The sequence below is a fragment of the Burkholderia sp. WSM2232 genome (assembly GCF_000472545.1).
In the GTDB taxonomy this organism is placed as follows: domain Bacteria; phylum Pseudomonadota; class Gammaproteobacteria; order Burkholderiales; family Burkholderiaceae; genus Paraburkholderia.
On sequence record NZ_AWZV01000024.1, the window covers coordinates 1 to 57,359 of the forward strand.

Here is a 57,359-nt window from a genome sequence, read left to right on the forward strand (position 1 = left end):
CCCGTACCGTTGGTCGAGCCACCGGAAATGTTCACCGTGCCGTTGTCGGTCACGTTCACGGTCCCGTCGATAACCGCGCCGTTGCCGTTCGTCGAGTTCCCCGAGATGTTGGCTGTGCCGTTGCCCGAAACATTGAGCGAGTTATTGCTTTCGGCAATGACGCCGTCGCCCGAGGAGGACGTGCCATTGATATTGATGCCTGCATTCCCGTCGATCGTGCCATTGGCGACATAGACACCAGTGCCATTGGCGGACTGGCCGGAAATGTTGACGGTCGAATCGCCCGTTGCACTAATCACGGTTGTGTTGGCATGGTCGACACCGGCGGCCTGTTGCGAGCTGCCGTTAATGTTCACCGTGCCGTTATCCGAGACATTCACGGACTGCATATAGACACCGGCAGCGGTATTACCGGTACCTGTGATATTCAGCGTGCCATTGCCGGACACATTGGCAGAGTTGTTATAAGAACCGCCAAAGTCTCTACCGGCGAAATATCCGGCGGTGCCCCCTTCACCAACGATGTTTACGGCACCCTCGTCCGTGATCTGATAGCTGCTGCGGTCGGCCACGCCAGTCGACGTGTTGGAGGTACCGTTCACGTTCATCACGGCATGACCGGACACATTCCAGGTCGACGCCACATACCCGCTGTCATATGTGGTGCGACCGTCTTGATCCAGGCTAACACTTAACAGCCCAAAGGAGACGCCGAACCCGGTATTCGAAGCCCCGGTAATGTTAAGCGTCGAATTGTCAATGCCGGTGTAGTTTGCTATGCCATAAACGCCCATCCCGCTCTGACTGTTCCCCAAAATATTCAGCGTGCCATTGCCAGACGTGTAAATATCTGCAAAATCGCGAGTGTTTGGCTGACCCAGTTGGACACCCACGCCGGCGGTCGAGCTACCCGAGATATTGAAGACAGCACTATCCTGAACATTGGTGCTGCCGCCATGGGCATAGGTACCCTGCCCGCTCATGAGCAGCGTGCCCGAACCGTTGGTGGACGTACCATTGAAATTCAGCTTTGCGCTGTCCTTGACGGTGATCGTCGAATTGTTCCAGCCAGTCTGAATACCTGGGCCATTGACGGACGTGCCCGTAACGTTGACTGTCGAGTTCTGGGAAACCGTGAAATTTCCATTATCGAACGTCACACCGCCGCCGTTTATGGCGGCACCGCTAATGGCAAGGGTGCCGTTGCCAGTCTCGGTGAAGTTGCCGCCGAAGTACACAGCAGTCGAAGCATTGGCTGCACCTGTGATAGCGCCGCCGCCGACGTTGAGCACATTGCCGCTCAGGCTGACGGCGGTGCCCGTGATGGCAGCGGTGTTACCGGAGATTGTCAGGTTGCCGCCATTCAGATCGATCGTCTTGCCACCGGATTGAGTCACCGAACCGTTGTTGGTGCCCATCGCTGCGGTCAAATTCAAATTAAGCTTGTTCGACGTCGACGTGATATTGCCGTTCAGCGTGATGCTCCCATTGGCCGCGAGCGTCAGATTCGCCGCACCACCCGCCGTCTTCGTAATATCCGCGCCCGCCTGCTGCACGATATTACCCGTCGCCGTGCCCGAGCTCGCCGTCGTGATCGTCACGTCCGTGCCCGCGTTCAGCGCGTTGCTGATCGTCGTGTTCTTCACCGTCGCGCTCGTGTTCGAGCCACCGCTGAAGCCGCCCGTCACGCTGCCGCTGTAGTTCGCGTCCGCGCCCGTGCTGATCGTCACGTCCGTCGGGTCGATCAGCCATTCACCGGCCTTGCCATTGGGTGCCGCTGCGCTCACCGTGCCCTGCACGTCGAGGCTATGACCCGACGTTTCGACAAATCCGCCATCGCCATGCGCCGAACCCGCGTTGATGCTCGCGCCCGCGTCCACCTGCGTGAAGTTCGCGAACGTCACGCCGTCCTGCAGCATGCCAGCCGCAGAGGTGCCGCTCAGCTTCTTCAGGCTGTCGCCGCCGATGATGACCTTGCCGCCCGCGGCATCACCGCTGGCATCGATCGTCGCGTTGCCGAACACGCCCACCCGGTCGCCCGACAGCACCACCGTGCCGCCCACGCCACCTGCTGCCGCGTTCGACACGTCGATCGTGCCCGTCACCGCCACGTCGCCCGTGTTGCCCGCATCGGCCACCACCGTGCCCGCACGCGTCACGCCCGAGAGGTTTACCACCGTGTTCAGCAGCGTATTGCTGCCGCGCGCCGTCAGCAGCACCGTGCCGTTCTGCGCGTTGATCGTGCCGCTGTTCTCCACCAGCGCATTGGCCGTCGCGTTCGTCAGCGTCAGCTGGATGCCCTGGCCGTTCGGCAGCGCAACCGTCGCGCTGTCGCCGGCGGCGAGCACCACCTGGCCGCCCGGCGCCGTCGTGATCGTGCCCGTGTTACGAGCCTGGTCGCCCATCAGCGTCACGAAACCCTGTGCCTGGATCGAGCCGTCGTTCACGACGCTCGCGTTCGTGCCGGTCGACTTCAGGTCAAGCGGGCCGCCCGCCATGAACTGGTTCGCGTCGATCGATTTCGTCGTCGCCAGCAGCGAACCGACGTTGACCACTGCGCCCTTGCTGAACAGCACGCCGTTCGCGTTCTGAATCAGCACCTGGCCGTTGGCCAGCAGCGAGCCCTGAATGTTCGACGGAATGCCGCCCGTCACGCGGTTCAGCGCCTGCGCCTGCGCGTTCGGCTGGTTGAACTGGACCGTATTGCCCGCGCCGACGTTGAACGAGTTCCAGTCAATCACGGTACGCTGCGTACCCTGATTGATGGTCATCGTGTTGGTGTTCTGCGAGATGCTCGCCTGACCAGCCATCACCTGGCCGTTCGTCGGCAGCGACTGCGCGCGGCTCACCGACGGATGGAATGCAACCAGCGCCAGTGCCACTGCGCTCATCGTGGAAACGACGCCGAGTTCGCGGCCCGACGTGCTTACTCCGGAACTCTCGCCGGCCTGTTTGCCCTGGCTCGTCACATTTTCTGCGACGGCGACCAGCATGCCGAGACGTTTGCTGAATACCCGGCGAAATCGATTCTTGTTCATGAAGACTCACAAATTTGTAGGAAACGCGACAACCGCTCACTGCGGCTCGACATTGAGCGAAGCGTGGCTACGGCCGTCGAGCTTTGCTAATGTTCGAAGTCAAGAATATGAGACGCGCCCCACAGACAGAATCAGACAAGGACTAAAAACGCGTCGCGAATGCGCTGGCGTTTAAGACAAATACGGGGAGGCGATGCGGAGTGCAGAGGGCCTGAAATAGAGCGCGCTGCAGAGAAACTGCATCTAAAAGATGGGAACTGCCGCGACGCGCCTGCGCGGGAGCGCGGGCGGTTTAAGAAGGGAAATGACTTTTCTGAAACTTCAGCGGCTAGAGTCGCTGTGCATCCGAAACATGCCGCGAAAAATCCGCGCAATGTTTCGGAAAGGTCTTAGGCTTGGCGACAGCGACGCAGCCATCGATCAGGAGTAGAAATCAGAACGGTTTGATCACGACGAGCGCAACCGCAGCCAGCATCCCAAGCACTGGCAGTTCGTTGAACATGCGATACCACTTATCCGAGCGACGGTTTTGCCCGCGTTCAAAAGTCCGCAGCAACACACCGCAGTAAGCGTGATAAATCACCAGCAACACGACCACGCCGACCTTCGCATGAATCCACCCCTGCCCTTGACCGATTCCTACAACAAGCCAAAGCCACAGGCCGCAAACGAGCGCGGGCACCGCAATAAACGACATGAAGCGAAACAGCTTGCGCGCCATGAGCAATAGACGCTTGACTGCGGCCGGCTCCGTTTCCATCGCCAGATTGACGAAGATGCGCGGCAAATAGAAGAGGCCCGCGAACCAGGAAGCGATCAGAACGATATGGAACGTCTTGATCCAGAGCATGGAGGTCCTTGTATGGTGCGTAAGTTATTGTGAAAAGCGCGGGCGATCATGCCGCGCCTGCCTTGCGACAGCAAGCGACCGAGGGTCGCGTCGAGGCAGACGTAGTGACCGGCAAGTGACACGCCGTCTGTGCGAGGCCGCATTGCACGGCCTCGCGTTGCACAACAATCCGCTTATTGGCGGCCTTCGCCATGCCCGAGCACGACATATTTCAGCGACGTCAGACCCTCCAGTCCCACCGGACCACGCGCATGAAGCTTGTCATTCGAGATGCCGATTTCCGCGCCAAGACCGAACTCGAACCCATCCGCGAAACGTGTCGACGCGTTCACCATCACGCTTGCCGAATCCACTTCGCGCAAGAAACGCATCGCGCGATCGTGGTCTTCGGTGACGATCGCGTCGGTATGTTGCGAGCTGTACGTGTTGATGTGTTCGATCGCTGCGTCCAGATCGTCGACCACCTTGATCGCGAGAACGGGCGCAAGGTATTCGGTGCGCCAGTCTTCTTCAGTTGCGTCGACGAGCGGAGCCACGCCCGCGTCCGCGAGTACCGCGCGCGCCGCCGCGTCAACCCGCAGTTCGACATCCTTCTCGCGATACAGCTTGCCGAGCGGCGGCAGTACCGCCGATGCAATGCCGCGCGCGACCAGCAGCGTTTCCATCGTATTGCAGGTGCCGTAGCGGTGCGTCTTGGCGTTATCGCACACCGTGAGCGCCTTGGCCAGATCGGCGCGGTCGTCCACGTAGACATGGCAGATGCCGTCGAGATGCTTGATCATCGGCACGCGCGCTTCGTTCATGAGCCGCTCGATCAGGCTCTTGCCGCCGCGCGGCACGATCACGTCGACATACTCCGTCATCGTGATCAGCTTGCCGACTGCGGCGCGGTCCGAAGTGGCGACCACCTGCACGGCATCCTGCGGCAGACCCGCCGCCTGAAGCCCCTCGCTGATCAGCTTCGCCAGCGCCGTATTGCATTCGAGCGCTTCCGAACCGCCGCGCAGAATCGTCGCGTTGCCCGACTTGAGGCAAAGCGCGGCGGCGTCGATCGTCACATTGGGACGCGATTCGTAGATGATGCCGATCACCCCGAGCGGCACCCGCATCTGTCCAACCTGAATCCCGCTGGGCCGGTATTTCAGATTGCTGATTTCGCCAATTGGGTCGGCCAGCGCCGCGACCTGGCGCAGACCTTCCACCATCGTCCTGAGCGCCTTGTCAGACAGGGTCAGCCGGTCGATGAACGCCGCGTCGTGGCCTTTGTCGCGAGCCCGCGCGAGGTCACGGGCGTTGGCTTCCTTGAGCAAGGCGGCGTCGCGCTCGATAGCTTGCGCAACCGCCGCCAGCGCAGCGTTTTTCGCGGCCGTCGACGCACGCGCCATAGCCCGCGATGCCTGGCGGGCGCGGCGACCGAGGTCGGTCATGTACTGGTCGATATCCATGGTGATTCTCGTGATGCCGCGCACGCCGATGCGCGGCGGGCAGGCTGTTAGCTGGTTAGCGGACGATTCATCGATTGTAAGTCGGGCCAGGCGCCTTTGCTGGCGCGGATGCGCTAGGCGGCCTGGCAGCACCCGATGCTGCGGTGCTGCGATGGTACGGTAGTGCGGCATTTGGAGGCCGCGTTGTGGTTTGCGAAGTATCGTTGCTTGCTGGACCTTGCTCGCTGTAGCCGCAACTCCGTCACATTCACGCGCGAGGCGCAGCCGCGAAACTCACACAGGCCTGCGCGCCGCGGCAGTGCTCGCGCTCCGAGGTCGCGGCGGCGGCACGGCAGATGTTTTCGGCGCAGCCACCGTCATTGCAAGCTCGAACAGGCCGTCCCACGGGTCAGGCGGCGGATCGTTGCGATGATTGCCTGGCGTCCCGCCCGACAAACCCTTCACCTGCCGATCCAGCCGCGCCGCCAGCGCCAGCGCTTTTTCCAGCGAGCCCTCGGTGACACGCGACAAAGCGGGGCCGATCAAGCGCTCGCGGGGACCCCATACGCGGTTTTCGCGCACGAGCATGGCAAGCGGCTTGCCGGCTGCGACGCCGCGCTTGATGCGCAACAGCGTACGCAATTCCTCGACGACGGCCCACAGCACCAGTACAGCCGCCTCGCCTTCGCCACGCAGCCCGTCGAGCATGCGCGACAGGCGGCCGACGTCGCCCGCAAGCATCGCCTCGTTGAGCTTGAACACGTCGTATCGGGCAACGTTCAGCACCGCGTCGTGAACCTGCTCGAAACTGAGCGAGCCCGCCGGGTACAGCAGCCCGAGCTTCTGAATTTCCTGATGAGCGGCGAGCAAATTGCCCTCTACACGCTCCGCAATGAACGCCAGTGCGCGCCGCCCTTCCTCGCCCGCGGCAACCCGTTGCCCCTGCGCTGCAAGCCGCTGGCCAACCCAGTTCGGCAATTGCGCACGTTCGACAGGATCGATTTTCAAGGCGACGCCCGCATCGGCGAGCGCCGTGAACCACGCGGATTTCTGCGTGGCCGCGTCAAGGCGCGGCAGCGTGATGATGGTCAGCACGTCGTCGTTCACGGAAGCCGCGAGCGACTTCAGCGCATCCGCGCCTTCCTTGCCGGGCTTGCCCGACGGGATGCGCAACTCGACCAGTTGGCGGTCGCCGAACAGCGACATCGACTGGCTCGCGCCCAGCAGCGAACTCCAGTCGAAGCTGCGCTCGACGGTGAACACCGAGCGATCCGTGAAGCCGGCCGCGCGCGCCGCCGCGCGAATCCGGTCGCACGCTTCCTGCGCGAGCAGGTGCTCGTCGCCGTACACGACGTACAGTCCGGCGAGTCCCTTGGCGAGATGCGCTTCGAGCGCGTCAAGTCGCAGTTGCATGGCTACGTGTATCCCCGGTCGGAGCGACGCGCGACGCTCACAGCGGCGGCGGCGGCAACGGCGCGCGCGGCGCCACCCCCGGCACCTGCTCGCCCGGCGCCGGATGCAGCGAACGCACGCTCGACAGCCGTCGCGTGAGCTGGTCGATCGCGTCGTTTTCCATGTCGGCGAACAGAATGTCCGACTCGGCGGCCTTCGCCTGCGAATACTGGTCGCTATAGGTCATCGCGCGGTTCAGTGCGATTACACTCGGGGGGATCAGTATGGTGCCGTCCTTGCCGACGAGCGTGTAGTTCATGTTCAGATTCAACTGATACTCGGCGACCACGCCCAGCGAATTCAGCGTCAGCGTGCTGGTGCCGCGCGCCTCGGTGATCTGCAAGGTGGCGTCGGCATTGGCCACCGACTTCACGACCACCGTGTCGCTGCCGCCTTCCACGATGCGCGCGAGCCGTGCGCTTGCCGCCGGCGAACCGCCCGCGATAAAGAGGCGCTTGAAGGCATAGTCCTGCTGGCCGCGCAGCTGGAAGCCGCAGGCGGACAACATCAATACGCTGCAAGCCAGCGTTACGAAAAGCGATCTGCGAGTCACATTGGCTCCTGGTTCGCAGTGGAATCCCGGCGCGCGGCAAGCGCCGCCGCGCGAAGCGGCGCCATGCCGGCCGGCAGATAGTGCTGTCTCGTCAAACGACCACGTTCACGAGGCGGCCCGGCACCACGACGATCTTTTTCGGCGCCTTGCCTTCGCTGAACTTCGCGACCATTTCATGCGCGGCTGCGAGCTGTTCGATGGACTCACGCGACGCGTCTTTGGCTACTGTCAGCGCGCCGCGCACCTTGCCGTTCACCTGCAGCACGAGTTCGATCTCCGATTGTTCCAGCGCTTTTTCGTCGACCTTCGGCCACGGCGCGTCGAGCAGCGAACCGAATTCGTCCGCATAACCGAGTTCCTGCCACAACTGGAACGTCAGGTGCGGCACCACCGGATACAACACGCGCAGCATTACGCCGTAGGTTTCGCGCAGCACCGCCGGCAGCGCGCCCTTCGCGCCGTCGAGCGCGTTGAGCATCTTCATGCCCGCCGACACCACCGTGTTGTACTGCAAGCGCTGGTAGTCGAAGTCCGCCTGCTTGAGCACGCTGTAGATTTCGCGGCGCAGCAGTTTGTCCGCGTCGCCAAGTTGCGCGGCGTCGAACTGGCCGCCCGCGCGCAACGCAGCTTCGTTTGCGTGGGCGAAGCTCCAGACGCGGCGCAGGAAGCGGCTCGCGCCTTCCACGCCCGAGCCCGACCATTCGAGCTGCTGCTCGGGCGGCGCGGCGAACATGACGAACAGACGCGCGGTATCCGCGCCGTGCTGATCGATCAGCGATTGCGGATCGACGCCGTTGTTCTTCGACTTCGACATTTTCTCGACGCCGCCCAGCACGACCGGCTGACCGTCCGCATTCAGCACAGCGCCGACCGGGCGGCCCTTGTCGTCGAACGACACCGTGACGTCCGCCGGGTTGTACCAGGTCTTCTTGCCCGTCGCGTCTTCGCGGTAATACGTTTCGTTGAGCACCATGCCCTGGGTGAGCAGGTTCTTGGCCGGCTCGCCGAATTTGACGAGGCCGAGGTCGCGCATCACCTTCGCCCAGAAGCGCGAATACAACAGGTGCAGGATGGCGTGTTCGATGCCGCCGATGTACTGGTCCATCGGCGCCCAGTAGTCGGTGCGCTCGTCGACCATGGTCTTCGCATCCGGCGACGCATAGCGATAGAAGTACCATGACGAATCCACGAAGGTGTCCATCGTGTCGGTTTCGCGTTTGGCCGCGCCGCCGCAGCTCGGGCAGGTGCAGTTCAGGAACGCTTCGGACTTCGCGAGCGGGTTGCCCGTGCCGTCCGGCACGAGGTCTTCGGGCAGCACGACCGGCAGGTCTTTTTCCGGCACCGGCACGTCGCCGCACTTCGGGCAGTGAATGATGGGAATCGGCGTGCCCCAGTAACGCTGGCGCGACACGCCCCAGTCACGCAGACGCCACGTGATCTGCTTGTCTCCGAGACCAAGCGCCTTCAGGTCGGCGGCAATCGCGTCCACGGCCTGTTCGTAGTTCAGGCCGTCGTACTTGCCGCTGTTGACCAGCGTGCCGGTTTTCTCGCCGTACCATTCCTGCCAGGCGTCGGTGGAAAACTCCTTGCCCTCGATCGCCACCACCTGCTTGACCGGCAGACCGTATTTCTTCACGAACGCAAAGTCGCGCTCGTCGTGAGCCGGCACGCCCATCACCGCGCCTTCGCCGTAGCTCATCAACACGTAGTTGCCGATCCACACCTCGACCTTTTCCTGCGTCAGCGGGTGCGTGACGAAAAAGCCGGTGGCCATGCCCTTCTTTTCCATCGTCGCGACATCGGCTTCGGCCACGCCGCCGCGCTTGCATTCGTCGATGAAAGCCTGCAATTCCGGCTTGTCTTTCGCAAGGCGCGTGGCAAGCGGATGCTCGGCGGCAACCGCGCAGAACGTCACGCCCATGATCGTGTCGGCACGCGTGGTGAACACGCGCAACAGCTTCTGCTCGCCGTCAATTTCATACGGGAAGCCGAAGTTCACGCCGAAGCTCTTGCCGATCCAGTTCTGCTGCATGATCTTGACGCGCTCGGGCCAGCCGAGGCCTTCCAGATCGCTCAGCAGTTCGTCCGCGTACTGCGTGATGCGCATGTAGTACATCGGGATTTCGCGCTTTTCGACGAGCGCGCCCGAACGCCAGCCGCGGCCTTCGATCACCTGCTCGTTGGCGAGCACGGTCTGGTCGACGGGGTCCCAGTTGACGGTGCCGGTTTTCTTGTACGCGATGCCCTTTTCCAGCATCTTCAGGAAGAGCCACTGGTTCCACTTGTAGTAGTCCGGGCTGCAGGTGGCGACTTCGCGCGACCAGTCGATCGCGAGCCCCATCGACTGCATCTGCTTCTTCATGTAAGCGATGTTGTCGTAGGTCCACTTGGCCGGCGGCACGTTGTTGGCCATCGCCGCGTTTTCCGCGGGCATGCCGAACGCGTCCCAACCCATCGGCATCAGCACGTTGTAGCCGTTCATCCGCAGATAGCGGTACATCACGTCGTTGATCGTGTAGTTGCGCACGTGCCCCATGTGCAGCTTGCCCGACGGGTACGGCAGCATCGAGACGCAATAGAACTTGGGCTTGTCGGTGGTTTCCGTCGTCTTGTATGCGTCGACGGCGCGCCATTGCCCTTGCGCGGCGGATTCGACGTCGGAGGGAACGTATTTTTCGTGCATGGTGTGATGGGATCGCTGGGTTCGGTGCTTCCGCACCGGCCGCTATGCTGCTTTGGTGCTTTTGCTGGATGAAATGGCGTCGTTTCCCCTTCTTTGGGGGAAAGGGCTGATTATACCGTTCGCGGGCGGCTGCGCCGCGCTCGGAACGCCGTGCGGCTACTGCTTGCCGGCCGGCGGCGGGTCCGTCACGAAGCCAATGCGCTCCAGACCCGCCTGCTGCGCAGCGCCCATCACTTGCGCGATCACCTCATAGCGCGTATTGCGCTCGGCGTGCAGGTGAATTTCCGGCTGCGTGGCCGCTTCGTCGGCCTGGCCGGCTTGCCTGGATTCGGCCTCTTTGCCCGCTTGCGCGAAACGCGCGCGCATCTGCTCGAGCGTAATGAGGCTGCCATTCCAGTAAAGCTTGCCCGCGGCATCGATTGAAAGCGAAATGGTTTGCGGCGTTTCGCGCGCCGGCGCCGCGGCGACCTTAGGCAGATCGAGCCGGATTGCATGCGTGAACAAGGGCGCCGTAATGATGAAGATCACCAGCAGCACCAGCATCACGTCGATCAACGGCGTCATGTTGATCTCCGCCATGGGCGCGGCCGTCTGCTTTTTGTCGAGTCCGCCGAATGCCATCTCGCCTCCTTCGTCGTCTGCCGGTTGACGCGCTGATTCCGCCTTGCCCTTCGCGCTCAGCGAGTCTGCTGGGCGGCGGCCTGCTGGCTGCGCAGCGGCGCTTGCGGCTGGCCCGCCGGGGCGCAGACGTACGCGTGCAGGTCGTGTGCGAAACCGTCGAGTTCCTCGGACAACTGCCGCACGAGGCGTCCGAGCACGTTATAGGCGAGCACGGCAGGAATCGCGACCACCAGACCAAAAGCGGTCATGATGAGCGCCTCGCCGACCGGACCGGCGACGCTTTCGATCTGCGCCTGACCACTCGCCGCAATGCTGCCGAGCGCGTGATAAATGCCCCACACGGTGCCGAGCAAGCCGACGAAAGGCGCCGTGCTTCCCACTGAAGCCAGCAGCACCTGACCGAATTCGAGCCGCCGCTGCGACGCATTGAGTGCCTGCCGCAACGCTCTGAGCACGCGCTCGTTGCGCTCCACGCGCGCGAGCAGCGCACCCGGAATATCCACCTCGGCGGCGTGAAGCGCGGCTTCGGCGAGCGGCGCGAAAACCCGCTCCCGGTCGGCGCGCTTCAGGCCGGCAACGCCTTCAGCAAGCGTGGGCGCCTGCCAGAAGCGGGCGACCGCGCGTGCGCCCTGGCGTTTCGCGCGCGCCAGCACCCAGCTCTTGACGATCAGAAAGCACCAGCTCGCAATCGACATCGCCAGCAGGACATAGGCGACGCCATGCGTGATCGCGTCGCTCGTTTGCAGGTAATGGATGATGCCGCTGCCGCCTGCCATCTGACCTCGCCTTGAGTAAGTGCCGTTTCAGCCTGCGTTTGTGCTGCGCTTGTGTTGCGTTTTGGCCTGTGCTCGTACTGCGTTTGGACGTGCAATTAACCGTGCGTTGGCGCGCGCCTAGCGCAGGCCAAGCACGTCCTGCATATCGAAGAAGCCCGTCTGGCGTCCTTCGAGGAAACGCACAGCACGCAGCGCGCCCTGCGCGTATGACAGACGGCTCGCCGATTTGTGCGTGATTTCGACGCGCTCGCCAATGCCTGCGAACAGCACCGTATGGTCGCCCACGATGTCGCCGCCGCGAATCGCCGAAAAACCGATGGTGGACGGATCGCGTTCGCCCGTCACGCCTTCGCGGCTGTAGACCGCGCAGTCGTCGAGGTTGCGGCCGAGCGCATTGGCGATCACCTCGCCCATGGTGAGCGCGGTGCCCGACGGCGCGTCGACCTTGTGACGGTGATGCGCCTCGATGATCTCAATGTCGTAGCCGGTCGCAAAATGCTTCGCTGCAAATTCGAGCAGCTTGAGCGTGACGTTCACGCCCACACTCATATTCGACGCGAACATGATCGCGATCTTGTCTGCCGCGGCGCGCAGTTGCGCTTTCTGCGCGTTGTCGAAACCGGTGGTGCCGATCACCATTTTCACGTTGTGGCGCTGCGCCGCTTCGAGATGCGCCATCGTGCCTTCGGGACGCGTGAAGTCGATCAGGTAGTCGGACTCGGCAAATACCCGTTCGATGTCGTCCGTCAGCACGACGCCCGTCTGTTTGCCGAGAAAAGCGCCGGCGTCCTGACCGAGTTGCGGCGAACCCGCACGATCCAGCGCGCCGGACAGCGTGGCGTCGGAATCGTTAAGAACGGTTTCGATGAGCATGCGGCCCATACGGCCCGATGCGCCAGCAATCGCAATTTTCATGGTTACGAGGGTTCGAAAGAACAGCCCGGCAAGCGCGGGCACAAGCGGCGGCGGGCAGCACACCCTCGCGCCGCGCATGACTGGACCAGCACAGAAGCGGACGGTGCCGCGCTCCGCAGAAGCCACGCCGCAGCGGGCGAATGCGCAGCCACCGTCATACAACAAGGACAGCCGGATTACTGGCTCGTTCCCGGCGTGGACGGCGCGGTGAGCGGCGCGTTATACGTCGGGCTGCTGCCGCTTTGCGACGAACCCGCCGGTCCCACCGGATTGTCTTGCGCCGACGGCGAGGGTGGCGGCGGCGGACGGTGGAACTGGAACTGCGGCTGGCCACCGGAGGTCGGGCCTTGCGGCGGCACGCCGCCGGCATTCGCGGTAGGTGCCGTGGAACGCACCGAAGACGGCGTATTGCGCGACGGCGTTTGCACGGCATTCGTCGCACGATTGGCGGCTTGCGCGGCTTCCGCATTCGGGTCGGTGGACGGCGCGGCGGCAGCGGCTGCCCCTTCCACGGACGGCGAACGCGCCGTGTCCACGGTAACCGGAGCCGCGGCGGCAGCGGCCGGCGCGCTCGCGCCCGCGGCGCTCGCCGCAACCGGCGCAGCCGATTTCTTGCCACGCTTGTCGCCGTCGATCTCGGCCAGCAGTTCCAGATTCGACGGCAGGTCTTCGCCGCCGCTCCAGCTCGCGACGCGGTCGCCAGCGAACAGCACGATGAAGTCGCGCTGCTGCACCACGTTGGTCGAGCCGCGCTTGAAATAGAACACGTAGTCCCAGCGGTCCGCGTGGAACATGTCGGCGAGAAGCGGCGTGCCGAGCAACTGACGCACCTGGGCGCGCGACATGCCGACCTGCATTTGCGAGGCCGCTTCTTTCGAAACGAAGTTGCCCTGCACGACGGTAATGCGGTACGGCGTGATGCTTTGAGCGATCCGCTGCGTGACGCTGTCGTAAGTGGAACACCCTGCAAGGATCGCGAGAGCCGCAACAGCGATCAAGGTACTCCGCATGCGGCTCCCCCGGTAGATCAGTTGAGATTTTGAAATCATTTCACTCACCGTGCGGGCCCGCTGACGAGCCGCGCGAGTTTCATTCCATCGAAGATGACCAGAACGGCAAAAACGCATTACTATGAGAGCCCAGCATTGTACTCTAGGGATCCCTTGTCATGACCAATCCAACCGATCTCAAGAATATCGGGCTCAAGGCGACCCTTCCGCGCCTCAAAATCCTTGAGATTTTTCAGCACAGCCCGGTCCGTCACCTGACGGCCGAAGACGTGTACCGCAACCTCCTGCACGAGGAGCTCGATATCGGTCTTGCTACCGTTTATCGCGTGCTGACGCAGTTCGAGCAGGCCGGCCTGCTGTCGCGCAGCAATTTCGAATCGGGCAAGGCGGTATTCGAACTGAACGAAGGGTCGCATCACGACCATCTGGTGTGTCTCGACTGCGGGCTCGTCGAAGAGTTCTTCGACTCCGAAATCGAGAGCCGTCAGCAGTCGATTGCGAAGGAACGCGGCTTCAAGCTGCAGGAGCACGCATTGGCGCTGTACGGCGCCTGCACCAAGGAAAACTGCCCGCATCGCAAGCATTGACGCGGTAGCGGCTGGACCGTGCCCGTTCGCGGTCCGCAGGTCGACAGTGAGCTGGAAGGCGGCTCGGCCCGGTGAAACGGGCCGAGCCGTTTTTTTGTCGTCCACTTAAAGAATCAGCGTACGCCCGACTCATTTCGTTTGCTTACCGCGGCGCTGCGCGGGCGAAAAAAAGCCGCTCCTGAGAGCGGCTTTTGTCGCTTGACGAACCGCCGGATACAAGCCGGCGGCCCAAAGCACTGGCGTGCTTACTTCGCGTTCGCGAGCGCCACAGCCGTATCCAGCATGCGGTTCGAGAAACCCCACTCGTTGTCGTACCAGCTCGACACCTTCACCAGGCGGCCCGACACTTTGGTCAGGGTCGCGTCGAACGTCGACGAAGCCGGGTTGTGGTTGAAGTCGACGGACACCAGCGGCGCGTCGTTATAGCCGAGAATGCCCTTCAGCGCGCCTTGCGACGCTTCCTTCATGATCGCGTTGACTTCTTCCACCGTCGTGTCGCGCGCGGCGATGAACGACAGATCGACCACGGACACGTTGATGGTCGGCACGCGAATCGCATAGCCGTCCAGCTTGCCGTTCAGTTCCGGCAGCACGAGGCCGACCGCCGAAGCAGCACCGGTCTTGGTCGGGATCTGACTGTGCGTGGCCGAGCGCGCGCGGCGCAGGTCTTCGTGATACACGTCGGTCAGAACCTGGTCGTTCGTGTACGCGTGGATGGTGGTCATCAGGCCGTTCACGAGACCGATCTTGTCGTTCAGCGGCTTGACGAGCGGCGCGAGACAGTTCGTCGTGCACGATGCGTTCGAGATGACCGTGTCCGACGCCTTCAGCACGTTGTGGTTCACGCCGTAGACGATGGTCGCGTCGACGTCCTTGCCACCCGGCGCCGAGATGATGACCTTCTTCGCACCGCCCTTGATGTGCGCGCTGGCCTTTTCCTTGGTCGTGAAAAAGCCCGTGCACTCCATCACGACGTCGACGTTCAGCTCGCCCCACGGCAGTTCAGCCGGGTTGCGGTTGGCCAGCACGCGGATTTTGTCGCCGTTGACAACCAGGTAGTCGCCGTCCACCGACACTTCGCCCGGGAATTTGCCGTGCGCGGTGTCGTATTGCGTGAGGTGGGCGTTGGTCTTGGCATCGCCGAGATCGTTGATGGCGACGATTTCGATATCGTGCTTCTTGCCGTTTTCATAGAAGGCGCGCAGCGTGTTGCGGCCGATCCGGCCGTAGCCGTTGATTGCGACGCGAATCGTCATGGTCTATCTCCTGATGGCTGAAAAAATACGTCGATGTTTCGTCTGACCGGCCGCGTTGCCGCGCGTTCATGGGGTGCTCTCACGCGTGCGGCAACGCTTTGCGCCGGGTCAGCCGAGTGCGGCTTTAGCCGTCTCCACCACATGCTCGACGGTGAAGCCGAAATGCTTGAACAGCACGCCAGCCGGGGCCGATTCGCCAAACGTGTCGATGCCGACCACGCCGCCTTCCAGACCCACGTACTTGCGCCAGAAATCCGTCACGCCCGCTTCGATCGCGACGCGGCGCACGCCCTGCGGCAGCACGCGTTCGCGGTATTCGGCGTCCTGCCGGTCGAACACGGTGGTCGACGGCATGGAGACGACGCGTGCCGCAATGCCCTCGCGCGCGAGCGGCTCGACCGCCTTCAGCGCCAGTTCGACTTCGGAACCGGTGGCGATCAGGATGATCTTGCGCGCGACGATTTCGTCGTTCCAGTCGCGCAGCACATAACCGCCCTTCGCGATGTTGGCGATCTGCGCGTCCGTGCGCTCCGAGAACGGCAGGTTCTGACGGCTGAAGATCAGGCACGACGGACCGTTGTGCTCCACCGCGTGAGTCCAGGCCACCGCCGTTTCGACCGTATCCGACGGACGCCACACTTGCAGATGCGGAATCAGGCGCAGGCTCGCGACGTGTTCGATGGATTGGTGCGTCGGGCCGTCTTCGCCGAGACCGATCGAATCATGTGTGAACACGAAAATGGACGGCGCTTTCATCAGCGCGGCGACGCGTAGCGCGTTGCGGCTGTAGTCCGAGAACGTGAGGAAGGTGCCGCCGAACGCCTTGAAGCCGCCGTGCAGCGCCACGCCGTTGATCGCGGCGCTCATGCCGAACTCGCGCACGCCGTAGTTGACGTAGTTGCCCGCCGCGCGGCCTTCGCCGTTCACGCGCACGGGCTTTGCAGCCTTCCAGTTGGTGAGGTTCGAACCGGTCAGGTCGGCCGAGCCGCCGAGCAGTTCCGGCAGCACTGCCGACAAACTCTCGATGGCCTGCTGCGACGCCTTGCGCGTAGCGACCGTTTCCGCGCGTTCGTTCGCGCCGGCGATAATCGCCTGCGCCTTTTCTTTCCAGTCAGCCGGCAATTGCTTGGCAGTGCGGCGCTTGAATTCAGCCGCTTCCTGCGGATATTTCGCCGCGTATGCCGCAAACGCCTTGTCCCAGTCGGATTCGAGGCGCGCGCCGGCTTCCTTCGCATCCCACGCGGCATAGACTTCCTGCGGAATCACGAACGGCTCCCACTTCCAACCGATCGCCTCGCGCGTGGCCGCAATTTCCTTGTCGCCCAGCGGCGCGCCGTGCGAATCGTGGCTGCCGGCCTTGGTCGGCGCGCCTTCGCCGATCACCGTCTTGCAGCAGATCAGCGTCGGCTTGTCCGACAGCTTCGCGTGCTTGATGGCGGCATCCACTGCGTCGACGTCATGCCCCTTCACGCCCGGAATCACGTTCCAGCCGTACGCCTCGAAGCGCTTCGGCGTGTCGTCGTGGAACCAGTGCACCACCTCGCCGTCGATCGAGATGCCGTTGTCGTCGTAGAACGCGATCAGCTTGTTCAGCTTCAGTACGCCGGCGAGCGAGCAGGCTTCGTGCGAAATGCCTTCCATCAGGCAGCCGTCGCCGACGAACACGTATGTGTGGTGATCGACGATCTTCGCATCGGGCTTGTTGAATTCGGTGGCGAGCAGCGACTCCGCGAGCGCCATGCCGACCGCATTCGCCAGACCCTGGCCGAGCGGGCCGGTGGTGGTCTCGACGCCCGGCGTGATGCCGTATTCGGGGTGGCCCGGCGTTTTGGAATGCATCTGGCGGAAATTCTTCAACTCGCTGATCGGCAGGTCGTAGCCGGTCAGGTGCAGCAGCGAGTACAGCAGCATGGAACCGTGGCCGTTCGACAGCACGAAGCGGTCGCGGTCCGCCCATTGCGGGTTTTTCGGGTTGTGGCGCAGATGGCGCGACCACAAAGCCACGCCGATCTCGGCCATGCCCATCGGCATGCCGGGGTGGCCAGAGTTCGCTTGTTGAACGGCGTCCATGGACAGCGCGCGGATCGCGTTGGCCATCAATGAAGTGGGTGCGGGAGACGGGGTCGTCATGTCGAGTCCGGAGACAGAGTCAAAAAGCGGTGCGCGCTTGAGGCCCGGGAGCTCGGCGGCCAGTCCGCTTCGGCGCACGGTGCGGCGCCGGAAGACGCGAAACGGGCAGAGCAAACGGACAAGGCTGAAAGCGTGTCATTCTAACAGAACGCAGCCCGGGCCCCTGTGCGCGAGGCCGCATGGCGCCGCGCGCCCGGGCAGTTCGCCGCCCTGCTGAACTTCCTGAGTCAGGGGGCTGGAAGGCCGCCAACCCTTACAATTGTCGGCATAACTCAACGTGCGTTAATGCAGGCGAGACCCTTGTGCAGGTAGGACCCTTGAGCGCTCCCTTGTTGTTCCACCCCAGTTCCGACGCTGTCTACGGATTTCCGCACGCTTCGCTGGTGGCGCGCGTGGACTCGCCCTATCAGCGCATCGACGTGTGGGACACGCCCCAGCTCGGCCGCCTCTTCACCCTCGACGGCCGCCCGATGACCTCCACTGGCGACGAGTTCATCTATCACGAGTGCATGGTGCATCCGGCGGCGCTTGCGCATCCGGCGCCCAAAACCGCGCTGGTGTTGGGCGGCGGCGACGGCGGCGCCGCCCGGCAACTGCTCGCGCATGCCGGCATGGAAAGAATCGTGGTCGCGGAGCTCGACGAACAGGTGGTTCGCCTGACGCGCGAGCACATGCCCGAAGTGCACGGCGGCGCTTTCGACGACGCGCGCGTCCAACTGGTGATCGGCGACGCAGCGCATTACGTCGCCGCTGCCGCCGACGCGCGTTCCGCGCAATTCGACCTGATCGTGTTCGACCTCACGCCGCCCGACTCCCCGGCGGCCGGCTTGTACACGAGCGCCTTCTACCGCCAGCTCAAGCGCGTGATGAGTCCGGGTGCCGCGTTGTCACTCCACCTCGGCTCACCGTACTTCCATGCCGCGCGCATTGCGCGCCTGCTCGATGATTTGCAAGGCGAGTTCGCCGTCGTGCGCACAATGCACACCTTTGTGCCCCTGTATGGCTCGTTATGGATGATGGCGACGGCCAGCGACAGGCTCGACCCCGCCGCGCTGCCGGCTGATAGCGTCGCCGAGCGCCTCGCCGCGCGTCAGATCGACGCACTGAAGCACTACAGCCCGGCCACCCATGCGGGCCTGTTTGCGGTTCCCGCGTCGGTGCGCGATAAACTAAGTCAATTCTTAAAGCCGACAAGCTAACGCACGGGCAAAATGCACGGCCTGGCCCGTGGGCGCTATCTCATAGTCGATACGGGACTCGCTGCCAGCTTCACGGCACGCGTCCAACAACCCATAGATCAGGAGAACCCCATGACCGCCTCCCGCCCAGCCGGTGTGCCCTGGTTGACCCCCTATCTGACGGTGCGTGACGCGCGTACCGCGACCGCGTTTTACACGGCGGCGTTCGGCTTTCAGTTGCGGGACAGCGTGCAGGACGACGGCGTCGTCATGCATGTCGAGATGACCTACCAGGGCCAGCTGATCGTGATGTTCGCGCCGGAAGGCGCGTTCGGATCCACCGCGAGAACCCCGCGCAGCGCGGGTGCCATTGCGCCGCAATCGTTCTATGTCTACGTCGACGATGTCGACGCGGTTTACGCCCGCGCGCTCGCCGCCGGCGCCAAATCGTTGAGCGAGCCACAAGATCAGTTCTGGGGCGACCGCTTCGCCCAGGTCGAAGATCTGGACGGCTACCGTTGGGCGCTCGCTCGCCACCTTTCGTGAACTAATGAGTATTTTTCTGATGCCTCGCTTCTTCGTCGGTACGCCCCTTTCGCCCGACGGCGTCCTGCAACTCCCCGATGACGTCGTCCGGCACGTTCTCGTGCTGCGCCTGCAGGTGGGCGACTCTATCGTGCTTTTCAACGGAGAAGGGGGCGAATACAGCGCCGAACTCGTCACGATCGAGCGGCGTGCGATCACGGTGAAGGTTCGCGAGTTCCGCGACATCGAAGTGGAACCGCCGTACCGCCTCTCGCTCGCGCAGGGCATTGCGAGCGGCGACAAGATGGACTGGCTGATCGAAAAGGCCGTGGAGCTCGGTGCGTCCAGCTTCGTGCCGCTCACGACCACGCGCAGTGTGGTGCGGCTTGCCGGCGAGCGCGCGCTGCGCCGCCATACGCATTGGGAAGGTATCGTGCGGGCGTCGTGTGAACAGTGCGGGCGCAACCGTCTGCCGGAAGTCATGCCAGTGCGGGAAATCGCCACATGGCTCGGCGCGATGCCGCGCGTGCCCGCCGCCGACGAACTGCGCATTCTGCTGTCGCCGCGCGCCAGCATTCAGTTCTCGGCGCTGCCCACGACCGCGCCCAAAGGGCCCGTTACCGTGCTGGTCGGTCCCGAAGGCGGTTTTTCGGCCGCTGAAGAAGCGGCGGCGATGGATCATGGCTTCCAGGCCGTTGGGCTCGGACCGCGCGTGCTGCGCACCGAAACCGCGGGCATCGCGGTGCTCTCCGCGCTGGCGGCGATGTGGGGCGGGTGGTAAGCGGCTGAAGCGGCCCGGTTGCGCGCAAGGCAACCAGCAAAATAGCCGCGCTAGGAGCGGCGCTGACAGCGCCGCAATCATTGCCCATTAAAGACAAAGGCCCGCCAGTAAAGTGGCGGGCCCATCCGGTTGCGACTGCAATCCGGCGGCAACGCAATCTGCAAGCCGCGGATCCGCTCAGCGCAGCATTCAGGCAAACGAATAAAAGACGCGGAACGCAACCTTGCGCTCGGCCCAGAATTCGGCGGCTTCGCGGAACACGTCCAGCAGCGTCTCGCGCCCGTCCTTGTCGAATTTCTGTGCGACGGGCAACTGCTCCAGCACGATCACGAAGCCCGGCTGTGCGCCCGCCTTGTGAACCAGGTCGGTCAGGCAGTCGTAGAGGGCGTCATAATTCTTGCCGAAATGTTTCGGAAACAGGAACGAGGTGGCGATGGTTTCCAGAACTTCCTGCTTCGACTGCGCGTTCGCGCAATACGCATAAAGGAAGTGCTGCCCGAGGTGGTTCGCCTCGTCCGCGAGGTCCTGAACGCGGAACGCGCGGATCGACTGTACGATGTTCGGTCGTACGGTCCTGAAAAGGCTCATGGGCTCCTCGTTCGATGAAACCACACTATCAGGCTCGCTCCGGTTCTCGCGGCCCTGCTCGCCCGCGCGCATTTGCATGACGCGCTGAAACAGGTTGCCCTCGCCGGCCGCGAAAAGATCCGTCGCGACTCCGGTGTCGTGCGCGTAGACGTTGTCGCTCATGCCGTTCATCCCGATGTCATTCAACAATACGATTAAAACTGGTGTAGTGGTCGTCCGAGTAATAACAATTGTCGGTTCGCTTCAGCGGACCTCCGCAGACGATGCGACGCGCCCCGCGATTACGTGAGCGAGGCGTGGGAACGGTGTATTCGTGGTAGTAGCCGCGCCGGTTGGGCGGCAGCAACCGTTCGCGGTTGCCGAATACGACGCCGTCCTTTTCATACGGGTAAGGCCCGCCCGCGGCAATCAAGTTCAATGTATCGACCGCCTCGCGGGGCAGTTGCGCCACCGTGACGGTGCCTGTTGCCTCAGCCTGCGTGCCGGCGGGTGCCGTGGAGTTGCGCGCGAGCGCGTCGGGCACGGAGCCGCACGAAACACACAGTGCGATAGCACCGATCAGCACGCCCTTCATGCGCTGCCACCTGCGTGCCATTTACAAGATTCCCGGCTGTTAAATCAACAGTTTGACGACCATGAAAGTCGTAAGGGTATCGCTAATGGTCCCTGGAATCAACGTTCGCCAGGGCGGCGAACTTGACCGACTCGGCGTGGAAGCCCCGCCCGCCTGACTTTGACGACTTTTGACAGAAATTTTTAATCAGTCGAGCTAAGATGAAGCTCAACGAAGCAAATACCCCGCCCGCCGCGCGCTCCCGCCGGGAAGCCCGGCGCTGGCATTTGCGACGAAGCTTGTGGTTTGTCGGTTGTTTGCCGTTGGTTTGCCGTTGGTTTGCCGTTGGTTTGCCGTTGGTTTGCCGATTGTTTGCCGTTTTGGGGCGGCTATCCCCTGTTCGCCCTAAGGCGTGCCTGTTGCGGGCACGCCTTCTTTTTTTGCGAGGCAAGGCCGGCGTAGTGGCCGGAAGCTTGAATGCGGCGACGCGCTTGCCGCTCTGAATTGCCGACAAACCCCGCCGGCGCGTCGGCTGACGGAGCCAGCCGGAACTGGCAAGAGTCAGCCGAACGCCGTGTGACGATCAGCGCGCTGCGATCACATCCGCCACCAGCAGCGCCGTCATATTGACGATGCGGCGAACTGTCGCCGACGCAGTCAGCACGTGCACCGGCTGAGCGGCGCCCAGCAGCATCGGCCCAATGGCAATGTTGTTGCCGGCCGCCGTCTTCAGCAGGTTGTACGAGATGTTAGCTGCGTCGATGTTCGGCAGCACCAGCAGGTTTGCGTCGCCTTCCAGCGTCGAATCCGGCAGGATTTCGCGGCGCAGATTGGCGTCGAGCGCGACGTCGCCGTGCATTTCGCCGTCCACCTGCAACTCGGGCGCGCGTTCGCGCAGGATGGCCAGCGTATCGCGCATTTTCTGCGCGGTCGGCGCATGGCTCGAGCCGAAGTTCGAGTGCGACACCAGCGCGACTTTTGGCTCGATGCCGAAACGGCGCACTTCCTCGGCGGCCATCAGCGTGATCTCGGCCAGTTGCTCGGGCGTCGGGTCCACGTTCACGTGCGTATCCACCAGGAAAATCTGCCGGTTGGGCAACACCAGCGCGTTCATCGCGGCGTAGACAGCGCAGCCTGCGCGCTTGCCGATCACCTGATCGATGAAGTGCAGATGGCGATGCGTCGTGCTCACCATGCCGCAGATCATGCCGTCCGCTTCGCCCTTTTTCACCAGCATCGCGCCGATCAACGTGGTGCGGCGGCGCATTTCCAGCTTCGCCATCTGCTGCGTGATGCCCTTGCGGGACATCATCTTGTAGTATTCCTGCCAGAAATCGCGGTAGCGCTCGTCGTGGTCGGTATTGACTACCGTGTAGTCCTGACCCGCTACGAGCCGCAGCCCGTAGCGCGCAATGCGTTGCTCGATCACCGCCGGGCGGCCGATCAGGATGGGCTTCGCCAGCTTCTCGTCCACGATGATCTGCATCGCGCGCAGCACGCGCTCTTCCTCGCCTTCCGCGAACACAATGCGCTTTTTCTCCGGCTCGACGCCGCGCGCGAGCTGGAAGATCGGTTTCATCGTCGTGCCGCTGTGATACACGAACTGCTGCAGGTGCTGCTCGTACGCTTCCATGTCCTCGATCGGACGCTCGGCGACGCCGGAATCCATCGCTGCCTTCGCCACGGCCGGCGCGACCTTGACGATCAGACGCGGATCGAATGGCTTGGGAATCAGATATTCCGGTCCAAACGACAGGTCCTGAATACCGTACGCCGTCGCGACGATGTCGCTTTGCTCCTGGCGCGCCAGTTCCGCAATCGCGTTGACCGCCGCAATTTCCATTTCCCGTGTAACCGTGGTCGCGCCCGCGTCCAGCGCGCCGCGGAACAGGAACGGGAACACCAGCACGTTGTTCACCTGGTTCGGATAGTCGGTGCGGCCCGTGCAGAGCACCGCGTCAGGACGCACTTCGAGCGCCAGTTCCGGCAGGATTTCCGGCGTCGGATTGGCGAGTGCGAGGATCAGCGGCTTGTCGGCCATCTGCTTGACCATGTCCTGCTTGAGCACGCCGCCCGCCGAAAGGCCGAGGAACACGTCCGCGCCGCCGATTGCCTCGGCGAGCGTGCGGGCGTCGGTTTCACGCGCAAAGCGCTCCTTGTCCGGGTCCATCAGTTCGACGCGGCCCTTGTACACCACGCCCGCCAGGTCGGTGACGAGAATATTCTCGAGCGGCAGGCCGATATCCACGAGCAGGTCCAGACACGCCAACGCAGCCGCACCCGCGCCGGAGGCGACGAGCTTGACTTCCTTGATGTCCTTGCCGACCACCTTCAGACCGTTGGTGATGGCCGCCGCGACGACAATCGCCGTGCCGTGCTGGTCGTCGTGGAAGACGGGAATCTTCATGCGCTTGCGGCATTCGCGCTCGACGATGAAGCAGTCCGGCGCCTTGATGTCCTCGAGGTTGATGCCGCCGAAAGTCGGCTCCAGCGCCGCGATCACGTCGACGAGCTTGTGCGGATCGGACTCGTTGAGCTCGATGTCGAACACGTCGATGCCGGCGAACTTCTTGAACAGCACGGCCTTGCCTTCCATGACCGGCTTGGAGGCGAGCGGCCCGATGTTGCCGAGGCCCAGCACCGCGGTGCCGTTGGTGACGACGCCCACCAGGTTGCTGCGCGCCGTGAAGCGCGCGGCGTTCATCGGGTTCTCGACGATTTCCTCGCACGCGAACGCGACGCCCGGCGAGTAAGCCAGCGCGAGGTCGCGCTGGTTGATCATCTGCTTGGTCGGGGTGATCGCCAGTTTCCCGGGAGTGGGAAACTCGTGGTAATCGAGGGCGGCTTCGCGGAGTTTGCTATTGACGGGAGTCGACATAAGGCGGGCTTCGAAGTGCGGATTAGAATAGACGTTCGACGGCATTGTAGCCCCAATTGCCGGCCCAATTCCTTCAATACGCGTACAACTGCCGAGACTGAAACGTAGCGAAAGGCTGTTGTACCCGCACTTTTCCCGACAATGCTCTCAGAGTTTTCGCTGATCGAACGTTTCTTTGCCCGCCGCGCGGCGGGGCAGCCGCAGACCGCCGCGAACGGTTCGCTCGGCATCGGCGACGACTGCGCGCTCCTTGCGCCCCGCGCCGGCGAGATGCTGGCGATATCGACGGACATGCTGGTGGAAGGCCGCCATTTCTTCGCCGATGTCGACCCAGAGGCGCTCGGGCACAAGGCCCTCGCCGTCAACCTGTCCGACCTCGCCGCAATGGGCGCGCAACCGCAGGCGTTCACGCTGGCTTTCTCGCTGCCCCAGGCCGACGAGGCGTGGCTGGCGGCCTTTAGCGAGGGGCTCTTCGCGCTCGCGCAACGGCACGCATGCGCGCTGATCGGCGGCGATACGACCGGCGGCCCGCTGAATCTGTGCATTACCGTGTTCGGCAGCGTGCCGCCGCAGGCGGCGCTGCGCCGCGACGCCGCGCGTGCCGGCGACGACATCTGGGTATCCGGCACACTGGGCGACGCGCGCGCGGGGCTCGGGGTCCGGCGCGGCGAATGGAGCGCGGACGACATCGACAAGGCCTTCTTTCGCCGCGCGCTCGAACGCCCGGAGCCGCGAATCGCGCTCGGTCTCGCACTGCGCGGCGTGGCCCACGCGGCACTGGATATATCCGACGGGCTCGCCGGCGACCTGCAGCACATTCTCGAGCGCTCGAAGGTGCGCGCCACCGTCGACGCCGACGCGGTACCGCGCTCACCCGCGCTGGGCAAGCTGCCGCTCGACACCCAGCGGCGCTGCGCGCTAGCGGGCGGCGACGACTACGAACTGTGCTTCACCGCGCCGCCCGCCGCGCGCGAGGCCGTGGAAAACGCCGGGCACAAGGCGGACGTGCCGCTCAGCCGCATCGGTACAATAAGCGCTCTTCAAACGGCGGCCGACCGCCCGGCGATCGACTGGCGCGACGCGGCCGGCGCGCCGCTCACCCTGACGTTGCAAGGCTTCGACCACTTTCATGCAGACTGATCCCCCGCTCAGGCCCGCCGACGAGCTCGTCGGCGGCGAGCCTCCCCGGCCGCAACGGCCGCAGCCGCGCCGCGCGAGCGCGCGCTTCATGCTGTCGCATCCGCTGCACATTTTGTCGCTCGGCTTCGGTAGCGGCTTGTCGCCGGTCGCGCCCGGCACCATGGGCACACTGTTCGGGTGGGCCTCGTTCGTCGTGTTCAGCCGCTATCTGACCGTGATCGAATGGGGCGTGCTGATTTGCGCGGGATTCGTGGGCGGCATTGCAATTTGCGGCTTCACGGCCAAAAAGCTCGGCATCGACGACCCGTCGCCGGTTGTCTGGGACGAAATCGTCGCATTCTGGCTGGTATTGCTGATAGTCACGCCGGTCACGCTGACCGGCCAGCTGTGGGCGTTCATCCTGTTCCGCTTCTTCGACATGGTGAAGCCGCCGCCCATCAGCTATTTCGACCGGCGGTTGAAAGGCGGTTTTGGCATTATGTTCGACGACCTTGTCGCCGCATTCTTCACGTTGCTCGTCATTGCGCTCTGGCGCATGTCCGTTTAACCGCCGCGCCCCGTTCCGGATTCACGCCATGCCTACCGATTCCGTCGTTCACCAGCTTGCGATCCGCGTGAGCAACCGCCTGCGCGACGAGCGCCTCATGCTTGTCACCGCCGAGTCGTGCACGGGCGGCATGGTCGCGACCGCGATCACCGACATCTCCGGCAGCAGCGGCTGGTTTGAGCGCGGTTTCGTCACGTACTCGAATCAGGCGAAGAGCGAAATGATCGGCGTGCCGGCGGACATGATCGACAAGTTCGGCGCCGTCAGCGAGCAGGTGGCGCGCGCCATGGCCGAGGGCGCGCTGCGCAACAGCCGCGCGCAGGTCTCGCTGTCGATCACGGGCGTGGCAGGCCCGGGCGGCGGTACCGAAACCAAGCCGGTCGGCATGGTGTCGTTCGGGTGGAGCAATCGGCTGCATACGTCGGTGGAAACGAAGATCTTCAAGGGCGACCGCGAGCAGATTCGCGTGCAGGCGGCGGCGCATGCGCTGCGCGGTGTGCTCGCGCTGCTCGACGAGCGCGAACATTGACCGCTACGCCGAAGGACAACGCATGACGGATTCCCATGCAGCGCGCGACGAGCTGATCCGCCGCTTCGATCTGAAGCCGCACCCGGAAGGCGGGTTTTTCAGCGAAACGTACCGGTCCGCGGACCTTGTGAGCCGGGTGGACGCGGCCGCAACGACGAGCGCGGCCGGAACCCCTGCTGCGCCCATATCGCCGGCGCAGACGCGCGCGGCGTCCACTGCTATCTATTACTTGCTGTGCGACGGCGCGCATTCGGCCTGGCACCGGATCCAGTCAGACGAGGTCTGGCATTTTTACGCGGGCGGGCCGCTGCAAGTGCACGTGCTGGACACGAGCGGCAAACTGGTCACGCATCGGCTGGGTAATGCGCTGCTTGACCGTGACGCGGTGTTCCAGGCAGTGGTGCCCGCCGGCCTTTGGTTCGCGGCGGAATGCGCGGACCCGGCGGGTTACGCGCTGGCAGGCTGCACGGTCGCGCCCGGGTTCGAGTTCAGCGAATTCGAACTCGCGGATGTGGACATGCTGAAAACGCAGCACCCGCAGCACGCTGCGCTGATTGAGCGGCTAGGGCCAGCGGCCGTTTGAACTGGCGGCCCGAGGGTGGAGCGGAGGCTAAGCCGGTGGTTTTAGCCGGTGGTTTTAGCCGGTGGTTTTAGCCGGTGGTTTTAGCCGGTGTGCTGTGCCGGTGTGCTGTGCCGGTGTGCTGAGCCGGTGGTCTGAGCCGGTGGTCTGAGCCGGTGGTCTGTGCCGGGTATCCGAGCCGAGGGTGTTAGCCGGTGGTGTAGGCCGGCGCTAACGGCCGGTGCCAGTACTCCGGTGCAACGAAGCGGGACAACCAGCCGCCCGCTTCCACCTCATCAGCGAAACGAGTTAATGCGGTCGCGTGTTTCCATCGCGGCCTTCGCCGCCGCCTGAGCGAAGTCCTCGCCCTTGCCCGCGTAGATGATGGCGCGCGACGAGTTGATCAGCATGCCGGTGCCGCTCGCGGTGCGGCCAGCGCTGACGGTCGCCTGCACGTCGCCGCCTTGCGCGCCGATGCCCGGAATCAGCAGCGGCATATCGCCCACAATGCCGCGCACCACTTCGATTTCCTTCGGAAACGTCGCGCCCACCACCAGACCCAGTTGCCCGCTGGCGTTCCACTTCTGCGCTGCCAGTTGCGCGACGACCTGATAGAGCGGCCGCCCGCCCGTCTCCAGAAACTGCAGGTCGGAACCGCCGGCATTCGACGTCCGGCACAGCACGATCACGCCTTTGCCGTCATGCTGCAGATACGGTTCGATCGAATCGAAACCCATATAAGGATTCACCGTCACCGCGTCGGCCTGGTAGCGCTCGAACGCCTCGCGCGCGTATTGCTCGGCCGTGCTGCCGATGTCGCCGCGCTTCGCGTCGAGAATCACCGGCAAACCCGGATGATGCGCGTGAATGTGGGCGATCAACTGCTCTAACTGGTCCTCCGCTCGATGCGCCGCGAAGTAGGCGATTTGCGGCTTGAACGACGACGCGTAAGGCGCGGTTGCGTCGACAATCTCGCGGCAGAAGTCGAAGATCGCGTCTGAGCGCCCAGCCAGCGCGCCGGGAAACCTGGTGGGCTCGGGATCGAGGCCGACGCACAACAGCGAGTTGGTGCGCTGCCAGGCGTCGTTGAGTGTCTGGATGAAGTTGGACATGTGAGTCTCGCGGCGAGCCAGTAATCGGAAGAGGCGCGTATTTTACCTGTGGGCGTAGCCGGCCGTCGGGCGGCCGTGGGTTGAAGCACGCCACTTTGCGCACCGCCGCGTCACCGCGCGGGGGACATCAGCAGAGTACACAGGCCGCGCGCCGCAGCGCACGCCAGCACCCTCAGCGCGCCCCAGCACCCTCAGCACCCTCAGCGCCCGTCAATGCCCTCAGCACACCTCACTGCCGGCGCCGCGTGCCGCGCGCGCCCGGCATAGAGCGCAAGCCGGTACGCTCGACCGTGAAGCGGAAGGATCGCGTGAGTCGCTCGCCGCGCCCCAACTGCGTCATGCCGTTGTCGCACGCACCGCCCACCAGGTTCATCGCGTTAATCGGATGATCGACCGGCTCGAAGCAGAAGAACTCCTCGCCCGGCGGCGTGTACAGCACGTAATAATCGGTGTCGGCGGCAATGTTGAGCGACAGTCGGCGCTTCGGCCACACCACGGCCGCCTGCCCGCTCCAGCCGGTGAACGCATGGTTGACGACGGTTTCCGGCAACGGATACGCCACGCCGAACTGCCACGCGGGCGGTGCCTGCACGTGGCGCACCGGCAGCCAGTCGTCGCCGGCGAGCCACAGACCGCCCGCCGCTGCGGACAACTCGGTGTCCGCGTCGCGCACCAGAAACGGATGCACGCCGAGCCCGAAAGGCAATGCGTCGCGGCCCGTGTTCTCGATTTCGAGCGTAATCACAAGCGAGGGCCCGTCGAGCCGATACGTCTGCGCCGCGCGGAACGCGTACGGCTTGCCGTCCTGCCGGTCGCACGTGAGCCGCACGTACTCGCGGTCCGAGTCCGCGACCTGCCACGCGCACAGCCAGCCGTCGCCGTGAATGGGTAAAGGTTCGTCGGCGCGGTTGCGCGGCACGTCGACGCGCCGCCCCGCAAAATTGAAGTAGCCGCCGCCAATACGGTTCGAATACGGCAGCAGCGGATAACAGGCCAGCTCGTTGGGTTGCGTATCGGCGGCGACGTGGCGGCAGCGCCGGAAAATCGGCGTGAGCGCGCCGTCGTCACGCCAATCGAAGCGTGTGACGCCGCCGCCCAGCGTCGGCGCGACGTCGAGGCGCAGCTGTGCATTGGCGAGCGTAACGCAGGCCACATCGCCGGCCGGGCTCTCGCCGACCGCGACCGCCGACGTGCTCGGCCCCGGCAGTACCGGATTGGCCGCGGCCGCGAGCCGCGAGCGCCGGCTTTGCGTCCCTGGTGAAGTGTGAGCGCTCGCAGAAAAGGCGGAAACAGGATTCGCAACACTCATATGTGGCTCCTTCGAGAGGCTTGGCACGTTGCCGTCATGCTGGTGGCTGCTGTCGGGCGATTTCCTGGAACCGGTCGCCTCTGATCCGAACTCGGGTTGTTACTCGACGCCGACTTTGATTGCGGGTCTTTCTGTTTGCTGTTGCGACATCGGCACATCCACGCAACGTGCCGCTGCCGCCTGGCTTCTATGCCGAGTGCCGCTGTACCGCTGTACCGCTGTACCGCTGCACCGTCGCGACCGGCGCGACCGGCGCGACGTCAACTCCGCTACGCCGGCGCGCCGAGAAAAACCGGCTCGGGCAAACCGCGCCGCGCCGGCGTCGCGATGAACACGCCGCCAGCGCGCGAATCGCTGGCAAGCGCGGTCGCGTCGAGACCGACGCGCGCGCTCGTAATGTAGAGCGTGCCCAACTGCGCGCCGCCCAGCGCGACGCAGCTCGGCTGCACCGTGGGCACTTCGACGCGCTCGGTTTCGACGCCGTCGGCGCCATAGCGCACGACGCGGCCGCCGCCCCACTGCGCGTTCCACAGGCCGCCGTCGCGATCGACCGTCGAGCCGTCGGGCTCGCCGCTCGCGTCCGTCAGACGCGTGAAGAGGCGGTCATTGGCGATGCCGCCGTCCGCCCGGTAGTCGCAGGCGCGGATCTCGCGCGTCGGCGAATCGCAGTAGTACATGGTCGCGCCGTCCGGGCTGAAGGCAATGCTGTTGGAAATGGCTGGCGCGGGCAGCGGCAAACGCTCGAGCGTCAGGTCGCGATTGAGCCGGTAGAACCCGCCGATCGCCTGCAACGGCGAGCCTTCGTCCTTCGTGCCGAACACGAAACGGCCCTGCCGGTCGCAGCGACCGTCGTTCACGCGCGTATTCAGACCCGGCTCGACATCGACGATATGACGCGTCTCGCCCGTCGCAAGATCGAAAAACGCCAGATGCGAGGCCAGACCGAGCAACAGAAAATGCGGATCGGCGCACAGCGCAAAGGTGGCAAGCCGCTCCGGCATGGCCCACGAAGTACTGCGGCCGTCGCGCGGATCGTAGCGCCACAAACGCGCGCCTTCAATATCGGTCCAGTAGAAGCGCCCCGTCTGCACACACCATGTCGCCCCTTCGCCCAACGTGCACTTGCTGTCGACCAGCAGCGCGGCGCGCGGCGCGTGCGGCGTGCCGCCCACTTCCGCGCCCGCGTTCACGCCCAGCCTCCGTCCACGACGATGTCCTGTGCGGTGATCATGCGGCTGTCGTCGGCAGCGAGAAAGAGCGCCATGCGCGCGAGGTCGGCGGGCTCAAGCTCAGCGTCGATGCACTGGCCTTCCTTGATCGCGCGGCGGCCCGCGTCGTCGAGCCACAGGCGCTTCTGCTTCTCGGTCATCACCCAGCCGGGCACGAGCGTATTCACGCGAACGTTGAAGGGACCGAGGTCGCGTGCGAGGCCGCGTGTCAAACCCTGCACGGCGGACTTCGACATCACGTACACCGGATAGCCGCCGTTTTTCAGCATCCAGCTGATCGACCCGAGGTTGATGATCGAGCCGCTGCGCGCCGCCTTCATGTCCTCCATCACCGCCTGCGCCGCGAAGAACTGATGGCGGATGTTCACTGCGATACCTGCGTCGAACGACTCGCGCGTGACTTCGCCGATCGTATGGCGCTTGTCGTTCGCTGCGTTGTTCACGAGCACCTGGATCGGGCCGAGCGCGGCTTTCACGTCGGCGATGGCTTTTTGCAGCGCGTCGATGTCCGTGAGATCGCAGGTCAGAAAAAGCGGCTTGTGCTTCGAGTCGCCGAGTTGGTCGGCAAGCGCTTCGCCTGCCGTTGCGTCGATATCGAAGAAGGCGACACGTGCGCCTTGCGCCGCGAAGTGTTCGACGAACGATGCGCCGATACCCGTTGCGCCGCCCGTGATCAGCACCGTGCGGTCGACAAGACTCGGGTAGCGCGCGAATGAGTGGTTCGCGAGGCGCTCGTTTGCGTTAGCCGGAGACGACATCGTTCGATTCCTTTTTAGAGCGGGATGAGTTGAGCAGGCATGATCGCGAACGTCAATCGCGCGAGCCGCGGTTTTTCAACTGGTCGAGCAGCACGGCGGCAAGCAGGATCGCGCCGCGCACGAGGTACTGATAGAACGCGTCGATGTTCATCAGGTTCATGACGTTTTCGACCGTACCCATGATCAGCACGCCGATCACCACGCCGGAAATCGTCGCGCGGCCGCCGAGCAGCGACACGCCGCCGAGCACGCACGCGGAGATCACGTTCAGCTCGAAGCCTTGCGCGGCATTCGGCTGACCCGACGTGATACGCGAGGCCAGAATCACCCCGGCGAGCGCGGTCACGGCGCCCTGAATCAGGAAGATATAGACGCGCGTGCGCTCCACGTTGATACCGGCAAGACGCGACGCTTCAGGATTGCCGCCGATAGCGAGCGTATTGCGGCCATACACGGTCTGGTTGAGCATCACGCCGAACACGATGAAGCACAGCAGCGTGACCCAGATCGGCAGCGACACGCCAAAGAAGCTCAGGCCGCCGAGCGCAATGAACGTATCCGACGAGACGCCCACGGCCTGACCGTGCGACACGATGAAGCCGAGGCCGCGCACGATTTCCATTGTCGCGAGCGTGGTGATCAGCGCGTTGATGCGCAGATACGCGATAACCGCGCCGTTGACGAAGCCGATCACCGCGCCCGCCGCCACCGCGGCGACAATTGCGATGAAGGTGTTGTCGGTCGCATTGAGCACCATCGCGCACAACACGCCCGCAAACGCGACGGTGGAACCGATCGACAGATCGAAGTCGCGCGACGCGAGACAGAACATCATCGTGCACGCGACCATGCCGATCTGCGAAATGGACAGCGCGAGGCCGAGCATGTTCTCGATCGAGAAGAAGTGGTCGACGCTCAGCGACATCGTCACGAACATCACCACGAAAATCAGGATCAGGCTGTACTCGGTGATCTGCTGCCACCACTTCGCCTTGTCGCTCGTCTGCGGAATCAGCGCTTCGGCGGCACTCTTGGCGGCCTGCTGCGCGAGGTTTTCTCTAGCTTGCATTTGAAGACTCCTCCCGTTCCCCACGGGTTGCCGGACTTGCGTCCAATGATGTTCAGGCCGCCTGTTGAGCGGCAGTTGCTGGCAGTGCGGTCGAGCTTTGCGGCAACGCGAGGCTCAAGACCGCTTGTTCCGTTGCGTCCTTGCGCGCGAGTTCGCCGGAAATGCGGCCCTGGCGCATCACGACGATGCGGTCGGACACGCCCAGCACTTCAGGCAGTTCCGACGAGATCATCACGATCGCGCAGCCGCGTTCGGCGAGCTGATAGATCACGTTGTAGATTTCGTGCTTCGCTCCGACGTCGATACCGCGCGTGGGTTCGTCGAGAATCACCACTTTCAGATCGGGCTCGGCGAGCCAGCGCGACAGAATCGCTTTCTGCTGGTTGCCGCCCGACAGAAAGCGGATTTTCTGCCGGCGGCTCGGCGTCTTGATCTTCAGCAGCTTGATGAAACGGTCCGCGGTTTCCGCCTCTTTCTTGCGGTCGAGGAACATGCCCGCACGCAGATAATGGCGGCGGCAACTAATGTTGATGTTCTCCGACACGGTCGCCATCGCGACAATGCCTTCTTCCTTGCGGTCTTCCGGACACAGCACGATGCCGTGGCGAATCGCTTCGCCCGCGCTCTTCACGCGGATCGGCTTGCCGTCGAGCAGCAGTTCGCCGCCCTTCTTGTGCTCGGTGCCGTACACCAGATGCATCAGTTCGCTGCGGCCCGCGCCCACCAGCCCGAAGAAGCCGACAATCTCGCCGCGCCGCACTTCGAAGCTGGCCGGCTGGGACAAAGCGTGGCCTTCAATGGCCTTCGCCGCGAAGCGCACTTCACCGAGCGGCCGCGGCGAGTAATTGTAGATGTCCGAAATTTCGCGCCCCACCATTTCGCTGACGATGGTGTCGCGCGACACGCCTTGCAGCGTCGCATGCGAGGCGACCTTGCGTCCGTCGCGAAAGATCGTGCAGGCGTCGCACAGTTCGTAGATTTCGTCCATGCGATGCGAGATGTAGATCATCGCGCGGTTGTCGGCGCGCAGATCGCGCACCAGCTTGAACAGCACTTCCGTCTCGCGGTGCGACAGCGAACTCGTCGGTTCGTCGAGTGCGATGACGCGCGCATTGCGCAGCAGCGCCTTGCAGATTTCGACCATTTGCCGTTGCGCGATGGAGAGCTTGCGCAGCTTCGCGTCCGGATCGAGCGCCACGCCCATTGCTTCGAGGCGTTCGCGCACGAAGCGCTTCGCGTCGCGCTTGTTGACCCAGCCGAACGAATTGGGCAACTGGCCAAGCAGCAGGTTTTCCGCGACCGTGAGGTCGGGCACGTATTGCAGTTCCTGGTGAATCACCGCAATGCCGGCCGCAATCGACGAAGCGGCGCTCGTGAAGCGCACCTCTTTTCCGTCGATCATCACGCGGCCCGAGTCGGGCTGATATTCACCGCCGAGTATCTTCAGCAGGGTCGACTTCCCTGCGCCGTTTTCGCCCATCAGGCCGTGTACCTGGCCGACGTTGACGTCGAAGGACACACCGTCGAGTGCGCGCACGCCTGGAAAGACCTTGCCGATATTGTCAAAACGTAGCGTCGCTGACACTTCGCCTCCTCTGTCGATCTTTGCTGTTGCCGGCGCGCGCTGCAAAGCGCCGCGCCGGCAGTCCACTTCATTGCACCGTGCTTACTTGGAAGCGAGGCCCATCTTCCCGCGCACTTCGCCGACGTTCGCGCGCGTGGCCAGCATGCCGGTCGTCAGCGTGAGCGGGGGCGGCGCCTTGCCTTGCGTGATCCAGTCGTACATCAGCGCAGAGGTTTCCTCGCCGTGACGCTTCGGGCTGATGATGACCGTGCCGAAGAAGCCGGTCGGGTTCGGCTTCTTGAACTCGTTCAATGCCGAATCCGAACCGCCGATGCCGATGCCGATCATGTTGTCGGCCTTGAAGCCGCGGCCTTCCGCTGCGCGCACCGCGCCGAGCACCGCTTCGTCGTTCAGGCCGTAGGCCACCCAGTGCTTGAACTGCGGGTTCTTGGTGAGCGCGATATTGGCGGCGTTGAACGCGTTTTCCGTGTCCGTCTTCGCTTGCGGCGCGGCAATCACGTTAGCCTTCGGGAAGCCGGCGGCGAGAAGCGCGTCGGTCGCGCCGCTCGTGCGGTCATGCGCGGTCGGCAACTGCTCGTACGTTACGTCGATCGCACCGACGTCCTTCATGTCCCAGCCGCGCTTCTTGATCTCGGCGGCGAGGCCGTCGCCGACCTGCTTGCCAATGTTGTACGCCGAGATGCCCATGTGCGGCACCGACGCGATCGGCTTGCCCGCGCCGTCAACCAGCCGGTCGTCGACGGTCATCATCTTCAGGCCGTCGGCCTTTGCCTTCGCGACGATGCCCGGTCCGAGCTTGACGTCCGGCGTGCAGATCACGAAGCCCTGAGCCTTTTGCGCCGACAGGTTGTCGATTGCGCTCATCACCTTTTCGCCCGACGGCGCGCCGATCTTCACGAGCGTGAAGCCCTTCTCCTTGGCGGCCATTTCGGCGAACTTCCATTCGTCCTGAAACCACGGTTCTTCGGGCTGCTTCACGAGAAAACCGATCTTGACGGGGTCGGCGGCTTGCGCGATGGGTGCGTTGAAGAGCACACCCGCCGCCGCTGCTGCCAGCGTGAGGAAAATTCTGCGTTTCATGTTGCGTGTCTCCTGACTAATTGATAACGAGAAGGTATCGGCCGCGTCTTCTTGTACCGGTTGTGACACACGCGGCCAGCGCGTCGTCCGGTGAAACTGTGCTGCGTTATTCTTTCCGCTCGTCATTCAGTCGTGAATCAGTCGTGGTACAGGACCGAGCGGCCTCCGTCCACGGTGATACACGTGGCGTTGATGAACGGCGCTTCGTCCGAGGCGAGAAACACCGCCGTCATCGCCACTTCTTCCGGTCGGCCGATGCGCTTCATCGGCTGCAAATCGATCGTGGCCTGCCGCGCCGCGACCGGGTCGGGCTGTTCGTTCCACCAGTCGCGCGCCAGTTGGGTCTCGACATAGCCCGGCGCGATGGCGTTCACGCGTACGTTGCGCGGCGCGTACTCGATGCCGAGCGCGCGCGTGAGGCCAATCACACCGTGCTTCGCGACCGGGTACGGAAAGCAGCCCGGAATGATCTTGAACGCATGCGTCGAGGCGATATTCACGATGCTTCCCGCGCCGCGCTCCACCATGCCCGGCAGCACCGCGCGACAGCCGTTCCAGACGCCGTCGAGGTCGACCGCGAAGCAGCGGCGCCAGTCGTCGTCGGTCATCGTGAGCGGGTCGCAAAACACATTGATGCCCGCGTTGTTGACCAGCACGTCGACGGGTCCGAGCGCGGCTTGCGCTTCGCTCACCGCGTGCTGAACCGACGCGGATTGCGTGACGTCGGTGTGCACGGCCAGCACGCGCGCGCCGGTCTCCGCGCGGATCTCTTCAGCGGTGTGCCGCGCCGTCTCGATGTCGAGTTCGGCAAGTGCCACGGCCGCGCCTTCACGCGCGAACGCAAGCGCGATGGCCGCGCCGATACCGCGCCCGGCGCCGGTGACAAGTGCGACTTTGCCGGCGAGCCGTGTCATTTCTTCGCACCCGCGCGCGCCACACGCAAACCGTTGATGAACGCCTTCGCGTGCGACGCGGTCACGGCCGCGCTCTGCCCCGGCTTGTAGAGCGCCGAACCGAGCCCGAAGCCATTCGCGCCTGCACTGAGAAACGGTCCCATGTTGTCCGGCGTGACGCCGCCGACCGGCACGAGCGGCACCTCGGCGGCAATCACCGCGCGCCACGCTTTCACGACCTGACAGCCGAGCTGCTCGGCGGGGAACATCTTCAATACATCGGCGCCGTTCTTCAGCGCGATGAACGCTTCCGTCGGCGTCGCAACACCGGGCGCGCAGGCCATGCCTTGCGCCTTGGCCGCCATGACCACTTCCGGATCGCTGTGCGGCATGACGATCAGCTCGCCGCCCGCGGACTTCACGTCGCGAACGAAATCCGGATGCAGCACCGTGCCCGCGCCGACAATCGCATCGGCGGGCAGCGTCTTGCGGATCGCGGCGATGCTGTCGAACGGCTGCGGCGAATTCAGCGGCACTTCGACGATGCGAAAGCCGGCTTCATATAGCGCCTGACCGTGCTCGGCGGCGTCCACTGGCGTCACGCCGCGCATGATCGCGATCAGCGGACATGCCTCGAACGCCGCGATCAGACCCGCATGCGGCATGTACGGAGCGGGCAGATTGATGTGAGGTTGCATGTCGGTTCCCTATTTCGTGGAGGTCGGCGCGGCCGCGTGGCCGGCACGGGCCGCGTGGCCGGCCGGCTTGACGAGCCCCGCCTGCGAGGCGACGCGCCACAGGCCGCGCTCCGTCGCCTGCCTGATCAGTTGGGCCTGCGTGCAGCCGAACCGCGCAAGCGCCCCGCGATAGCGCTCGCACAGCGCTTCGTTGCCGATCAGGCGCAGGCTCTGGCCCGCGAGCGAAAGGTGTTGCTGCGCCAGCACCGCTTCGAGGCCGGCAAGTTCATGTCCGATCAGCAGGCCAGACAGGTAGTCCGGCTGCTGCTCGCGCGAAAGCTGCCCCGTGAGGCCCAGCGTGCGCGAACTGAAGACCGTCGCGAGCACGCCCGCCTGCCCCTTGTTCCGCGCGATGTCCACGCCGCGCAGGAACGATTCGGAATCCGGACGATCGGGCGTGACCATCGTGCGGCCGAGAATGGTGTGTTCGCGCAGTGCGCCGAACACTTCGCCGGTCATGAATGTATGAAAGCGTTCGATGCGACCCGCCTGCACCATCGCCCATTTGGCGTGTGTGCCTGGCAAGCCGATCAGCGCCGGCTTGCCGCTGTCCGCAGCCGCGGGATCGTCGCCTAGCGCGCCGAAAATCTGCGTTTCCTCGCCGCGCATCACATTGGGCAGCTCGCCGCGTTGCAGCACGCCGGGCACGATGTTCAGCGTCGCGCCGCAAGCCGCCTGCACGCGTACGATGCCGGCCGCCAGCGCGTCGGCGCTGGCCGGTGCCTCGACATAAGGCGCCTCGAGCCAGCCCTGCGCGCTGCCAACCATGCCCGCGGCAATCACCGGCGTGCCGGGCGCGGCGTCGAGCCATGCGCCGCAGGCGTCCTCGAAAGCCGCGTCGAAACCGCCTTGCTCCACGCTGCGCGGCAAATTCATGATGCCGGCCGTCGACGCGCGCGTCGCCAGCACGTTGCCGGCCGCGTCGTAGAGATACGCGCGCAGCGATGTCGTGCCCCAGTCGAGCGCGATCAGTGCCGCGTGGCGCGCGGCTTGCGCGGCGCTTGCTGTTGCGTTGGCCGCTGTGTTGGCTCCGTCAGCGCCGGCTGCAAGCTGCGCGTCCGACGGTGTGGGCGAACCCGCCTGTTTCATCGCTTGATCCTGCGGGTTGTAGGTTGGGGGGCGCGCCAGCCGAGTTCTTCGGAAATCGCGCGTGCTTCGCGCTGCACGACCGGAATGAGTTCGTCCATGCGTTCGAGCGGCATATAGGGAATCGTGCTCGCCACCGAGAGCGCCGCGACGATCGCGCCCGTTGCATCGCGCACCGGCGCGGCAACGCAGCGGATCGACGCTTCGTTTTCCTCGAGGTCGAACGTATAGCCGCCGGCTGCGTAGTTCGTCATGCGCTGCATGAAGGTCTGCGCGTCGGGACGGTTATCGGGCTTGAACGTTACGCTGGCGAGCGCGCGGCGCGACGCGTCGAAAAGCGACTGCCAGAGCTCGGGCTTGAGGTCGAGCATCATGGCCTTGCCGATTCCCGTCGACGCGAGCGGCATGCGGTGACCCACGCGCGAGCGCATTTCGAGGCCGCGCGTGCCGGGAATCTTGTCGATGTAGAGCACGTCGTCGCCGTCGCGCACGCCGAGGTGGATGGTGTCGAGTGTCTGTTCTGCGAGCGATTCCAGATGCGGGCGAGCCACGGCGGTAAGCGGCATCTGCTCGAGCGCGATGGTGCCGAGTTCGATCAGCTTTGGACCGAGCAGATAACCGCCTTGCACCTGGCGCAGGTAACGCGCCTGCACGAGGCTGCTGACCAGCCGATGCGTGGTGCTGCGCGTCGTACCGAGTGCCGCGCCGAAGGTACGCAGATCGCGTACGCCCGCGGCGGCCGCCTCGAGAATCGCGAGACCGCGCAGGAGCGTCTGCGTGCCCGCCTGTTGCGGCGTGATGTCGAGCAGCGTGCTTGGCAGCGCGATTTCGTTGACGACGGCGGGCTGCGCGGCGGCACGCGGCGCTTTGGCGGCGGAAGGTACCGCACGCGGGGCGGCGCTCGCTGCGGGCTCGGCGCGCGGCGCCAGATCGGCTTCGGCCGCGCCTTCGGCGTGATGAGGCATCGCTTTGTTCATGGCGATTCGCTTTTCGGGGGGTTCTGCGCTTACAGCGCGGGGCCGGAGAGCGGGCCTTGGGGGCGCGCGGCGTTGTGGGCGCGGGGATGCTGCCGGGTGGTTTGGTGAGGCATGGCTGGCTTTGTCTCCGGGTTTTTTTGCTGTTGCAGATGCGTGTCTGCTTGTTGGAGCCGATTGTAGGGCCGTTTTTTGGAAATCTCCAATATGTGATTGTGGTGGTCAGATAATGGGATTTTTTGTTGCCGTGGGCTTGGCGTTTTAACCCCCTTGGCCTTTCCTTGAATTCGCGGTGGTCTATTCGCGTTGCCCCTGTGCGGGGCGGCACCTACTTTCTTTGCGGCCGCAAAGAAAGTAGGCAAAGAAAGCGGCTCAAACCGCCAGCTCATAAGTGGGGCCCCCGGCTTGCAGGGGGTAGTGGTGCATCTGGAATCCGTGCCCCCGCACATTCGGCCCAAGTGACAAGGCAGTCATACTTCCCGCCTCGCACAATGTGCTCGTCGGGACGGTCCGCTCACAACCGATCACTCCGTTTTCGCGACGGAGCCGAAGGCCCGCCGCGAAAACCGGCAAACACACGCGGCCCTTCTCGCGAGGGCAATCGTGGCAGCGCAAACGAAAGATCAGGGAGCCGAATACGATGTGAAAGGGGAATAGACAGCGAAGGGAGGGCGGTTTTCAGAACGACCGCTTCGGCGCGCGAAGCGTCGCCGGAAGAATGACTGCCTTGTCACCGGGGCGGAATGTGCGAGAAGACGGATTCCAGATGCGCCACTGCCCCTTCCAGTCCGGGGGACCCACTTATGAGCTGGCGGTGTGAGCCCGCTTTCTTTGCTTACTTTCTTTGCGGCGGCAAAGAAAGTAAGTGCCGCCCCGCACAGGGGCAACGCCAATAGACCGCCGTGAATTCAAGGAAAGGCCAACGGGGTCAACAGCCAAAAAAGCAAAACGCCGCCCGCCTAGTCGGGCAATTCCGCCGCCCCCATCCTGCGCGCGATCACCCGAGCCCTCTGCTGCAGATACTTCGATCCGCGATGCTCATCGAAATACCTGGGCTGCGGCAGCATGACCGCGAGCCGCGCCGACTGCGCAGCGCTCAGCGCACTCGCGGACGTCTTGTAGTAATAACGCGCCGCCGCCTCGGCGCCATACACGCCATTGGCCCACTCCACGGAATTCAGGTAGATCTCGAAGATGCGCTCCTTGTCCATCAAGGTTTCCAGCATCCACGTAATGATCAGCTCCTGCCCCTTGCGGATATAGCTCTTCTCACGCGACAAAAAGAGGTTGCGCGCAAGTTGCTGCGTGATGGTCGAGCCGCCGCGCACTATCTTGCCCTTCGCCTTGTTGCGCTCCCAGGCCTGCAGAATGGCGTCGGTTTCGTAGCCGTTGTTGTTGACGAAGTTGGCGTCTTCGGAAGCAATGATCGCCCGCTTCAAGTTGCGCGAGATCTGGTCGTAGGGCACCCACGTGCGCTGAATCGAAAGATCGGGCCTCTCGCGCGACAGGCGCCACGCGTCCGAACGCATGTAAGCCGTCGAGCGCGGATTGACATAGTTCCACACCGCAATCTGCGCAAAGTAGAAAAGCTGCGTCGCGAGCCACGCGAACACCAGCACGGCAGCCAGATAAACGATCCATCGCGCCGGACCTGGCCGGCTTGCGCGCCGCGTAGCTGTCATCGTGATGTCGGGTCTCGTGTGATTGCAGTGGTGTTGCCAACCGGGCGCGTCAGGCGTGCGACGGTGCCTTCAGCAGTGCGCGCAGTTCCGCGAGCACGGGCGCGCCGTCGGGACGCACGCCACGCCAGACATAGAACGATTCGGCGGCCTGCTCGACCAGCATGCCAAGACCGTCGGCGCCGCGCGCGCCGAGCTTCTGCGCGTGCTCCATGAACACAGTCGGATGCGCGCCGTACATCATGTCGTAGGCGAGCGTGCCGCTGCCGAACGCGCCGTCGTCGCATTCGGGCAACGACGCTTCCAGGCTGCCCGCGGTTGCGTTGACGATCACGTCGTAGGCGCCAGGCTCGATGGCGCGCGCATTGCCGCCGGTGAGACGGCATGCGGCGTCGGCGGCGGCTTGCGCGAACTGGTCGACCAGCGCTTCGGCCTTCTGCGCCGTCCGGTTAACGATGGTGAGCGTATGCGGCCCGCGCTCGAGCATCGGCAAAATCACGCCTCGCGCGGCGCCGCCCGCGCCAAGCAGCAGAATGCGCGCGCCCGTGAGCGGCACGCCGAGATTCACCTCGATGTCGCGCACGAGCCCGAAGCCGTCGGTGTTGTCGCCGTAGACGCCGTTCGAATCGACCCGCAAGGTGTTCACCGCGCCGGCAGCGGCCGCGCGCGGCGACAAAACGTCGGCGAATGCATGCGCGTCCAGTTTGAACGGCACCGTTACGTTCAGCCCGCGACCGCCCGCTTCGATAAACGCGCGCACATGCGGCACGAACGCATCCACCGGCGCGAGCAACGCGCCGTACTCCACCGGCTCGCCCGTCTGCGCGGCAAAGCGGCTGTGTATGAACGGCGACTTGCTATGGCCGACCGGATTGCCTATCACCGCATAGCGGTCTTTTGTGTGAATGCCGCTCATCGTCCGGGTTCCGTGATCTGCTGCCCGGTGGCGGCGTTGGTGCCTTCGCCGTCCGGCGTGTCCTCTGCGTTCTCTGCATTTTCTGCCCCCGGCGCAATCGCTTCGGCTTGCGCTTCAGCTTCGCTCTCCGCGCTTTCGTCCGATGCTTCGACGATTTCGTCGTCTTCGCCCTCGTCGGCCTCCTCCGCTTCGCTGCCGCTCGTGACGGTGGGCGCATCGAGCACATGCAAGAGACGCACCGACGCCTCGACAGTCAATTCGTCAATCGACATGACTTCCATCTGCAGACGCGTGCCGCGCGCATGCACGCCCAGCCCCGGTACATGCAGCAGCAGCGGAATTTCTTCGAGCCGCACCAGATCGCCCTTGACCACCGACGCCACCACCTGCTTCCTGTTTTCCTGCTTGAGCCAGCGCAGGCACCAGAAGTATTCCATGCGGCGTTGGTGATCGGCGTACGCGCTATAGGTGTCGTCGAAGCCTTGCACGACAGCGAAGAGATCGGCGTCTTTCGGCTTGAACGGCGCAGCGAGCTTCGCGGTCACGCCATGCTGGACGCACGCGAGCAACTGCCACTGATTTACCAGGTCGACATAGCGGCGCAGCGGCGACGTGCTCCACGCGTACTGGGTGACGCCGAGCCCTTCATGCGGCGCGGCGTTCGTCTGCATGCGCGTGCGCTTCGGCCCGCTCGGTGCGCCAAACGCGCGCTGCGTGCGGTAGATGCCCGGCACGCCGTGGTCGTGCAAGAACGCGCCCCACGACGAATTGGCCAGAATTGCCAGTTCGGCCACGATCGTATCGAGCGGCGAACCGCGCCGGCGCGGCGTGATCGTGATGTGCTCGCCGTCCACGTAGAAGTTGAAGTCGGTGTTGCGCTGCACTTCGCGGCGCAGGCCGTAGCCCGCGCGCGCCGCCTGGCGCTTTTCGAAGAGGGCCTGCGCGAACGGCCACAACACCGCGATATCTTCCTTGTGCGGATAGTCGCCGGTGCCGGCGGCGAGCGCTTCTTCGGTGACGAGTTCGTCGAGCGTGTTGTGACGCAGGTTGTTCTTCACGAACACGCGCTCCGCGCGCGTTTCGCTCGCGACGATTTCCTGTGTCTCGCGATTGACGATCACATACAGCGACAGCGCCGGGCGCAGGCCGCCCTCGGCGAGCGTGAACGCGTCGACAACGCTGTCGGGCAGCATCGTGATCTTGTCGCCCGGCATGTAGACCGTCGACAAACGCGCGCGCGCAATGGCGTCGATTTCGTCGCCGCGCTGAATGCCGAGCGCCGGCGCGGCGATGTGCACGCCGATCCGCACGCGGCCGTCTGCGAGATGCTCGACGGAAAACGCGTCGTCGATTTCAGTGGTGGTAATGTCGTCAATGGAAAACGCCTGCACGGCCGCTTCCGGCAGGTCGTCCGGCAAGCCGCCGAGCGTGACCGGCGGAAAGCCGGTGCCGTGCGGGAAAAATTCGGCGAGGAATTTGGCCTCGTGCAACGCGCGCGCCGAAGGAATCGCGCCGCATTCGAGCATGAGCCGCGCCTGCGAAATGCCGCGCGCGGCCGCCGCCGCTTCCAGCGCCTTGTATTCAATGGTGTTCTTGTCCGGCTTCGTGAGCAGCGAAAGCGCCGTCTTGCCGGTGAAGGCCTCGGGCAAGCGGCCGGCTTTCAGCTCTTCCTCGTAGCCTTGCTGCACGAGCGCCTGCTGACGCTTGCGCTCGAGACCGGCGAGCGCCATTTTCAGCTGTTCCTGCGGCGCACGCTGATACATGCCGCGACCCTTGCGACGAAAATAGACCGGCGCGCCATGCATGCGCAGCACCAGCGCGGCGCGCTCAGTCGCGCCGAAGCGCTCGCCGAAATATTCCGCGCCGAGCGTGGCGAAGGGAAATTCGTCGTCGGGCGCGCATTCCCACAGGAAGTCCAGATCGATTTCCTGCGCGACGGCGTCGGCCTCCTGCATCAGCTCGGCCGCGCTCGGCTTTTCGAATTCGATCAGCACGTCTTTGGCGCGCACTTTCGCGCGCCGGCCGCCCGGCAACTCGACCTGAAACGCATCGCCCTGGCGCGACAGCACGCTGCCGGCCTTGAAACTGCCCGATTCCTCAAAGAAAACGTTCACTCAATACTCTCGTCTGACTTGCATGCGCCGGCGTGCGCGGCACCGCAACGTGTTCGTGATGATGAATCCGCCGCGCGAGGCGCGCATGCGGCATGAATCTGATGACCCGCGGCGCTTGCGCTGCCGCTGTCGGACTGCGTGTTTCCGGACCGCGCCGGCCACGCGGCCGGTTGGCTGCGCCGGCAAAGCGCGCCGGTCATGCTTGCGCTGCGGCCTGGTTCAGGCAGCCTCGCGCGGTGCCGGTGGCTCGACGTCTTCGGCGTCGCAGAACGCCAGCACGTCGTCGAGATAGTCGGCGAACTCGCTGATCGCGTGATCGCTGCCCTCGATCAGCGTAGTGCGCGCGCCCGGGTAGTGCGCGAGCATTTCGCGGTAGTCGAGCACTTCGTCGCCGGTCGCGGCCAGCAAATAATATCGTTCCGGACGCGTGATGGTTGTCACGGTGAGCGCCCGCAATTCGTCAAGATGATGCGGCTCGACGACTATGCTGCCGCCGCCGTGCCACAACGGCTGCTCGCCGAGATACGCGCTCAGGTCACGCTGCGGCACGACCGCCGGGTTCAGCAGCACCGCGGGCCAGCCGTGCTTTTCCGCGAGATAGGTGGCGAAGTAGCCGCCGAGCGAACTGCCTATTACCGTCACGCGCTGCGTGCCGGCGGCGGCCACCAGCGACTCCGCGAGCGCCACGGTGTCGAACGGCGAAACCGGCAGCATCGGGCAGCACCATTCGTCGCTGCGGCCCAGTTCCACGAGGCGCGCCGCGAGGAGGCGCGCCTTGAACGAATTGGGCGAAGAACGGAAACCGTGCAGATAAAGAATCACTGGGCGCCTCGTGCGGAGAGAGCGTCGAGCAGTTTCTGGTGCACGCCGCCAAAGCCGCCGTTGCTCATCACCAGAACCTGGTCGCCGGGGCGCGCCGCGTGCACCACGGCTTTGACGAGCGCGTCGAAATTGTCGAAGGCTTGCGCCTTGTTGCCGAGCGGCCCAAGGGCTTCACCCAGGTTCCAGCCGAGCGCGTCGCGGCCGCTCGGTGCCCCGTAGCCGAATACCAGGTCAGCATCGGCGAGACTGGCGGGCAACTGCTGCTTCATGACGCCAAGCTTCATGGTGTTCGAGCGCGGCTCGAGCACCGCGAGAATGCGCGTATTGTCGCGGCCCACGCGCGCGCGCAAACCGGCCACCGTCGTTGCGATGGCGGTCGGGTGGTGAGCGAAGTCGTCGTATACAGTCACGCCGTCCACGCTGCCGCGCACTTCCATGCGGCGCTTCACGTTGCGAAAGCTCGCCAGCGACCTGGCCGCCTGCGCCGGCGGCACGCCGACATGGCGCGCGGCGGCAATCGCGGCGAGCGCATTCATGCGGTTATGTTCGCCCTGCACTTGCCACTCGACGACGCCCACACGCTCGGCGTTGTGGTACACCGCAAAGCGTTCGTCGACCGGCACGCCGTCTTCCGCAGGCTGTGTTTCCCAGCCGCCCTGCACGCCGAAGCGCTCCACCTCGCTCCAGCAGCCGCGCGTCAGGACCCGCTCGAGCGCGTCTTCGCGACCATTAGTGACGACCCGTCCAATACGCGGCACGGTGCGGATCAAATGATGAAACTGCGTTTCGATCGCCGCCAGATCCGGGAAGATGTCGGCGTGATCGAACTCGAGGTTGTTCAGAACGGCCGTTTTCGGCCGGTAGTGGACGAACTTCGAGCGCTTGTCGAAGAACGCGGTGTCGTACTCGTCTGCCTCGATCACGAAGAAGCTCGAATCGGTGAGCCGCGCCGAGACGCCGAAGTTGAGCGGCACGCCGCCGATCAGAAAGCCGGGGTTCAGACCGGCGTCCTCCAGCAGCCAGGTCAGCATGGAGCTGGTGGTGGTCTTGCCGTGCGTGCCCGCCACTGCCAGCACCCACTTGCCATTCAGCACATGCTCGCCCAGCCATTGGGGACCGGACACATAGGGCAGACCGCGGTCGAGAATGGCTTCCATGAGCGGATTGCCGCGCGACACCACATTGCCGATCACGAACAGATCGGCGTTCAGGCCGTTCAGTTGCTCCGCGTCGTAGCCCTCTATGAGCCGAATGCCTTGCGCCTCTAGCTGCGTGCTCATAGGCGGATACACTCCGGCGTCGCAGCCCGTCACCGTGTGGCCCGCGCCGCGCGCGAGGACCGCGAGACCGCCCATGAACGTGCCGCAGATACCGAGGATGTGGATGTGCATAAGCCTGTCGTGCCGCGCGGGCGTTTTCCTGGAAGTGTCCCTTCCCTGGCGTTTCGCCAGACCCCGTGAGGGGCAGAAAAACCCCGACGGCCGGCGCTTTCCTGTGAGGGATGCGAGGTGAGCGGGCAGCCGCAAGGGCTGCGCGCAAAGGACGCTATTGTAACCGACGCCTTCCGAACGCCTAAGCGCGCTCGCCCGCCCCGGCGCGCACCGGCAGCCGGCCAGGGTCGCCGGAAAAGGCTGTCATCAATCTCTAGTATGATGGACGCATGGTCCGCAAATCACATTTCGATCCGCAGCGCGTGCGCGAGGAAATCGCGATCGCCGCCGCGCGCCTGATCGCCGAAGACGGTCTCGACTATGCAACGGCCAAGCGCAAAGCGGCCCGGCAGGTGGTCGGGGAAAGCCGCGTTGCTGGCGAATGGCTGCCCGATAACGACCAGATCGAAGAAGAAATTCGCGAATATCAGTCGCTCTTTCAGGGCGACAGTCAGCCGGTGCTGTTGCGGCGCCTGCGCCGCATCGCGGTGGAATGGATGGAGCGGCTCGCGCCGTTCAACCCGTATCTGACCGGCGCGGTACTCGGCGGCACGGCTGGCGAGCATTCCGACATTCACCTACAGGTGTTCTGCGACAACCCGAAAGAAGTCGCCATTTACTTTCTGAACGCGAACATCCAGTACGACGTCTCGGAGACGCGCCATTTCGCTGGGCGCGGGTACGTGGAGACGCTGAGCTTCCTGTGGCGGTCGGCGAACGAACCCCGCGACGCGCAGCCGGTCGGCGTTCACGTGGCGCTCTACGAATCGGACGACCTGCGCGGCGCGGTCAGGGCCGACGCCCGCGGCCGCACTGCGCGCGCCAATCTGCAGGCGGTCCAGTCGCTTCTGGATAGCAGCGGCGTTGCACCTTCCACTAATTAGATACGCATCATGAACACCAGACGGATCCTTATCGGCGCAGTCGTCGCCGTGATCGCTGCCGCGAGCGGCGTGCTGGCCAATCACTGGCTGGGCCGGGGAGGCGGCGGCGCAGCGAGCCAGGACGGCGTAACCGAGCTCGCGCATGCGGCCCCGTCGTCGAACAAAGAGGACCCAGTCGCTCAACTGTGGTCCACGGCGCTCACCTCGCCCGATGGCAAGCCGCAAACGCTAACTGCGCTCAAAGGGCGGCCAATCGTCGTCAACTTCTGGGCGTCGTGGTGCGGCCCTTGCGTCGAGGAAATGCCGGCGCTGTCGCAACTGCAACACGAATACGCGGGAAAAGGGATCCAGTTCGTCGGTCTTGGCGTCGATTCGGAAAAAAACGTGCAGGATTTCTTGCAGAAAGTGAAGGTTGCGTACCCGGTCTATGTGACGGGGTTCGGCGGCGCAGAGCTTGCGCGGGCGTTTGGCGACACGGCGGGAGGCTTGCCGTTTACCGTCATTATCGACGCCAAGGGGGCGATACGCTCGACAAAATTAGGGCAGATTGACCCCAAAGCGATGAAAGAAATGCTCGACGCGCTGTAGATTTCACAATCTTTGCGGGCTCGCAGGCCGCCCAATCGCGGCAGATTGCGCGGAGATCAGCCGAAATTGGAAGAAGTTGCGCTGCCGCCCACAGGTCGCGAGAGCGCCCACAGCGGCTTGTCCGTGCATGAAACTAGACAAGTTTCTCTAATCAGCGCTAAAGTGCGCCCAATTCCACGGAAAAAGAAGCGACCATGACGCGACTGCTGGTACTCCACGGCCCCAACCTCAATCTTCTCGGCACCCGGGAACCCGAGGTCTACGGCCGCGTGACTCTGCCGCAGATCGACCAGGCGCTCGCCGATCGTGCCGCGGACGCCGCTGTGGAACTCGCGTCGTTCCAGAGCAACCACGAAGGCGCGCTTGTGGACCGCATCCAGGCGGCTCGCACCGAAAAGACGGATTTCATCCTGATCAACCCGGCCGCCTACACCCACACCAGTGTGGCCATCCGGGACGCTCTCGCGGGCGTCGGCATTCCGTTCGTCGAAATTCATCTATCGAACGTGCACCGCCGCGAGCCGTTCCGGCATCACTCGTATCTGTCCGACCAGGCAGAGGGCGTGATTTGCGGCCTCGGCTGGAAGGGCTATCTGTACGCACTGGAGTTCGCGCTCGACCGGCTCGCCGCCGGTTCGTCGCGAGCCTGACCAACAACACTTCTAATTTGCGCCGGCCGTACGCGCGTCGGCACTTCCATGCATTGAAAGGGGCTTCTGATGGATCTACGTAAACTGAAAACTCTGATCGACCTCGTCTCGGAGTCGGGCATTTCCGAACTCGAAGTGACCGAGGGCGAGGGCAAGGTCCGCATCGTCAAGAATGCGCCGCCGGTTTACGTGCAACCGTCCGCTTCGTACGCGCCGCAGCAGTTCCCGCAAACGGCACCGGCCAACGGCGGCGAAGCTTTGGCCGCAGCGCCGGCAGCAGGCGCGCCCGCCACGCCGGCGGCAGCCGCGCCGCAAGGCCACGTGGTGACCTCGCCGATGGTCGGCACGTTCTACCGCGCGCCGTCGCCGGGCGCGGATCCGTTCGTCCAGGTCGGCGATACGGTCAAGGAAGGCCAGACGATCTGCATCATCGAAGCCATGAAGCTGCTCAACGAAATCGAGTCGGACAAGTCCGGCGTCGTGAAGGAAATCCTCGTCGAAAATGGCCAGGCGGTCGAATACGGCCAGCCGCTGTTCGTGGTCGGCTAACGCAGCGCGCACCGCGCCTTGCTGCGCGCATGCCGCCCATGCGCCCGTCGCGCCCCGCTGCACGGAGCGCGCGCCCGATCCTCTGAGGCAGCCGGTGTTGTGAACAACCCGGCGCCCACTGATGAGTCGAAAACCCGCTATGTTTGAAAAAATCCTCATTGCCAATCGTGGCGAGATCGCGCTGCGTATCCAGCGCGCCTGTCGCGAACTCGGCGTCAAGACGGTCGTCGTCTATTCGGAAGCCGACAAGGAAGCCAAGTACGTGAAGCTCGCGGACGAGGCGGTCTGTATCGGCCCGGCGCCGTCCAATTTGAGCTACCTGAACATGCCGGCGCTGATCAGCGCGGCGGAAGTCACCGACGCCGAAGCGATTCACCCCGGCTACGGCTTCCTGTCGGAAAACGCCGACTTCGCCGAGCGTGTCGAGCAATCCGGCTTTACGTTCATCGGTCCGCGCCCGGAAACGATCCGCATGATGGGCGACAAGGTCACGGCCAAGCAGACCATGATCAAGACCGGCGTGCCGTGCGTGCCGGGTTCTGAAGGCGCGTTGCCTGACGATCCGAAAGAGATCGTGAAAATTGCCCGCCAGGTCGGCTATCCGGTCATCATCAAGGCAGCGGGCGGCGGCGGTGGCCGCGGCATGCGCGTGGTTCACACGGAAGCGGCGCTCGTCAACGCGGTCAACATGACGCGCGAAGAAGCCGGCCGTGCGTTCGGCAACCCGCAGGTCTACATGGAGAAATTCCTCGAGAACCCGCGGCACATCGAAATCCAGGTGCTGTCGGATTCGTTCAAGAACGCGATCTGGCTCGGCGAGCGCGACTGTTCGATGCAGCGTCGCCACCAGAAGGTGATCGAAGAAGCGCCGGCGCCGGGCATCGCGCGCCGCCTGATCGACCGCATCGGCGATCGCTGCGCGGACGCGTGCAAGAAGATGGGCTATCTTGGCGCGGGTACGTTCGAGTTCCTGTACGAAAACGGCGAGTTCTACTTCATCGAGATGAACACGCGCGTGCAGGTCGAGCACCCGGTCACCGAACTCATTACTGGCATCGACATCGTCCAGGAACAGATCCGCATCGCGGCCGGCGAAAAGCTCGCCTACCGTCAGCGCGACATCGTGTTCAGGGGCCACGCCATTGAATGCCGCATTAACGCCGAAGATCCGTTCAAGTTCATTCCGTCGCCGGGGCGTCTGACGTCGTGGCACATGCCGGGCGGTCCCGGCATCCGCGTCGATTCGCATGCCTACAATGGCTATTTCGTACCGCCGAACTATGATTCGATGATCGGCAAGCTGATTGCCTACGGCGCCACGCGCGAGCAGGCGATCAAGCGGATGCGCATCGCGCTGTCGGAAATGGTCGTGGAAGGCATTCAGACGAACATCCCGCTGCACCGCGAATTAATGCTCGACGCGAAGTTCGTCGAAGGCGGCACGAGCATTCACTACCTCGAAAACCGGTTGGCCGCGAAGCAGCAGGCCGCGCCGGAAGAAGCGTAAGTCATGAGTTACCGGGAACTGGTCGCCGAACTGCCACGCGAGCACGCGGAGGAACTGTCCGACGCGCTGCTCGGGTTGGGCGCGCTGTCCGTATCGGTCGAAGATGCGGACGCCGACACGCCCGACGAGCAGCCGCTTTTCGGCGAGCCCGGTCTCACGCCTGAGCGCACCGCCTGGCAGCGCTCGCGCGTGATCGCGCTGCTCGCGACGGAACACGAACCGGCGGTGCTGCTCGCGGCGGCCTCGAACGAAATCGGTCTGGACGAAGCACCGCCCTTCACCGTGCGTGAAGTCGAGGAACAGGACTGGGTGCGGCTCACGCAGTCGCAGTTCGATCCGATTCCGATTGGTGAGCGCATCTGGGTCGTGCCGTCGTGGCACGACGCGCCCGATCCCAACGCACTCGTGCTGGAACTCGATCCGGGTCTCGCCTTCGGCACCGGCAGCCACCCTACCACGCGTCTTTGCATGGAATGGCTGGAGCAGTCTGTGAAGCCGGGGCAGTCGGTGCTCGACTACGGCTGCGGCTCCGGCATTCTTGCGATCCTTGCGAAAAAATGCGGCGCCGACCCGGTGTACGGCATCGACATCGACCCGCAAGCGGTCGAGTCGGCGCGTCACAACAGCGAACGCAACCGCGCCGAGGTCACCTACGGCCTCCCCGACGAGTGCCCCGCCGGCCAGTTCGAGATCGTGGTCGCCAATATCCTGTCCAATCCGCTCAAGCTGATGGCGTCGATGCTGTCGTCGAAGGTCAAGCCTGGTGGCCGCATCGCATTGTCCGGCATCCTGGCCCGCCAAGCCGACGAGGTCGCGCAGGTGTACGCGCGCTGGATCGACATTGGCGTATGGCGCGAACACGAAGGCTGGGTATGCTTAACGGGAACACGCCGCGAAAGCCATTAGAATAAGGCGTATTGTCCAACCAACGGCCTCCTGGCTATCCGGCTCAATATGCTTCTGGCGACGCGCTGCCCCTTCTGCGAAACCGTCTTCCGCCTGCAACCGGCGCAGCTCGCGCTGCGCCGCGGGCTCGTGCGTTGTGGGCAGTGTCACGAAGTGTTCGACGCCTCCAGCAGCCTCTACGACATCAGCGAGGGCGGCGATTTTGCGAGCGCGAGACACGTCTCTGCAACTGCCGCCGTCGAGGCCCTTTCCGGCACGCGGCCCGGCGCCGCGGACTTCAGCCCCGCCGCGTGGGACCCGTGGGCGCCGCGGCCCACGCCGCTCTTCGAAGAACGCTTCCGGCATAACGTGGAGAGTGTCTCGGCGCAACCGCGCTACACGGGCGCCGGCGTCCCCACCGCTTCGGGCCACGCGGCAACGGAACCGGAGTGGTCCGCCGGCGCCCCCAAGCCTATCGGACCGGCGGACCATGAGCCCGTGCTTGCCGATGCGCCGCTCGAACCTTTCGCTTATGACGACGAGCCGGTACGCGAGCCGATAAATGAGGCGATAAATGAGGCCACAAGCGAGCCGACAAACCCGACGATGGAGCAGCCGACAAGAGAGGCGCCCGCCGACGAGGCACCGCGGGTGTGGCACAAGACCGGGCGCGCTGCCGGCGCGCCGGCTGACGAACCGGTCTTCAATCAATCAGCAGGTTTCCACGGCTTTCCGGACAACGAACCGCATTTCGGCACGACCGGCGTAGGCGCCGCCGGCCTCGGCACCACGCATCCACATCCGCATTTCGACGATGACGATCTGCGCGGACCAGCCCGGGCTGCGGCCACGCCGGTCGGCGAGCCGTTCTCGGTGAATCCGGTCAACGACGACGTCGATCCGTTTCCCGTGGTGCGCGAAACGCGCCCGGCCGAGCCGCGCCGTCTCGCATGGATCATAGGGGGATCGGTGGCGGCGGGGCTGCTCGTCATCGCCCTGCTTGCGCAGCTTGCGTGGTGGCAGCGCGAAACGGTGCTTGTCTATTTGCCGGCCACCCAGGTGCTGTATGCGAAGGCGTGCGCGCAACTCGGCTGCCAGCTCACGGCGCCGCACGACATAGACGGTCTGCAGGTCGAGCCGTCCGATCTGCGCCAGGTCGACGGGCCGCACAAGCTCGAATTGCGTATGCCGCTGCGCAACCGCTTCAACGTGGCGCTGGCCTATCCTGCAATCGAACTCACGCTGCTCGATGACCAGAACAACATTGCGCTGCGCCGCGTGCTCTTTCCGCAAGACTATGTTCCGCCCGGCACGCCGATCGCGGCCGGCCTGCCGCCGCACATGACACAAACCATGATCGTGCGCCTCGACACAGGCAACGCGGTCGCCTCGAATTTCCGCGTACAGATTTTCTATCCGTAACGCATCCCTGCGCGCCCGGCTCGAACCGGGCGCGTTCACCGTCATCACTGACGAACCTTCGGAGCACAACAACATGAGTCAAGTCACGCTGGGTGGTAACCCGATCGAAGTAGCCGGTACGTTCCCGTCGGTCGGCCAGACCGCGCCTGCCTTCTCGCTGGTCGGCAAGGACCTGAAGCCGTTGTCGCTCGCCGATTTCGCCGGCAAGCGCAAGGTGCTGAACATCGTGCCGAGCCTCGACACGCCGACTTGCGCGACCTCCACCCGCAAGTTCAACGAAGCCGCGGCCAAGCTCACCAACACGTCGGTGATCGTGGTGTCGGGCGACCTGCCGTTCGCCGCGTCGCGCTTCTGCACGACCGAGGGCATCGAGAACGTTGTGACCGCCTCGACCTTCCGCGGCCATGAGTTCGCGCAGGCATACGGTGTCGACGTGACGAGCGGGCCGCTAACGGGTCTGACGGCGCGTGCCGTTGTGGTGATCGACGAGAACGACAAAGTCGTTCACGCGGAACTGGTCGGCGAAATCAAGAACGAACCGAACTACGACGCAGCACTTGCCGCGCTGAAGTAAAACCCAAGCGTACGAAGACTCCGGCGCCGCGCTTCACGCGCGGCGCTGTCGCATCTTCCGTCCGATTTCTCCATAGTTTTTTACAGGAACGCTCGCCTTGTCTACGCTGATTTGCGGCTCGCTCGCCTACGACAACATCATGACCTTCGAAGGCCGGTTCCGGGAGCACATCCTGCCGGAGCAGGTCCACATCCTGAACGTCAGCTTTCTCGTGCCGACCATGCGCCGCGAGTTCGGCGGCTGCGCGGGCAACATCGCCTACTCGCTGAATCTGCTCGGCGGCGACGCGCGCATCATGGGCACGCTCGGCGAGGTCGACGCACAGCTCTACATGGACCGGTTCCGGCAACTCGGGCTGTCGACGGAAAACGTGCTGATCGTGCCAGGCACCTACTCGGCGCAGGCCATGATCACCACCGATCTCGAGAACAATCAGATCACCGCGTTCCATCCGGGGGCGATGATGCAGTCGCACCTGAACCGCGCGGACGAAGCGAAGGGCATCACGCTCGGCATCGTCGCGCCCGACGGCTACGACGGCATGGTGCAGCATTCGGAGCACCTGGCGGCGGCGGGCGTGCCGTTCATCTTCGATCCGGGCCAGGGTCTGCCGCTCTTCGACGGTGCTGCATTGCGGCGCATGATTGAACTTGCGACTTACGTAGCTGTCAACGATTACGAAGCCAAGCTAGTTAGCAACAAGACCGGTTGGTCGATCGAAGAGATCGCCGGCAAGGTCGAAGCGCTCATCGTGACACTCGGCGCACACGGTGCGCAGATTCATCACGCAGGCGGCGTCGAAGAAATTCTGGCCGTCAAGGCGCAGCAGGTGCTTGATCCAACAGGTTGCGGCGACGCATTTCGCGGCGGCCTGCTGTACGGCATCGAAAAGAAGCTCGGCTGGGCGACCACCGGCCGTCTTGCGAGCCTGATGGGTGCGCTGAAGATCGAGCATCAGGGCCCGCAGAACTACGCGCCCACCCGGGCGCAGATCAACGAACGGTTCAAGCAGGCGTTCGGGTACGACCTGCCGTAATAACGGAAGCTATTGGAGTTAGGGAATGAGAACAACGAGTCGCCTGGTAGTGGCCGCCTTGATTGCCGGTTCGCTGGCCATGTCGGGGTGTGCGTATAACAGCAGCTCTGCGGACGTCTACACGGCGTCGCAGGCGCAGCGCGAGGAAACGGTCCGCATGGGCACCGTCGACAGTGTGCGCGCGGTGAAGATCAGCTCGAACAACGGTCAGCCGAGCGGCCTCGGCGCGATCGGCGGCGGCGCGCTCGGCGCGGTGGCCGGCAGTGCGATCGGCGGCGGGCGCGGCTCGATTGTCACCGGCATCATCGGCGGCCTGGCGGGCGCGGTGGCGGGCAACTCGGTGGAGAACAGCGTCGCCGTTCGCGACGGTCTCGAAATCACAGTGCGACTCGACAACGGCGACATCCGCGCGATCACCCAGAGCTCCACCGGCGAGATTTTCCGCGCCGGCGAGCGTGTGCGGCTTCTGTCCAGCGGCGGCGTGACGCGCGTCACGCACTAGTTTTCCCCTCTCGAGCGGCCAGCTTGACGCGGCCGCATCGACCTCACACGCATGCCCTCCCCTGTGCATGCGTTTTTTTTCGCCCCGAGTTTAGCAGAGGACGCCAAGCTGCACGGTTGGCATCGGACTCTCGACGCGCAGCGCCCGCGGCTCACGCTTTCTTCGGGCGAAAAAAATCCCGTTGCCGAAGGACGGTAACGGGATCATGACCGGGTAGCGCTCGCGAGACTACGTCAAGCGCTACCCGATCGTGGCGCATCGAACGACGCGCCGAAGTACTTCTACTGCCTGCGTCCTGTTACGGACGGCTGCCCGTCGGGAACGGCCATGCCGCTGCCGGGTTCAGCGCGGTCTTCACCGTTGCCGCCGGTGCGCTCGAAACAGACGTCGCAGCGGGTGCAGGCGCAGCTTTCTTGGCGACAGCCTTCTTCGCCGGGGCAGCCTTCTTCGCAGGTGCGGCAGCCTTCTTCGCAGGAGCAGCCTTCTTGGCAGGCGCAGCCTTTTTAGCGGCAGCCTTCTTCGCAGGGGCAGCCTTCTTGGCAGCAGCCTTCTTCGCAGGCGCGGCTTTCTTCGCAGCAGCCTTCTTCGCAGGCGCGGCCTTCTTCGCTGCGGCCTTCTTCGCGGGCGCTGCCTTCTTCGCAGTCGCCTTCTTGGCCGGTGCAGCCTTCTTCGCTGCTGCCTTCTTGGCCGGCGCTGCCTTCTTCGCTGCTACCTTCTTGGCCGGAGCTGCCTTCTTCGCTGCAGTCTTCTTGGCCGGTGCAGCCTTCTTCGCTGCTACCTTCTTCGCCGGAGCTGCCTTCTTCGCTGCGACCTTCTTAGCCGGCGCTGCCTTCTTCGCTGCTACTTTCTTTGCCGGTGCGGCCTTCTTCGCCGGAGCTGCCTTCTTTGCTGCGACCTTCTTCGCTGCAGGCTTCTTAGCGGCGGCTTTCTTTGCAGTTGCCATCATTTTCTCCTTCAGGTTTTCAGATGAGAGTCAGTTCAAACTACACCCTTCGTCAAAACCCGCTTCCCGCGGACGCTTCTCAGGGCGCGCGCTACGAAGCGGGCTATTCATCGGCGTACGCAGGTGCTGCGCGCTTACGCTAATGAATGCGGTAAGGCGCGCCGTGCCCGAAGGCACCGCGCGCCAAATGTCATCGGCGTTGGGTCGCAACGCCGGCAATTGCTTGATCGAGCCGACGGCGATCACGCCGACGGCTTTTTCCGGGGGGAAGTTTGCCCATCCCACTGAAGGGTTCGCAAAGTGCCAGTCATGTTTGTGGGCCGCGAAGGCACGCGGCGCACCGGGCACGCTTTGCATCAGGCGGTTCAGCTCCTAAACATAATTGCCGCAGCCTTTAGGCCGACGGCATCCCCATCGATGAATGCATCTGCGACTCGAACCCGGATCACTCCCAGGTCAACGCGCCGCCAGTCTGATATTCGATCACACGCGTCTCGAAGAAGTTGCGCTCCTTCTTCAGGTCGATCATCTCGCTCATCCACGGGAACGGGTTTTCCTCGTTCGGGTACAGCGGATCGAGACCGATCTGCTGGCAACGGCGGTTGCAGATGAAGCGCAGATAGCTCTTGAACATCGACGCATTGAGGCCGAGCACCCCGCGCGGCATCGTGTCTTCTGCGTAGCGATATTCGAGCTCGACCGCCTGCTGGAAGATCTCGCGGATTTCCGCACGGAACTCAGCCGTCCAGAGTTGCGGGTTTTCGAGTTTGATCTGGTTGATCAGGTCGATGCCGAAGTTGCAGTGCATCGACTCGTCGCGCAGGATGTATTGGTACTGTTCCGCCGCGCCGGTCATCTTGTTCTGGCGACCCAGCGCCAGGATTTGCGTAAAGCCGACGTAGAAGAACAGGCCTTCCATCACACAGGCGAAGACGATCAGCGAGCGCAGCAGCGTCTGGTCGGTTTCCAGCGTGCCGGTCTTGAAGCCCGGATCGGTCAGCACATTGATGTACGGAATCAGGAATTCGTCTTTCGCGCGGATCGAGGGAACCTCGTGATACGCGTTGAAGATTTCCCCTTCGTCCAGACCCAGCGATTCGACGATGTACTGGTAAGCGTGCGTGTGGATCGCCTCTTCGAACGCCTGGCGCAGCAGGAACTGGCGGCATTCGGGCGCCGTGATGTGGCGGTAGGTGCCCAGCACGATGTTGTTGGCGGCGAGGGAGTCAGCCGTGACAAAGAAGCCCAGGTTGCGCTTGACGATGCGGCGCTCGTCTTCGGTCAGCCCGTTCGGGTCTTTCCAGAGGGCGATGTCGCGCGACATGTTCACTTCTTGCGGCATCCAGTGGTTGGCGCAACCAGCCAGATATTTTTCCCAAGCCCACTTGTATTTGAACGGCACCAACTGATTGACGTCGGTCTGGCCGTTGATGATGCGCTTGTCGGCGACATTGACCCGAGCCTCGGAAACGGCAGCCGTTCCAGCAGCGCGAGCAATTGGAGCAACGGGAGCGACAGCGATGTCGTTCGCGAAGATGTCTTGAGCCGAGGGAGCATGAGGAGCGGAACGCGTTCCGACTTGCGAACCGACAGCCGGTCCCGCAGCGTTGCGCAACACGTTCGGTTGCGTAGCGCTCGAGGGAGTTACGGCAGTGATCTCGTCATCCCAGTTGAGCATAAATGTCACCATCAATTTAGAACGGTTTGTACCATCTTTTCACGAGCGATAAAAGAGTCCGCTCACGAAAAATCCTGTTTTCGATTCGCGTTGCTACGTTCATACAACACTTTGTTCAACGATGTGTGTGCATCGCCTCATGTGAGGCGTGTTGAACGTGTGCCGTCGAGGTACTTCGCGAACTCGAAGAGCAACGTGTTCAAGCATCGTTTCGCTGCTCTATCTATCTGTGTTGCGCAGTGCGTGTGCTGTCTACTGAACCTGCTGCCGGTTGCGAACTTGCTGCGCGTGCCGGTTCGTCCGCACGAGTGAGATGAAGTTCAACGCAACGTCGGGTCATGCATGTAACCGGCTGCCTTGCTCGCCCGCTTGCCGCGAGCGCGATGGCGTGTTGCTGAAGCGTGCACAAGCGTTGCGAAACATTGCCTGGGCGGCGGGTCTTGCAATCCGCTGTCGTCTCGCGCGTTGCGCGAAGTGCCGACCTGCTGCTTCGCTACTTCACTTCTCCGACGCTGAGCGGTGCGGCTTCTCACTTCATCATCGCGCTTGCCGCGCCGCTCGTCGGGATAGTTCTGCTTCATCTTCGCGAGGTCCGTTGTCGCTGCATGAGGGTGATTACCTAGGACCCTTTAGCAAACAACGAACCCGCGTTCTGCTCGCCGCTTATTGGCAAGCCTCGCACTCGTCGAAGCCAGGGTCGCCAGGACGCATCATGCAGACAGGACCGTCGGCTTCGGGCGCGGCTTCCACTGCAACCGCCGGCACTGCTGCCGCC

53 protein-coding genes (1 of these 53 running past the window's edge) are annotated in these 57,359 nt (G+C 64.1%); 18 read left to right on the forward strand and 35 right to left on the reverse strand.

Features of this window, described 5'->3' with window-relative positions; genetic code table 11:
- The 10 genes from F757_RS0121290 to F757_RS0121335 form a co-directional block, all read right to left on the reverse strand.
- On the reverse strand, positions 1-3,038 hold a 3,038-nt coding region (locus F757_RS0121290), incomplete at its 3' end, for a beta strand repeat-containing protein (protein ID WP_027213163.1).
- Between the two features lie 433 nt (positions 3,039-3,471).
- Entirely contained in the window at positions 3,472-3,888 is a 417-nt protein-coding gene (locus F757_RS0121295; protein ID WP_027213164.1) for a CopD family protein, read from the reverse strand.
- 173 nt (positions 3,889-4,061) lie between these two features.
- Positions 4,062-5,333, reverse strand: a complete 1,272-nt coding sequence (locus tag F757_RS0121300; protein ID WP_027213165.1) for a glutamate-5-semialdehyde dehydrogenase — start codon at positions 5,331-5,333, stop codon at positions 4,062-4,064.
- Between the two features lie 273 nt (positions 5,334-5,606).
- Positions 5,607-6,725, reverse strand: coding sequence for a DNA polymerase III subunit delta (gene holA, locus F757_RS0121305; protein WP_027213166.1), 1,119 nt, complete (start codon positions 6,723-6,725; stop codon positions 5,607-5,609).
- A 37-nt stretch (positions 6,726-6,762) separates the two neighbouring features.
- The gene (locus F757_RS0121310; RefSeq protein ID WP_027213167.1) at positions 6,763-7,317 is read right to left on the reverse strand and encodes an LPS-assembly lipoprotein LptE; all 555 of its coding nucleotides are present in this window, start codon (positions 7,315-7,317) and stop codon (positions 6,763-6,765) included.
- Between the two features lie 91 nt (positions 7,318-7,408).
- Positions 7,409-10,000 (reverse strand): leucine--tRNA ligase, encoded by a 2,592-nt coding sequence (gene leuS, locus F757_RS0121315; protein ID WP_027213168.1) that lies wholly within the window; start codon positions 9,998-10,000, stop codon positions 7,409-7,411.
- A gap of 156 nt (positions 10,001-10,156) precedes the next feature.
- Positions 10,157-10,621 (reverse strand): ExbD/TolR family protein, encoded by a 465-nt coding sequence (locus F757_RS0121320; protein ID WP_027213169.1) that lies wholly within the window; start codon positions 10,619-10,621, stop codon positions 10,157-10,159.
- Between the two features lie 56 nt (positions 10,622-10,677).
- Positions 10,678-11,397, reverse strand: a complete 720-nt coding sequence (locus F757_RS0121325) for a MotA/TolQ/ExbB proton channel family protein (RefSeq protein ID WP_027213170.1) — start codon at positions 11,395-11,397, stop codon at positions 10,678-10,680.
- A 117-nt stretch (positions 11,398-11,514) separates the two neighbouring features.
- The gene (gene dapB, locus F757_RS0121330) at positions 11,515-12,312 is read right to left on the reverse strand and encodes a 4-hydroxy-tetrahydrodipicolinate reductase (protein WP_027213171.1); all 798 of its coding nucleotides are present in this window, start codon (positions 12,310-12,312) and stop codon (positions 11,515-11,517) included.
- Positions 12,313-12,488: 176 nt separating this feature from the next.
- Positions 12,489-13,322, reverse strand: coding sequence for an outer membrane protein assembly factor BamE (locus F757_RS0121335; RefSeq protein ID WP_027213172.1), 834 nt, complete (start codon positions 13,320-13,322; stop codon positions 12,489-12,491).
- Between the two features lie 158 nt (positions 13,323-13,480).
- On the opposite strand from F757_RS0121335, the gene fur reads away from it, so the two are divergent.
- The gene (gene fur, locus F757_RS0121340; protein WP_012434340.1) at positions 13,481-13,909 is read left to right on the forward strand and encodes a ferric iron uptake transcriptional regulator; all 429 of its coding nucleotides are present in this window, start codon (positions 13,481-13,483) and stop codon (positions 13,907-13,909) included.
- A 245-nt stretch (positions 13,910-14,154) separates the two neighbouring features.
- Here fur and gap read toward each other — a convergent pair whose 3' ends face one another.
- Both gap and tkt read right to left on the reverse strand, forming a co-directional pair.
- Positions 14,155-15,165 carry a type I glyceraldehyde-3-phosphate dehydrogenase gene (gap, locus tag F757_RS0121345; protein WP_013589619.1) on the reverse strand — a complete coding sequence of 337 codons (1,011 nt, stop codon included), beginning with the start codon at positions 15,163-15,165 and terminating at the stop codon, positions 14,155-14,157.
- Between the two features lie 108 nt (positions 15,166-15,273).
- Positions 15,274-17,295, reverse strand: a complete 2,022-nt coding sequence (tkt, locus tag F757_RS0121350) for a transketolase (RefSeq protein ID WP_027213173.1) — start codon at positions 17,293-17,295, stop codon at positions 15,274-15,276.
- Positions 17,296-17,612: 317 nt separating this feature from the next.
- On the opposite strand from tkt, the gene speE reads away from it, so the two are divergent.
- The 3 genes from speE to F757_RS0121365 all read left to right on the forward strand — a co-directional run bounded on the left by speE (position 17,613) and on the right by F757_RS0121365 (position 19,779).
- Positions 17,613-18,494 carry a polyamine aminopropyltransferase gene (gene speE, locus F757_RS0121355; protein ID WP_027213174.1) on the forward strand — a complete coding sequence of 294 codons (882 nt, stop codon included), beginning with the start codon at positions 17,613-17,615 and terminating at the stop codon, positions 18,492-18,494.
- A 111-nt stretch (positions 18,495-18,605) separates the two neighbouring features.
- Positions 18,606-19,019: a VOC family protein gene (locus tag F757_RS0121360; protein ID WP_027213175.1), complete on the forward strand. Its 414-nt coding sequence runs from the start codon at positions 18,606-18,608 to the stop codon at positions 19,017-19,019.
- A 19-nt stretch (positions 19,020-19,038) separates the two neighbouring features.
- Entirely contained in the window at positions 19,039-19,779 is a 741-nt protein-coding gene (locus F757_RS0121365; protein ID WP_027213176.1) for a 16S rRNA (uracil(1498)-N(3))-methyltransferase, read from the forward strand.
- A gap of 189 nt (positions 19,780-19,968) precedes the next feature.
- On the opposite strand, the gene F757_RS0121370 is transcribed toward F757_RS0121365, so the two are convergent.
- From F757_RS0121370 to F757_RS0121380, 3 genes are all read right to left on the reverse strand, one after another.
- A complete protein-coding gene (locus F757_RS0121370) occupies positions 19,969-20,538 on the reverse strand; it encodes a barstar family protein (protein WP_025602254.1) in 570 nt (189 codons plus the stop codon).
- Positions 20,539-20,545: 7 nt separating this feature from the next.
- A complete protein-coding gene (locus F757_RS0121375) occupies positions 20,546-20,962 on the reverse strand; it encodes a ribonuclease (RefSeq protein WP_027213177.1) in 417 nt (138 codons plus the stop codon).
- Between the two features lie 541 nt (positions 20,963-21,503).
- On the reverse strand, positions 21,504-23,843 hold the full coding sequence (locus F757_RS0121380; protein ID WP_027213178.1) for an NADP-dependent malic enzyme: 2,340 nt from the start codon (positions 23,841-23,843) through the stop codon (positions 21,504-21,506).
- Positions 23,844-23,939: 96 nt separating this feature from the next.
- On the opposite strand from F757_RS0121380, the gene thiL reads away from it, so the two are divergent.
- From thiL to F757_RS0121400, 4 genes are read left to right on the forward strand one after another with little or no spacing between them, the layout of a single operon-like run.
- Entirely contained in the window at positions 23,940-24,938 is a 999-nt protein-coding gene (thiL, locus tag F757_RS0121385) for a thiamine-phosphate kinase (RefSeq protein WP_027213179.1), read from the forward strand.
- The gene (locus F757_RS0121390; RefSeq protein ID WP_027213180.1) at positions 24,928-25,485 is read left to right on the forward strand and encodes a phosphatidylglycerophosphatase A family protein; all 558 of its coding nucleotides are present in this window, start codon (positions 24,928-24,930) and stop codon (positions 25,483-25,485) included. The genes thiL and F757_RS0121390 overlap by 11 nt, the downstream gene beginning before the upstream one ends.
- Before the next feature lie 28 nt (positions 25,486-25,513).
- Positions 25,514-26,014: a CinA family protein gene (locus F757_RS0121395; protein ID WP_013340505.1), complete on the forward strand. Its 501-nt coding sequence runs from the start codon at positions 25,514-25,516 to the stop codon at positions 26,012-26,014.
- Between the two features lie 22 nt (positions 26,015-26,036).
- Positions 26,037-26,597, forward strand: coding sequence for a cupin domain-containing protein (locus F757_RS0121400; RefSeq protein ID WP_027213181.1), 561 nt, complete (start codon positions 26,037-26,039; stop codon positions 26,595-26,597).
- 272 nt (positions 26,598-26,869) lie between these two features.
- On the opposite strand, the gene pyrF is transcribed toward F757_RS0121400, so the two are convergent.
- The 16 genes from pyrF to mpl all read right to left on the reverse strand — a co-directional run bounded on the left by pyrF (position 26,870) and on the right by mpl (position 45,327).
- Positions 26,870-27,685, reverse strand: coding sequence for an orotidine-5'-phosphate decarboxylase (pyrF, locus tag F757_RS0121405; RefSeq protein ID WP_027213182.1), 816 nt, complete (start codon positions 27,683-27,685; stop codon positions 26,870-26,872).
- Between the two features lie 229 nt (positions 27,686-27,914).
- Entirely contained in the window at positions 27,915-28,994 is a 1,080-nt protein-coding gene (locus F757_RS0121410) for an aldose 1-epimerase (protein WP_027213183.1), read from the reverse strand.
- 269 nt (positions 28,995-29,263) lie between these two features.
- The gene (locus F757_RS0121415) at positions 29,264-30,184 is read right to left on the reverse strand and encodes an SMP-30/gluconolactonase/LRE family protein (RefSeq protein WP_198021426.1); all 921 of its coding nucleotides are present in this window, start codon (positions 30,182-30,184) and stop codon (positions 29,264-29,266) included.
- Positions 30,181-30,981 (reverse strand): SDR family NAD(P)-dependent oxidoreductase, encoded by an 801-nt coding sequence (locus F757_RS0121420; protein ID WP_027213185.1) that lies wholly within the window; start codon positions 30,979-30,981, stop codon positions 30,181-30,183. The genes F757_RS0121415 and F757_RS0121420 overlap by 4 nt, the downstream gene beginning before the upstream one ends.
- Before the next feature lie 52 nt (positions 30,982-31,033).
- The gene (gene araH / locus F757_RS0121425; RefSeq protein WP_027213186.1) at positions 31,034-32,050 is read right to left on the reverse strand and encodes an L-arabinose ABC transporter permease AraH; all 1,017 of its coding nucleotides are present in this window, start codon (positions 32,048-32,050) and stop codon (positions 31,034-31,036) included.
- Between the two features lie 52 nt (positions 32,051-32,102).
- A complete protein-coding gene (gene araG, locus F757_RS0121430; protein WP_027213187.1) occupies positions 32,103-33,635 on the reverse strand; it encodes an L-arabinose ABC transporter ATP-binding protein AraG in 1,533 nt (510 codons plus the stop codon).
- A gap of 81 nt (positions 33,636-33,716) precedes the next feature.
- The gene (locus F757_RS0121435) at positions 33,717-34,715 is read right to left on the reverse strand and encodes an arabinose ABC transporter substrate-binding protein (RefSeq protein WP_027213188.1); all 999 of its coding nucleotides are present in this window, start codon (positions 34,713-34,715) and stop codon (positions 33,717-33,719) included.
- A gap of 137 nt (positions 34,716-34,852) precedes the next feature.
- Complete coding sequence (locus F757_RS0121440; protein ID WP_027213189.1) at positions 34,853-35,629, reverse strand: SDR family oxidoreductase; 777 nt, start codon at positions 35,627-35,629, stop codon at positions 34,853-34,855.
- Positions 35,626-36,306: a 2-dehydro-3-deoxy-6-phosphogalactonate aldolase gene (locus tag F757_RS0121445; RefSeq protein ID WP_027213190.1), complete on the reverse strand. Its 681-nt coding sequence runs from the start codon at positions 36,304-36,306 to the stop codon at positions 35,626-35,628. The genes F757_RS0121440 and F757_RS0121445 overlap by 4 nt, the downstream gene beginning before the upstream one ends.
- Positions 36,307-36,315: 9 nt before the next feature.
- On the reverse strand, positions 36,316-37,434 hold the full coding sequence (locus F757_RS0121450) for a 2-dehydro-3-deoxygalactonokinase (protein WP_027213191.1): 1,119 nt from the start codon (positions 37,432-37,434) through the stop codon (positions 36,316-36,318).
- Positions 37,431-38,408, reverse strand: coding sequence for an IclR family transcriptional regulator (locus tag F757_RS0121455; protein WP_027213192.1), 978 nt, complete (start codon positions 38,406-38,408; stop codon positions 37,431-37,433). Before F757_RS0121455 ends, F757_RS0121450 begins: the two co-directional genes overlap by 4 nt.
- Before the next feature lie 956 nt (positions 38,409-39,364).
- Positions 39,365-40,087, reverse strand: a complete 723-nt coding sequence (gene mtgA / locus F757_RS0121460; protein WP_027213193.1) for a monofunctional biosynthetic peptidoglycan transglycosylase — start codon at positions 40,085-40,087, stop codon at positions 39,365-39,367.
- A gap of 49 nt (positions 40,088-40,136) precedes the next feature.
- Positions 40,137-41,000 (reverse strand): shikimate dehydrogenase, encoded by an 864-nt coding sequence (aroE, locus tag F757_RS0121465; protein WP_027213194.1) that lies wholly within the window; start codon positions 40,998-41,000, stop codon positions 40,137-40,139.
- The gene (locus F757_RS0121470) at positions 40,997-43,114 is read right to left on the reverse strand and encodes a ribonuclease catalytic domain-containing protein (protein ID WP_027213195.1); all 2,118 of its coding nucleotides are present in this window, start codon (positions 43,112-43,114) and stop codon (positions 40,997-40,999) included. Before F757_RS0121470 ends, aroE begins: the two co-directional genes overlap by 4 nt.
- 219 nt (positions 43,115-43,333) lie before the next feature.
- Positions 43,334-43,936 carry a YqiA/YcfP family alpha/beta fold hydrolase gene (locus F757_RS0121475; RefSeq protein ID WP_027213196.1) on the reverse strand — a complete coding sequence of 201 codons (603 nt, stop codon included), beginning with the start codon at positions 43,934-43,936 and terminating at the stop codon, positions 43,334-43,336.
- Positions 43,933-45,327 carry a UDP-N-acetylmuramate:L-alanyl-gamma-D-glutamyl-meso-diaminopimelate ligase gene (gene mpl / locus F757_RS0121480; RefSeq protein WP_027213197.1) on the reverse strand — a complete coding sequence of 465 codons (1,395 nt, stop codon included), beginning with the start codon at positions 45,325-45,327 and terminating at the stop codon, positions 43,933-43,935. Before mpl ends, F757_RS0121475 begins: the two co-directional genes overlap by 4 nt.
- A 269-nt stretch (positions 45,328-45,596) precedes the next feature.
- Here mpl and F757_RS0121485 point away from each other — a divergent pair, with 269 nt between their 5' ends.
- From F757_RS0121485 to F757_RS0121530, 10 genes are all read left to right on the forward strand, one after another.
- Positions 45,597-46,250, forward strand: coding sequence for a hypothetical protein (locus tag F757_RS0121485; protein ID WP_027213198.1), 654 nt, complete (start codon positions 45,597-45,599; stop codon positions 46,248-46,250).
- 9 nt (positions 46,251-46,259) lie between these two features.
- Positions 46,260-46,838 (forward strand): TlpA family protein disulfide reductase, encoded by a 579-nt coding sequence (locus F757_RS0121490; RefSeq protein ID WP_027213199.1) that lies wholly within the window; start codon positions 46,260-46,262, stop codon positions 46,836-46,838.
- Positions 46,839-47,032: 194 nt separating this feature from the next.
- Entirely contained in the window at positions 47,033-47,488 is a 456-nt protein-coding gene (gene aroQ, locus F757_RS0121495) for a type II 3-dehydroquinate dehydratase (protein WP_027213200.1), read from the forward strand.
- Between the two features lie 69 nt (positions 47,489-47,557).
- Complete coding sequence (gene accB, locus F757_RS0121500; RefSeq protein WP_027213201.1) at positions 47,558-48,037, forward strand: acetyl-CoA carboxylase biotin carboxyl carrier protein; 480 nt, start codon at positions 47,558-47,560, stop codon at positions 48,035-48,037.
- Positions 48,038-48,176: 139 nt separating this feature from the next.
- A complete protein-coding gene (gene accC, locus F757_RS0121505) occupies positions 48,177-49,544 on the forward strand; it encodes an acetyl-CoA carboxylase biotin carboxylase subunit (RefSeq protein ID WP_027213202.1) in 1,368 nt (455 codons plus the stop codon).
- Between the two features lie 3 nt (positions 49,545-49,547).
- The gene (gene prmA / locus F757_RS0121510) at positions 49,548-50,450 is read left to right on the forward strand and encodes a 50S ribosomal protein L11 methyltransferase (protein ID WP_027213203.1); all 903 of its coding nucleotides are present in this window, start codon (positions 49,548-49,550) and stop codon (positions 50,448-50,450) included.
- A gap of 48 nt (positions 50,451-50,498) precedes the next feature.
- Positions 50,499-51,851, forward strand: a complete 1,353-nt coding sequence (locus F757_RS0121515; RefSeq protein WP_027213204.1) for a zinc-ribbon and DUF3426 domain-containing protein — start codon at positions 50,499-50,501, stop codon at positions 51,849-51,851.
- A gap of 73 nt (positions 51,852-51,924) precedes the next feature.
- Complete coding sequence (gene tpx / locus F757_RS0121520) at positions 51,925-52,425, forward strand: thiol peroxidase (protein ID WP_027213205.1); 501 nt, start codon at positions 51,925-51,927, stop codon at positions 52,423-52,425.
- A 97-nt stretch (positions 52,426-52,522) separates the two neighbouring features.
- The gene (locus F757_RS0121525; protein ID WP_027213206.1) at positions 52,523-53,461 is read left to right on the forward strand and encodes a carbohydrate kinase family protein; all 939 of its coding nucleotides are present in this window, start codon (positions 52,523-52,525) and stop codon (positions 53,459-53,461) included.
- A gap of 25 nt (positions 53,462-53,486) precedes the next feature.
- Entirely contained in the window at positions 53,487-53,963 is a 477-nt protein-coding gene (locus F757_RS0121530; protein ID WP_025602222.1) for a glycine zipper 2TM domain-containing protein, read from the forward strand.
- 298 nt (positions 53,964-54,261) lie between these two features.
- On the opposite strand, the gene F757_RS0121535 is transcribed toward F757_RS0121530, so the two are convergent.
- From F757_RS0121535 to F757_RS0121555, 4 genes are all read right to left on the reverse strand, one after another.
- Positions 54,262-54,906 (reverse strand): histone H1-like DNA-binding protein, encoded by a 645-nt coding sequence (locus tag F757_RS0121535; protein ID WP_013340543.1) that lies wholly within the window; start codon positions 54,904-54,906, stop codon positions 54,262-54,264.
- 30 nt (positions 54,907-54,936) lie between these two features.
- Positions 54,937-55,263, reverse strand: coding sequence for a hypothetical protein (locus F757_RS0121540; protein ID WP_027213207.1), 327 nt, complete (start codon positions 55,261-55,263; stop codon positions 54,937-54,939).
- An 88-nt stretch (positions 55,264-55,351) separates the two neighbouring features.
- Entirely contained in the window at positions 55,352-56,584 is a 1,233-nt protein-coding gene (locus tag F757_RS0121545) for a ribonucleotide-diphosphate reductase subunit beta (RefSeq protein ID WP_027213208.1), read from the reverse strand.
- A 663-nt stretch (positions 56,585-57,247) separates the two neighbouring features.
- Positions 57,248-57,359, reverse strand: the 3' end of a protein-coding gene (locus F757_RS0121555; protein WP_027213210.1) for a ribonucleoside-diphosphate reductase subunit alpha. The gene runs 2,891 nt beyond the window's last position; only the last 112 of its 3,003 coding nucleotides appear in the window; the start codon falls outside the window, past its right edge; its stop codon occupies positions 57,248-57,250.

Coding starts and splice junctions, on each gene's coding strand:
- F757_RS0121295 (WP_027213164.1), bottom strand. CDS start 3,888: ATGCTCTGGATCAAGACGTTCCATATCGTTCTGATCGCTTCCTGGTTC.
- F757_RS0121300 (WP_027213165.1), bottom strand. CDS start 5,333: ATGGATATCGACCAGTACATGACCGACCTCGGTCGCCGCGCCCGCCAG.
- holA (WP_027213166.1), bottom strand. CDS start 6,725: ATGCAACTGCGACTTGACGCGCTCGAAGCGCATCTCGCCAAGGGACTC.
- leuS (WP_027213168.1), bottom strand. CDS start 10,000: ATGCACGAAAAATACGTTCCCTCCGACGTCGAATCCGCCGCGCAAGGG.
- F757_RS0121320 (WP_027213169.1), bottom strand. CDS start 10,621: ATGGCATTCGGCGGACTCGACAAAAAGCAGACGGCCGCGCCCATGGCG.
- F757_RS0121325 (WP_027213170.1), bottom strand. CDS start 11,397: ATGGCAGGCGGCAGCGGCATCATCCATTACCTGCAAACGAGCGACGCG.
- dapB (WP_027213171.1), bottom strand. CDS start 12,312: ATGAAAATTGCGATTGCTGGCGCATCGGGCCGTATGGGCCGCATGCTC.
- F757_RS0121335 (WP_027213172.1), bottom strand. CDS start 13,322: ATGCGGAGTACCTTGATCGCTGTTGCGGCTCTCGCGATCCTTGCAGGG.
- fur (WP_012434340.1), top strand. CDS start 13,481: ATGACCAATCCAACCGATCTCAAGAATATCGGGCTCAAGGCGACCCTT.
- gap (WP_013589619.1), bottom strand. CDS start 15,165: ATGACGATTCGCGTCGCAATCAACGGCTACGGCCGGATCGGCCGCAAC.
- tkt (WP_027213173.1), bottom strand. CDS start 17,295: ATGACGACCCCGTCTCCCGCACCCACTTCATTGATGGCCAACGCGATC.
- F757_RS0121360 (WP_027213175.1), top strand. CDS start 18,606: ATGACCGCCTCCCGCCCAGCCGGTGTGCCCTGGTTGACCCCCTATCTG.
- F757_RS0121365 (WP_027213176.1), top strand. CDS start 19,039: ATGCCTCGCTTCTTCGTCGGTACGCCCCTTTCGCCCGACGGCGTCCTG.
- F757_RS0121370 (WP_025602254.1), bottom strand. CDS start 20,538: ATGAACGGCATGAGCGACAACGTCTACGCGCACGACACCGGAGTCGCG.
- F757_RS0121375 (WP_027213177.1), bottom strand. CDS start 20,962: ATGGCACGCAGGTGGCAGCGCATGAAGGGCGTGCTGATCGGTGCTATC.
- F757_RS0121380 (WP_027213178.1), bottom strand. CDS start 23,843: ATGCCGTCGAACGTCTATTCTAATCCGCACTTCGAAGCCCGCCTTATG.
- thiL (WP_027213179.1), top strand. CDS start 23,940: ATGCTCTCAGAGTTTTCGCTGATCGAACGTTTCTTTGCCCGCCGCGCG.
- F757_RS0121390 (WP_027213180.1), top strand. CDS start 24,928: ATGCAGACTGATCCCCCGCTCAGGCCCGCCGACGAGCTCGTCGGCGGC.
- F757_RS0121395 (WP_013340505.1), top strand. CDS start 25,514: ATGCCTACCGATTCCGTCGTTCACCAGCTTGCGATCCGCGTGAGCAAC.
- F757_RS0121400 (WP_027213181.1), top strand. CDS start 26,037: ATGACGGATTCCCATGCAGCGCGCGACGAGCTGATCCGCCGCTTCGAT.
- pyrF (WP_027213182.1), bottom strand. CDS start 27,685: ATGTCCAACTTCATCCAGACACTCAACGACGCCTGGCAGCGCACCAAC.
- F757_RS0121410 (WP_027213183.1), bottom strand. CDS start 28,994: ATGAGTGTTGCGAATCCTGTTTCCGCCTTTTCTGCGAGCGCTCACACT.
- F757_RS0121420 (WP_027213185.1), bottom strand. CDS start 30,981: ATGTCGTCTCCGGCTAACGCAAACGAGCGCCTCGCGAACCACTCATTC.
- araH (WP_027213186.1), bottom strand. CDS start 32,050: ATGCAAGCTAGAGAAAACCTCGCGCAGCAGGCCGCCAAGAGTGCCGCC.
- F757_RS0121435 (WP_027213188.1), bottom strand. CDS start 34,715: ATGAAACGCAGAATTTTCCTCACGCTGGCAGCAGCGGCGGCGGGTGTG.
- F757_RS0121440 (WP_027213189.1), bottom strand. CDS start 35,629: ATGACACGGCTCGCCGGCAAAGTCGCACTTGTCACCGGCGCCGGGCGC.
- F757_RS0121445 (WP_027213190.1), bottom strand. CDS start 36,306: ATGCAACCTCACATCAATCTGCCCGCTCCGTACATGCCGCATGCGGGT.
- F757_RS0121450 (WP_027213191.1), bottom strand. CDS start 37,434: ATGAAACAGGCGGGTTCGCCCACACCGTCGGACGCGCAGCTTGCAGCC.
- F757_RS0121455 (WP_027213192.1), bottom strand. CDS start 38,408: ATGAACAAAGCGATGCCTCATCACGCCGAAGGCGCGGCCGAAGCCGAT.
- mtgA (WP_027213193.1), bottom strand. CDS start 40,087: ATGACAGCTACGCGGCGCGCAAGCCGGCCAGGTCCGGCGCGATGGATC.
- aroE (WP_027213194.1), bottom strand. CDS start 41,000: ATGAGCGGCATTCACACAAAAGACCGCTATGCGGTGATAGGCAATCCG.
- mpl (WP_027213197.1), bottom strand. CDS start 45,327: ATGCACATCCACATCCTCGGTATCTGCGGCACGTTCATGGGCGGTCTC.
- F757_RS0121485 (WP_027213198.1), top strand. CDS start 45,597: ATGGTCCGCAAATCACATTTCGATCCGCAGCGCGTGCGCGAGGAAATC.
- F757_RS0121490 (WP_027213199.1), top strand. CDS start 46,260: ATGAACACCAGACGGATCCTTATCGGCGCAGTCGTCGCCGTGATCGCT.
- aroQ (WP_027213200.1), top strand. CDS start 47,033: ATGACGCGACTGCTGGTACTCCACGGCCCCAACCTCAATCTTCTCGGC.
- accB (WP_027213201.1), top strand. CDS start 47,558: ATGGATCTACGTAAACTGAAAACTCTGATCGACCTCGTCTCGGAGTCG.
- accC (WP_027213202.1), top strand. CDS start 48,177: ATGTTTGAAAAAATCCTCATTGCCAATCGTGGCGAGATCGCGCTGCGT.
- prmA (WP_027213203.1), top strand. CDS start 49,548: ATGAGTTACCGGGAACTGGTCGCCGAACTGCCACGCGAGCACGCGGAG.
- F757_RS0121515 (WP_027213204.1), top strand. CDS start 50,499: ATGCTTCTGGCGACGCGCTGCCCCTTCTGCGAAACCGTCTTCCGCCTG.
- tpx (WP_027213205.1), top strand. CDS start 51,925: ATGAGTCAAGTCACGCTGGGTGGTAACCCGATCGAAGTAGCCGGTACG.
- F757_RS0121530 (WP_025602222.1), top strand. CDS start 53,487: ATGAGAACAACGAGTCGCCTGGTAGTGGCCGCCTTGATTGCCGGTTCG.
- F757_RS0121535 (WP_013340543.1), bottom strand. CDS start 54,906: ATGGCAACTGCAAAGAAAGCCGCCGCTAAGAAGCCTGCAGCGAAGAAG.
- F757_RS0121540 (WP_027213207.1), bottom strand. CDS start 55,263: ATGCAAAGCGTGCCCGGTGCGCCGCGTGCCTTCGCGGCCCACAAACAT.
- F757_RS0121545 (WP_027213208.1), bottom strand. CDS start 56,584: ATGCTCAACTGGGATGACGAGATCACTGCCGTAACTCCCTCGAGCGCT.